This is a genomic window from Microbacterium sp. MMO-113, from assembly GCF_037148555.1.
In the GTDB taxonomy this organism is placed as follows: Bacteria; Actinomycetota; Actinomycetes; order Actinomycetales; family Microbacteriaceae; genus Microbacterium.
This window is the reverse complement of record NZ_JBBCTD010000001.1, coordinates 1171072-1226747: the sequence shown is the minus strand read 5'-3', so window position 1 is coordinate 1226747 and position 55676 is coordinate 1171072. Positions and strand designations below refer to the sequence as shown.

Genomic DNA, 55676 nt, shown 5'->3' with positions numbered 1-55676 from the left:
AACGAAACAGGTATGAAGTGGTTTACGCAGTAGTGCGCGCCGGTGGCCGGCAGGAGAAGGTCGAGGTCGGCACCATCGTTCAGCTCGACCGTGTTCAGGCTGCCCAGGGCGACAAGATCCAGCTGCCCGCCGTGCTGCTCGTCGACGGCTCCACGGTGACCACCGACGCTGACGCGCTGGCGAAGGTCACCGTCACGGCTGAGGTCGTCGGCAACCTCCGCGGCCCGAAGATCGTCATCCAGAAGTACAAGAACAAGACCGGCTACAAGAAGCGTCAGGGCCACCGCCAGGAGCTCACGCGCGTCAAGATCACCGGCATCAAGTAAGACCGAGGAGACCAGGACATGGCACACAAAAAGGGCGCAAGCTCCACCCGTAACGGTCGTGACTCCAACGCACAGCGCCTCGGCGTGAAGCGCTTCGGCGGTCAGCAGGTCCTCGCCGGCGAGATCATCGTCCGCCAGCGCGGCACGCATTTCCACCCCGGCGCCAACGTCGGCCGTGGTGGCGACGACACGCTGTTCGCTCTGGCCGCCGGTGCGGTCGAGTTCGGCGCGAAGGGCGGCCGCAAGGTCGTCAACATCGTCGCTGCTGCTGAGTGATCACAGCACCACGCTAAACATCCGGTTCGGGGCGGGCTTCGGCTCGCCCCGTCCGTGTATCTGCCGTCAGGCACCCTGAGCAACCGAAGGACTCCCACATGGTCACGTTCGTCGACACCGTCACACTGCACCTGCGTGCAGGCAAGGGCGGCAACGGCTGCGTCTCCGTGCACCGGGAGAAGTTCAAGCCCCTCGGCGGCCCGGACGGCGGGAACGGGGGCGACGGCGGCGACATCGTCCTCGTCGCCGACACGCAGACCGGCACGCTGCTGTCGTACCACCACTCGCCGCACCGCTCGTCGGGCAACGGCGGACCGGGCATGGGCGACCACCGCTCCGGCTTCGACGGCGAGACGCTGGAGCTTCCCGTCCCGGTCGGCACCGTGGTCAAGAACCCGAACGGCGATGTCCTGATCGACATGATCGAGCCCGGTGAGCGCTTCGTCGTGGCCGCGGGCGGTCAGGGAGGCCTGGGCAACGCCGCCCTGGCGACCCCCAAGCGCAAGGCTCCGGGTTTCGCCCTGCTCGGCACCCCGGGATTCGAGGGCGACGTCGTCCTCGAACTCAAGACCGTCGCCGACGTGGCACTCGTCGGCTACCCGTCCGCGGGCAAGTCGAGCCTCATCGGTGCGGTCTCGGCTGCGCGGCCCAAGATCGCCGACTACCCCTTCACGACGCTGCACCCGAACCTCGGCGTGGTCCAGGTGGAGGACTTCCGCTACACCGTCGCGGATGTGCCCGGCCTCATCGAGGGCGCGAGCGAGGGTCGCGGGCTCGGACTCGAGTTCCTGCGCCATGTGGAGCGCTGCTCCGCCCTCCTGCACGTGCTCGACTGCGCGACGCTGGAGCCGAACCGCGACCCCATCTCCGACCTCGACGTCATCCTCGCCGAGCTGGCCGCGTACGAAGTGCCGGAGGGGCAGACGCCTCTGCTGGAGCGTCCCCAGTTCGTGGCGTTGAACAAGGTCGACGTGCCGGAGGCGCGTGACCTCGCCGATCTCGTGCGGCCGGATCTGGAGGCTCGCGGATTCCGGGTGTTCGAGATCTCCACCGTCTCGCACGAGGGGCTGCGCCCCCTCACGCTCGCTCTCGGCGAGCTGGTCGAGCAGCACCGCAAGGAGACGGCGGTCGAGGCGCCGCGCGAGCGCGTCGTCATCCGCCCGAAGGGCTCCGTGAAGCCGTTCACCATCCGCGTCGAGGGTGGCACGTACGGCAACATCTACCGCATCCTCGGCGAGAAGCCGGTGCGCTGGGTGCAGCAGACCGACTTCCAGAACGAGGAGGCCGTGGGCTACCTCGCCGACCGTCTGGAGAAGCTCGGCGTCGAGGACGAGCTCTTCCGTCTCGGCGCCGTGCAGGGCTCGACCGTCGTGATCGGCGAGGGTGACAGCATCGTCTTCGACTGGGAGCCGACGATGAGCTCCGCCGCCGAGCTCATGACGGCGCCCCGAGGTACCGACCCGCGTCTGGCGCCGAACGCGCGCCGGACCACATCCGAGCGTCGTGAGCAGTACTACGAGCGCATGGACGCGAAGGCGCAGGCGCGCGCCGAGCTGGAGGCGGAGCGGCTCGCCACGTACCGCGAGGACGAGGCGTGACCGCACGCACGCGCGCCGATCTCGCGACGGCGACGCGGATCGTCGTGAAGGTGGGCTCGTCGTCCATCAGCGGCGAGTCCTCCTGGCGCATCCCGGTGATCGTCGAAGCCCTGGCGGAGGCACACGCCCGCGGAGCAGAGGTCGTGCTCGTGTCGTCGGGAGCGATCGCCTCCGGTATCCCGTTCCTCCATCTGGACGCGCGACCCACCGACCTCGCCACGCAGCAGGCCGCGGCGGCGGTCGGCCAGAACATCCTCGTCTACCGCTACCAGGAAGCGCTGCGCCCCTTCGACATCGTCGCCGGTCAGGTGCTGCTCACCACCGGAGACCTCGAGAACCCGACGTCGCGCTCGAACGCGCGGCGGGCCATGGAGCGCCTTCTGGGTCTGCGAACCCTTCCGATCGTGAACGAGAACGACACGGTCGCCACGCAGGAGATCCGGTTTGGCGACAACGACCGGCTGGGCGCCCTCGTCGCGCAGCTCATCGAGGCCGACGCCCTCATCCTCCTCAGCGACATCGAGTCGCTGTACACGCGGCCGCCGAGCGACCCCGGCGCCGAGCCCCTCGACGTCATCGCTCCGGACGCGGACCTCTCCGGGCTGGAGTTCGGCGCCACGGTCGTCAACAGCGTCGGCACCGGGGGAGCGGCCACGAAGGTCTCCGCCGCCCGACTCGCGGCGGCCTCGGGTATCGGGGTCCTGGTCACCAGCGCTGACCTCGTCTCCCAGGCCCTGGCGGGCGCCGACATCGGGACCTGGTTCGAGCCCGCCACCTCCTAGACTGGGCGGATGACCGACCTCACCCCTCAGACGCGCCTGGAGCGGGCCAAGGAGGCCTCGCGGGCGACCGCCGCCCTCACGAGCGATGACAAGGCGAGGGCACTCGAAGCCATCGCCGTCGCCCTCGAGGCTAATGCCGCCCGGATCATCGAGGCGAACCAGCAGGACGTCGAGCGGGGTCGTGAGGACGGCATCGGCGAGTCTCTCGTCGACCGCCTCCGTCTGGACGAGAAGAGGGTCTCCGCCCTCGCAGCAGCCGTCCGCGATGTGGCGGCGCTGCCCGACCCGGTGGGTCGCGTCGTCGGCGGGCACCGGATGCCGAACGGCGTGGCTCTCGAACAGGTGCGCGTGCCGTTCGGCGTGGTCGGGGCGATCTATGAGGCGCGACCCAACGTCACCGTCGACATCGCCGCCCTCGCCCTGCGCTCGGGCAACGCGGTCGTCCTGCGCGGAGGCAGCGCGGCACTCCACTCCAACACCGTCCTCGTCGACGTCATGCGCTCCGCCCTCGGCGAGGCCGGGGTGACGCCCGAGGCGATCCAGACCGTGGACGACTTCGGGCGGGACGGGGCGAAGGCGCTCATGCACGGTCGCGGCCTCATCGACGTCCTCGTGCCGCGCGGCAGCGCCGGCCTCATCGAGACGGTGGTGACGGAGTCGACGGTGCCTGTCATCGAGACGGGCGCGGGGAACGTGCACATCCTGCTCGACGAGAGCGCCCCGGACGACTGGGCGTCCGACATCGTCGTGAATGCCAAGGTGCAGCGCCCGAGCGTGTGCAACGCGGTCGAGACCGTTCTCGTGCACCGGCAGGCCGCACCGCGGCTGATCCCGCTCGTCGCGAGCGCCCTCATGAGTGAGGGAGTGGCGATCCACGGCGACGACGTGGTCGCAGGACTCGTGGCCAACATCATCCCGGCGACCGACGAGGACTGGGCGACCGAGTACCTGAGCCTGGACGTCGCGATGAAGGTCGTCGACAGCCTCGACGACGCCCTGGACCACATCCGGCGCTACAGCACGGGGCACACGGAGTCCATCGTCACCACCGACTCCCGCAGCGCAGAGCGGTTCCTGGCCGAGGTGGACTCCGCCGTGGTGATGGTGAACGCCTCCACACGGTTCACGGACGGGGCCGAGTTCGGCTTCGGTGCCGAGGTGGGCATCTCGACGCAGAAGCTGCATGCGCGGGGTCCGATGGGGCTCTCCGAGCTGACCAGTACGAAATGGCTCGCGCGTGGGGCAGGTCAGACCCGCGGGTGAGGGCTAGACTGGGGGACGCTGTATCCCCACAGGACCCCCGAGACAGCACGCCACGAACGGAGTCAGGATGAACCTCGTCGCACAGATCGCGATGGCCGCCGCAGAGACCGAGCACCACGGCAACGTGGCTCTCGACACGGTGATCTTCGGAGTCATCGCCGCGATCGTGTTCGCCGCTCTCGGTCTCGTGACGCTGTCGTACAAGAACGTCGCGAACCGCCACTCGGCGAAGGCGGAGGCCTGGGCGGCGAAGCACGGCAAGGACCACGAGGCGGGACACGGCCACTAGGCCCTCATGAGCACCGCGACCACGCGCGCACCGCGCATCGGCGTGATGGGCGGGACCTTCGATCCGATCCATCACGGCCATCTGGTCGCCGCCAGCGAGGTCGCGCACTCGTTCGATCTCGACGAGGTGGTGTTCGTCCCGACGGGTCGTCCCTGGCAGAAGGCCGACGTCACGCCGAGTGAGCATCGCTATCTGATGACAGTCATCGCGACGGCCTCCAACCCGCAGTTCACGGTGAGCCGCGTGGACATCGACCGCGCGGGTCCGACGTACACGATCGACACGCTCCGCGACCTCAAGGAGCAGCGCCCGGACGCCGAGCTGTTCTTCATCAGCGGGGCGGACGCCGTGGCGCAAATTCTCAGTTGGAGAGACCATGATGAATTGTGGGAACTGGCCCACTTCGTCGCGGTCTCCCGCCCAGGACACGTTCTGAGCATCGACGGCCTCCCGAGCGACGACGTCAGCCAGCTCGAGGTGCCGGCGCTGTCCATATCGTCGACGGACTGTCGCGACCGCGTCCGCGACGATCAACCGGTCTGGTACCTCGTCCCCGACGGGGTCGTCCAGTACATCGCGAAGCATCATCTGTATCGGAGCAAGGCATGAGCACATCGGATCAGCGAGGTCCGCTGACGCGGAAGCAGCTGCGGGAGATCCGGTTGACGGGATCCACCCCGATCATCAGCGAGGAAGAGGCGAAGGCCGCCGCGGAGTCCGCTCCTCCTGCCCAGCCGTTGCCCCGCGCTGCCGAGCCCGTGGTCATCCCGCCCGCCCCGGTCGCCGGCACTCCTGTCGATCCTGAGGCCGCGCCGCTCACCCGGCGTCAGGCACGGGAGCAGGAGAAGATCAAGACAGTCCCGGTTCCCGCCGTCGGCGCGCCGGAGCAGCGGCCGGTGGAAGAGCCGGCGGTGCAGTCCGACGCCTCCGGCGACGACGACATGGATGACGAGGTCGCCGCGGAGCCCGTCAGCGCGGCGGAGGCCGCCGACACGGTCGGAGAGGTGCCCCTCGCCGACGAGTACGCGCAGACCCCGGAGCCCGAGCCGGAGGATCCCGCCGTCGCACTCGGCGTCAGCCAGGAGGACGCCGCCGAGGGGGAGGACCTCCTGGATGAGGACCCCGAGAGCGATGTCGACCAGGGGGAGCGTCCGACCGTCAGTCCGACATTCGGTCAGGGTGTGCTGCAGGATGAGGCGCCCGCCGAGCCGGCACCCTTCCGCCCCTCCTTCGACGAGCTGCTCACCTCGAACGACTCGGGGGGCACCCAGCACTCGGCCCCGAACGCGCTGATCTTCACCCCGTCGGCCGGCGAGGGGTCTCTCTCCGGTCCGGTCGCCTCCACCGGCGAGATCCTCGTCACGGGGTCGTACGAGCTGCCGAAGGGACTCGGCTCGCAGGGGCACGCCCACGGAACGACGGACGGCAAAGAGGTCGACGCCGTCCTCATCGACGGTGAGCTCCCGCCCGCGTCTTCCCCCACTCCGATCGCGGCGAGCTCCGCCGTCAGCACCATCAAGCCCGCCGGCGAGGTGATCCGTCCGCCGGCACCCGAGAAGGGCAACCGGCTCATGCTGATCGCCGCCATCGTCGCGGGCGCCCTCGCGCTGGGTCTGGGCACGGCCCTGGTCATCGCCTTCACAGGAAACGTCTTCTGATGCAATCACCCGAAACCGCCGAAGAGATGCTGCGCATCGCCGCAGAAGCCGCCGTGGCCAAGGGCGGTGAGGACCTCGTCGCGCTGAACGTCTCCGAACCGCTTCCGCTCGTGGACATCTTCCTCCTCGTGACCGGCAACAGCGAGCGGAACGTCGCCGCCATCGCCGACGAGATCGAGGACCGTCTCGTCGAGTCCGGACACAAGCGCGTGCGCCGAGAGGGGCGTGCCGAGGCGCGGTGGGTGCTGCTGGACTTCGGCGACCTCATCGTCCACGTCTTCCACCAGGAGGAGCGGGTCTACTACGGCCTGGAGCGCCTGTGGAAGGACTGCCCGGTCGTCCCGATCGAGGTCGCCGGGGCGTCGGCCGAAAACGCCTGACATGGCCACGCACCTGCTGACCGGTGCGGGCTCGGGGATCGGCGCGGCCCTCGCCCGACGGCTCGTGGAGCGCGGCGACGACGTCGTGGTGCTCGCGCGCGATGCGGGACGAGCGCGACAGATCGCCGAGCAGCTCCCCGGGGTCTCGACCCTGGTCGGCGATCTCGCGCAGCCGGGACGCCTCTCGTGGGCGCTCTCGAAGCAGAGCCTGCCCGATCGCATCGATTCCCTGGTGCACGCGGCCGGGGTCGTCGACCTCGGAACGGTGGGGGAGCTCACCCCGGCGCTCTGGGACCAGCAGCTCGCCGTCAATCTCGTCGCCCCGGCGGAGCTCACCCGGCTTCTGCTGCCCGTGCTCCGGGTCTCGCGGGGGCACGTCGTGTTCGTGAACTCCGGCGCCGGGCTCCGGGCGAGCCCGGGGTGGTCGGCCTACGCGGCTTCGAAGCACGGCCTGCGAGCTCTCGCGGACGCGCTCCGGCAGGAAGAGGCCGAGCACGGCCTCCGGGTGACATCGGTCTATCCCGGGCGCACGGCGACACCCATGCAGGAGCGCGTGCATCAGCAGGAAGGTCAGGAGTACGACGCGGCCCGGTTCATCACACCGGAAGCCGTGGCGACGACGATCCTCGCGGCGCTGGATCTCCCGCGGGACGCGCACCTCACGGATCTCACGGTGCGTCCCCAGGGCTGAGCGAGTCGATCACACCATTCTCCTGCACCTCCTCGTGAGGGTGTCAAGGCCCTTCCCTTCCCTGGCGGGGTAACGGAGGCTCGTCATCAGAGAGTCCTGGAGGGCCGACTGATGTCAGAAGTTCCTGATCCCCGTTTCGTGCTTCACCGCATCACGCCGTCGGAGTGGGTGATCAACGACCTGCGCTATCCCCAGAACGACCCGCGCCATGTCGTCGCCTGCGTCTACGAGCTCGCCGACACCGAGGTCGAGGTCACGTGGCTACGCGATCTTCCGCTGGCGATCCGCTACGGCACGGCGTTCGAGGTGTTGGAGGAGGTCGAGCGGATGCAGGGTGCCAGCCGGGCCACGCGACCCATCGCGATCCCGTCTCGCCCGCCCCTGCTGGCCACCTGAGCCGGCTCCGCGTGAGAAAGGGCACCCCTCCGTGAGGAGGCGGTGCCCTTTCGCGCGGCGTTGGTCAGCCGTCGTCGCCGCCGACAGCCGCGCGGTCGGCGTCCGCGCTCGATCCGGGCGCCGTCCGCGGGGCAGGGTCAGGAGGCGGCTGACGCACGTGCGATGCGATCGGAGACCGACCGCCATGCTCCGAACACCGCTTCCAGGTACGGGCTGGCGCAGGTGCGCCCAGAGATGCTCGCGTTGACGGTCATGACGAAAGCCCCGTCGTAGCGGTCGAAGAAGTCGAACACCGTCGATGAGGGTGCGGGGTCGACAGAGCCAGGTGCGGACTCGAACCGCCATCCGAAGTTGTTGCGTTGGGGCAGATACCACTGGTCCCGGAGGACGACGTCGAATCGACCGATTCCCGCAATGTGGAGAGCGATGCTCTCGCCGTTCCGCGGCATCTCGGCGGGAGAGCCGGCGATGATCGATCCGTCGCCTTGGAATATCTCCGCGAATCGGGACGACAGCATCTCCTGCACGCTGCGCGCGTCGATATCGCTGGACGGTCCGAGGACGTATGACGACGCGTACGTCATGTTCCCGGCAGGAGTGCTTCGACAGGTGCCCTCCCATGCACTTGTCGCCTGGGCGGGGGCGGGGAGTCCTGCGAACCCCAGGGAGATCAGGGCCAGAGTCACCACGATCTTCACGCTGCGTCTCATCTGCTTGTCGTCCTTTCGTCATCGGACACGGCCCGAGCTGGTCTGAGCCGAAAGGCAATCCGATTATTGGACAGGATACAAAAATATGTGCGTCGCGCCGATGGCTCGCAGCGAGCATGCCGGGATGGGACGATCGAGGCGGGATCGTGGGGCGTCGTACCACGGCCACCGCAAACGAGCCACGATGACGTAGCCGCGGGCACTGCAGCCTTCGCACTACGAACCTGATGCTCCGGATCGAACGAGTCCAAGGCGACTTCAGCAAGGAAGCTCTCGCCGAAGCAAACCGCATCATTGAGAAGATGCGTCGGTGGGCGCACGATCCTCACCAGCTTGAACCGCGGTCGCTTGCGCGGGTCGGGACGATGCGATCCGCAGATACGGGATCGGCTAATGACGGACGGGACCACCCACCACATCGATATGACGCGGCCGGGTCATGTTCGGTTCTCGTCGGTTGGCATCAACCAGGCATTGCGTCGGGGACCGCCCGGCAGCTCGGCACCCCGCCTTGTGTTGGCGGACCCGGGGAACAGTCCCCGGGTCGGGACGCTATCCCTCTAGGCTCCGCGCATACGCGGCCAGGTTCGTCGCGCTCGGGACGACCAAGCGGGCACGTCCGGGCATGACTAATCCCAACCCGGTTAGCTGACTGAGTGCGCGGCTGACGCTCTCTCTGGACGCGCCTATGAGATTGGCGATCTGTGCGTGCGTCATACGGACCAGCAGGCCTCCGCACCGTCGGCGCTCCCCAACCGTAAGTATCGTTTGGGCGAGTCTCAACGGCACCGGACTGAATGTCACCTCAGCGAGACGTGCTTCCAACCACCCGATGCGCTCGCTGACAATAGAAAGGAGCCGAAATGCGATGCGAGGGTCGGCGATGAGGAGTTCCCTCACGTGCCGCGAGTTGATGACGCAGACCTCTGTGTCATCAAGAGCCTCGACGACGTTGTCGCCCATGCGTTGCCCCAACAAGGGCATCTCCCCGAACACAGATCCTTGCCCCAGAATCGCCACGGTGAGTTCCCTGCCTTGACCGCTCGTCCGGAACACGCGCACCCGCCCGGTCCGAAGCACAAACAACAGATCCCGCTCACGCACTGGGTCGAGAACAGTTTCGCCTGGCTTGAACGCTCGCTGCAGCAACTGCTCGTCTAATGCCGCGAACTCTTGAGCACTGAGATCCACAAAAAGATCGGTGTCTCGGAGGCAGTCGAACTCTCTTCGGCTCAAAGGGGTGTTCCTCACCGGCCGCCGCGGAGCCCTCGGTGGCGCGTGTACTTGACTGAGTGTGCTCACCGGATGAGACGACACAAGTCACGAACTGTGATGCGATACCCGAAATACTGCTGCCGCTCTGCGACGTCTGTCACTGAACGGACCATAGTTCTCCGCGTACGGTGGCAGTCCATGCAATCGGAGAACGGCAGCAACACTGAACAAGTTCTCGACACGCATCCTCCCCATCGCATCCGCAGCCCTCGCGGCGGTCTCCCTCCTGGCTATCGCCCCAGCCGCAAGTGCGGCGGAGATGTGTGGAGAGCTCGTCGGAACATTCCAAGGACATGAGGTCACCGCACGGATCGTGGACGCCACGTAGAAGGTGCGCCCGCCGACGTCGTCAAGAAGCCCGCCTCGCTGACGCTCAATACCGCGAAACCGCGCCGGCCTCGCATGGGACGGCGGAAAAGCTCCCGGAGGTCGTCTCCCTCTCGCAACGTCGGCTGATGGACCCGGCCGCGGTGATCGCCGGGCTTCCGCGAGACACGAGGCCGTTGCCGCCAATGGACCGTTACGAACATCTGCAACCAAAACGCGCCGCGAAACTCACGGTCGACACCACCGATGTAGGAGCAAACACCGCATGACCCCTGCATTCACCACCCAGACGCCGACAACGCTGCGCGGGCGGCGAGGACTCACTGAAGAAGCCTCGACGGCCGCGGTCGACGCCGCCTGCCGCAGGCTCAGACTGCCCACGATGCGATCTGTCATGAACGACGCCCTCTCCTACGCCGACCGTGAGCAGCTCTCCTACCGGGGCTTGCTCGCCGAGCTGCTCCTCGCCGAGGTCGACGAACGCTATCGATGGTCCACATCGGCGACGTCGCTGCATTGCACTGCTCCGGCTCGACGGCTGTGGTGACGCCGCGAGCGACGCCACCACAGTTGTCATCAGAGGTTGGTGATGATGTTCGTATCCCAGGCGAGCCACGAGTTCGTGTTGTCGGATGATTGGATACGCACGTGGTTGACCAAATGACCGATGCCGCTGTAGGCCTTGACGGTCACCGGCACACTGACTGTCTCACCGGCGCCGACCGTGACTTGTCCGGTCAGGCCGCTTGCCCCCTCGACCAGGGAGCCCGGGTCTGTCACTGTGGCGCGTCCGGGGGTAATGAAGCGCTGGTCGATATCGACCGTCTCCGTCTCGGCCCCGGAGTTGGTGATGACGATGTCGAACGTATAGCTCGAGCCGGGGCGCACCTTGAACGTGTTATCGACGATCTTGGCGGTGACTTCGTGCTCGACCCAGGTGCCGACGAGTTCGCCCGAGGGCTCGACAGCCTGCGCAGCGGGCGCGATGGCGACGATCGAGGCCGCGACAAGACCCACAGCAGCAGTGGAGAGGAGACGCGAGGTGATTCTGTTCATGAGGTGTGTACCGCTTTCTCCGGACGTTCCGGACTGCCACGGTAGGCAGCAACCGCGCTGTGGTTCAGTGATCAAGATCACGGAACGACGGCTAGTGCATCCCCAGGCATACTCCTGCATCTGGCACCGAGTCACCCGGACACGCCAACCCGCCGACGCTCCGGAGGGGGGACAGCTGAAACTACATCGCGGACGGCGCGGGGACCGAGTTGCATCTGGCGCGTGGCATTCGGGTGGTGGTGGTCATGAGGCGGGCGTTGTGGCTTGCGCCGTTGCCATTGCACCGTGCCCGATGAGCCTGGAGACCTGGCCGACCTGCGTCGTGGAGACACCGGCGGCCGCGCCGTCACTTCCCCTCGGGTGTTGTACCCGGGCACGGGTGGATCGACCTCGGTCACTGTCAGCAACGGCGTATACCGCTGGCATGGGATCGCATCCTGCGCCTCGTGCTTTGAGGGGAAATTCTCGATCACTGATCTGACAAGCGGGCTCAGCGGGGGCTTCTCAACGGCCATTGCCTTGTCTAGACCGGTCGCGACGACCAAGCTCAAGGAGCACAGGTACTCGGGGACCTTGTCGGGCGTGGCATCCAACTTCCTGGTCCCCTGTGCGTGGACGGGGCCGAACAACACGATCTGCAAGTTCGGAACAAGGTTGGCGCGGGGGCCTGGGAACTGACCAGGCCCCTCAGCCGGTTATGCGCACTACATGCGCGGCGCCTCGGCCCTAGTGTGCACGTGGGCTCTCGTTGCTTTTCGTCCGAGATGGTCGGAACTCGTCGAAAAACGTGAGTAAGTTGTGAGCGGCCTCGAAACGGTGCTCCGTAGAAACACGAAAACCCCTGGATAACCAGGGGTTTTTCGTGGACCTGAGGGGACTCGAACCCCTGACCCCCTGCATGCCATGCAGGTGCGCTACCAGCTGCGCCACAGGCCCAGACGCTGCTCCGGAGTGCTCCAGGCAACGTGAAAACACTACTACACGAATCCGCATCCGCACCAATCGGGACGGGCCACCCGGGCGCGTCGGGGCCCGAGGAACATCCGGAGGAGCGACGGCGTTCGATCCATCGTGAGCACTCTCGACAGCATCGTGATCGGCGCCGGCCAGGCCGGGATGTCTGCGTCGTTCCACCTGCGTCGCCGCGGGATCGAGCACGTCGTCCTGGATGGCGATGCTCGGGCCGGGGGAGCCTGGCAGCACCGGTGGGATGCCCTCACGATGCGCGACGTGCACGGGGTCGCCGAGCTCCCGGGCGACACCGCGCCGCCGCGGGACGAGCGTCGGGCCAACATCGCGGTACCGGAGTACTTCGCCGCGTACGAGGAGGCCCATGATCTGCCGGTGCTGCGGCCGGTGCACGTCCGCCGGGTCCACGATGACCGGGGCGTCCTGGTCGTCGAGGCCGACGAGGGGGAGTGGCGCACCCGCACCCTCGTCAACGCGACGGGCACCTGGACGCAACCCTTCCTCCCGCACTATCCGGGGATGGAGACGTTCCTCGGGGAGCAGTTCCACACCGTCGACTACCCGGGTCCGGAGCACTTCCTCGGCAAGCGGGTGCTGGTCGTCGGCGGCGGTGCATCCGCCGTGCAGTTCCTCGGTGCCCTCGCTCCCCTCACCGAGACCCTGTGGGTCACCCGACGCCCGCCCGTCTGGCGCGATGACGACTTCACACCGGAGGCCGGTGCCGCCGCCGTCGCGCTCGTCGAGAAGCGGGTGGCGGCCGGGCTGCCCCCGGAGAGCGTGGTCAGTGTCACGGGTCTTATGCTGCGCCCCCAAGAACGCGAAGCGGAGCGCCTCGGGGCCTATGCCGACCGTCGACCGCTCTTCCAGCGCATCGAGCCCGACGGCGTGCGCTGGGCCGACGGATCGTTCGAGCGGGTGGACGTGATCCTGTGGGCGACGGGGTTCCGGCCGGCCATCGGCCACCTCGCCCCGCTCCACCTGCGCAGTGCCGCGGGCGGAATCCAGCTCGACCGCGGCGGCCGCGGTACGACGGCGGTGGCCGACCCCCGGGTGCAGCTCGTCGGGTACGGCCCGTCTGCGAGCACCATCGGTGCGAACCGGGCGGGGCGGGCCGCGGCGGCCGGTGTCGTCCGCGCGCTCGCGATGACGGGAGCCGCGGTCTCGTCCTGATCGTTTCGTCGTCCGGCGCATCCTGTGGATACGCTGGGAGGCATGCTGCGCATCGTCCTGACCGTCGTCTGGCTGCTGCTCTCCGCGTGGCTCGTGGTGTGGGTGGGGGAAGGCCTGTTCGGTGTGAACCAGCGCGAGTCGATCCTCCCCTTCGCGAGCGACGACGGCCCGGGCGGACCGATCGTGATCGGCGTCGCCTGGGGCCTGCTGCTCACCTTCGGCGGATCGATGTCGGGTCTGGCACGGCGCAAGAAGCTCCGCGGGCCGGCGCAGATCGGTGTCGGCACCATCGTCGAGATGTCCCGCACCGGCGTCACCGTGAACGACGTCCCGCAGTACGACCTCTTCATCCGGGTCAGCCCCAGCATCGGCGACGACTTCATCGGACAGCTGCGCATGCTGCTCGACGCCGGCGACGTCGGAGCCCTGCAGGTCGGGCAGCCTGTCCCCGTCCGCTACAACGTGGATGACCCCGACACGGTCGAGCTCGCCGACCTCAGCGACCCGAGCGTCCGGGAGGCGATGCTGCAGTGGCGCATCGACCGCGGCCTCATCGACCCGTCCCAGGTCCGCGCGCGCACGACGGGGATCCAGGTGCCCGCGTCCGTGGTGGGGGTGCGTCCGACCGGGCGGCGCCGTGAGGGGCAGAGCGAGCTCGCGCTGACGGTGCTCGTTGCCCCCGAGGGAGCAGAGCCGTGGGAGGCCGACACCACCGTGTTCGTCTACCCGCAGGCCGTGTCGCGCCTGCAGGTGGGAGCGCCGATCTGGGCGTTCTACCAGCGGGAGGATCCGCACACGGTCGCCGTCACCATCGAGAAGGAGGCGGCACGATGAACCCCCTCGACACGCTGATGTGGCTGGTGAACTTCCCCGCCGCGCACGGCTATGCGATGGTCTTCATCGCGGCGTTCTCGATCCTCGGGCTGTTCGCGATGTCCGCGCGAGGCGTGACTGCCGGCGGCTCGCTGCGGGCGGTACGCGAGCGGGAGGGTCTGGTTCCGGCGGGCACGCGATCCAGGGGCAGCATCGGCGGCGCCGCGGTCCGCGTGCTTTTCCGCGTCCTGGCCTTCGTGATGCTCGGCTCCCTCATCATCGGCATCCTGAGCCTGACCGGTGTGCCGGTGACCCGCGCGTACATCTTCGAGAACGGCCGTCCCACCACCGGCACGGTGGACGGCGACTGGGTGACGTTCACGGCCGCGGATGGCACCGAGTACACGCTGGAGAGCGACTTCTTCACTCCGGCCGTGTACCCGGACCGTGACGCGTGGCTCCCGAGCGGAGCGCCCGTGGTCGTGCGGTACCTGCCCGCGCACCCTCAGGCCTTCGTCATCGACAGTTCGCAGATCCCGGACTGACGTCGGTGAGGGCGCGTAGGGTGAAGACATGTCGCGCATCCTCGTCTTCGGCGGCCACGGCCGCATCGCCCTGCTGCTCGCCCCGCTCCTCGTCGCCCGCGGTCACGAGGTCACAGGGGTGATCCGGAACCCCGATCACGTGTCCGAGGTGGAGGAGGGTGGCGCGATCGCGCTCGTGGCCGACATCGAGACCATGGACGTCGACGCCCTCACCGAGATCATCCGCGGGCATGACGCGGTGGTGTGGTCGGCGGGCGCCGGGGGTGGGAGCCCCGAGCGCACCTACGCCGTCGACCGGGACGCGGCGGAGCGGACCATGGACGCGGCCGAGCGCGCCGGTGTGCGGCGGTACGTCCTGGTGTCGTGGATCGGGTCCACGGCCGACCACGGAGTCCCGGAAGAGGACTCCTTCTTCCCATACGCCGATGCGAAGTGGGCTGCCGACGAGCACCTCCGCGCTTCCGGCCTCGACGGGACGATCCTCGGCCCCGGCACGCTGACCTTCGACGACCCGACCGGACGCATCCGCATCGATCCGGAGGGGCGCGGCGAGGTCTCGCGCGCCGACGTCGCGGCAGTCATCGTCGCGACCCTGGAGGACCCGGGCACGATCGGGCGCACGATCCGCTTCGGCAACGGCGATGAGGAGACTTCGGTTCCGATCGCCGAGGCGATCGCACGCTGAGAGCGATGAAGCAGGGCCGGTCACGGGTGCGGCGGGGCGTCGGCGCTGCACTCGTCCTGCTTGCCCTCACGGGAGGTGCCTGCGTGTCGGCGGATGCACAGTCCAGCCCGGAGCCCGCTGCAGAGGCGGTGTCGGTGCAGGCCGCAGAACCGGACGCGTTCCGAGAGCAGGCCGCCGCCCTCGTCGCGGACATGCGCACCGCGGATCAGGCGTCATCCATCGTGATGGGACACATCGGCGGGACCGATCCGGCAGCGCTGCATGACTACATGAAGTCGGGGCTCGGAGGGTTCATCCTCATGGGCGGCAACATCCCGGCCACGGAAGCGGAACTCCGCACGCTGACGTCAGCACTGGCGATCGATCCCGCGCTCCCGCCGCTGATCGCGGTGGATCAGGAGGGCGGCATCGTGTCGAGACTGCCGTGGGACACGTACGCGGCGTCGCCGATGCTGAAGAATCGCCCGGTGGACGAGACGGAGGCCGCGTTCGCCGCGCGCGGCGCGCTCGTCGCCCGCGCCGGGATCACTGTCGACTTCGGCACCGTCGCCGACGTCCCCGCGGACCCCGGCTCGTTCATCTTCGCCCGGGCCCTCGGCGCCGATCCGGAGGGTGCCGCCGCTCGCACCGCCGCCGCGACGGAGGGCCAGGAGCACTTCGTCGCGTCCACGCTCAAGCACTTCCCCGGGCACGGAGCGGCACCGGGCGACTCCCATCACGCGATCCCGAGCACCAGCATGACGAAGGCCGCCTGGCGCGAAGCGGACGGCGTCCCGTTCGCCGCCGGCATCGAAGCCGGCGCCTCGTTGCTCATGTACGGCCATCTCGCGTACACCGCCGTGGACTCCCGTCCGGCGTCGCTCTCCGCCGAGTGGCATCGCATCGCGCGGGAAGAGCTCGGGTTCGACGGCGTGGCCGTGACGGACGACCTCGGCATGCTGCTGTCCTCGGGGGATCCGGCCTACGCCGACCCCGTCGCGAACGGCGTCGCCGCGGTCGCAGCCGGCAACGACCTCGTGCTCATGATCGCGGGGTCCACGGCGCAGACCGCGACCGAGATGGCCGCGGGGATCGCCGCGGCCGTCGACGCCGGGACGCTCCCCGCCGAGCGTCTGGAGGACGCGGCGACCCGAGTGCTCGCCCTGCGGCTGCAGCTCGCCGCAGCGTCGTCGTCGTGGGCGGTCTGCGGGGACTGCGCCGTCCGCTGACCTCAGGCTGCGGCGCGCTCGTCCGGGCCGAGCCAGGCGGTGAGGAGGGCGGCGCGGAGGCCGGCGCCGCGGTCTGCGAAACCACGCTGGCGCCGGACGTACTCGGCCTTGCCCTCCGGCGTCTCGATGCGTACCGGTTCGACGTCCCACGCCGACAGATCGTACGGGGCCGCCTGCATGTCGAGCAGTCGGATGTCGCGCGCCAGCTCGAACGCGTCCAGCAGCAGTTCTCCGGGAATGAGCGGGCCGAGTTTCATCGCCCACTTGTACAGGTCCATGCCGGCGTGCAGACAGCCGGGCTGTTCGAGGAGCGGCTGATCCTCTCTCGTCAGTGCCGCGCGGTTGCGAGGCGCCGCCTCCGGAGTGAAGAACCGGAAGGCGTCGAAGTGCGTGCAGCGGAGATCGTGGCCCTCGACCACCGCGTCCGTGCCCTCCTGCCCGAGCCGCAGGGGGACGGCATGCCGATGCTCCGCGGCACGGTAGACCATCGCCCACTCGTGCAGGCCGAAGCAGCCGAACTGCCCGGGCCGGGAGCCGGTGCGGCGCAGCATCAGCGAGACGAGGCGAGCGAGCTCCGGCTTCTCGGCGGCGAAGCGCTGGGCGTCGGGGATCGCGCCGCCGGGTGTGATCCCGGGGGAGTACCAGCGCCATGTCACTCGCTCGGATGCGTCCTGCAACTCCACGCCCGCCCCCGGGTGCCATCGCCGGAGCTGTGCGGGCTTGTAGCCGTAGTAGGTGAAGAGGAAGTCCCACACGGGGTGCTTCTCGCTGCGCGCCACACGGTCTCGGTGCTCCGCCGTCAGCGCGTCGGCCCGTTGCCGATGCGCGTCCTCGCGCTGCAGCCAGTCGTCACGCCTGAGGATCATGTCAGCGCAGGATGCCCGCATCGCCGAGCTGGTCGCGCAGGCCCGCGCCGTCCTCTGCGCTCACCCACGGAGCCTCGTCCGCGTCATGGGATTCCATCTCGGCGCGACCGCCGGCGAGCACCGCCTCCGCGGGCAGCAGCCGTCGGATCGCGACACCCGCGACGGAATCCGGGTACTCTTCCTGGAACTGCGTGTAGATGGCCTCGTCATGCTGGCCGTCGTCGCCGATCAGCAGCCATTTGACGTCCGGGAACTCGGTGGCCAGCCGACGGAGATTTGTGAGCTTGTGCTCGCGACCGCTGCGGAACCAGCGGTCGTGCGTGGGACCCCAGTCGGTCAGCAGCAGCGAGCCGGCGGGGAAGAGGTGCCGACCGAGGAACCGCGACAGGGTGGGGGCGACGTTCCAGGCGCCGGTGGAGAGATAGATCATGGGGGCGCCGGGGTGCTGCCGGAGAAGCTGATCGAGCAGAACCGCCATCCCGGGCACAGGAATGCGTGCGTGCTCGTCGACGACGAACGAGTTCCAGAAGGCGAGGAAAGGGCGGGGGAGCGCCGTGACCATGACGGTGTCGTCGACGTCCGACACGACACCGAACCGGGTGGCCTCCGCGACGACGAAGGCCCGGGCCTCGATGGGCTCCTGCCCCTCGACAGTGATCGTGAAGGTCTGCCAGCCGGGGTCGAGCTCGGCGCGGATGACGGTGTCGATGACGCCGCCGCGGTCGGCGACCACCCGATGCGTGCTGTCGCCGACATGCACGTCGACCGAGGCGAAGCCCACGGGGATGCCGACGAAGCTGCGCCAGCCGCGGATGCTCGCCGGTTCCCCGTCGCGACCGGGGCGCTGCGGCGGGACGATCAGGACGCGACCGAGCACGCGGACCCACCCGGGGCCGCCGTAGCCCGGGAAAGGCAGCACGGTGGCGTTCCGGCCGCGGCGGCGCGCTCGTCCCTCGCGCCACACGTGCAGGCGGTGCTCGAGACGGGCGAACCAGTGGATCCTGGGCGCCGGGGGTGCGGGGGCCATTGCCTCAGTCTTTCACGTCGGCGTCGGACTCCGCCGCCGGGGCCTCCAGATGACGAGCTTCCAGGCGGTGCAGCAGCCGCTTGCCCAGGTAGGCGAGCACGAGGAACAGGGCGATGACCCCGACGAACAGGTAGCCCGCGAAGTGCACGCGGTCGACGAGCTCACGGAAGCTCCCGGCCGCCAGTGAGGTCACGCTCACGTAGGCCGAGGCCCAGATGATGCAGGCCGGGGTCGTCCAGGCCAGGAAGCGCCGGTAGGGGTACTCGCTCATCCCGACCGTGAGAGGGACGAGGGAGTGGAGGACAGGGAGGAAGCGGGAGAGGAAGATGGCGATGCCGCCGCGTCGCGCGAGGTAGTTCTCCGCGCGGACCCAGTTGTGCTCCCCGATCCGCCGCCCGAGCCAGGAGGCACGGATGTAGGGGCCGAGCCAACGGCCGAGCCAGAAGCCGATGCTCTCTCCGATGAGGGCGCCAACGACGACGGCCACACCCATCGCGATGCCCTCCAGAGGGGTGGCGACGCCCATCGAGGCGATGATGACGATCGTGTCGCCGGGGACAATGAGGCCGATGAGGATGCTCGTCTCTAGCATGACGGCGAGACCTGCGACCAGCGTGCGCGTGACCGGATCGATCGACTGCACGGTGTCGAGGAGCCAGAGCAGGAGGTCGTCCACCCCATGAGGATACGGGAGCGGCCCGGTCCTAGGCTGGAAAGGTGCCCGACCGCCTGACCCCCCGACCGCTGCCGTCCTGGGTGGCTCCGGAGCGCCTCTTCCCGGCGCTCGCGGCGCGGCGGTCGGACGTGTTCTGGCTCGATGCGGGCGCCGATGCCGTCGAGGGATGGAGCTTCCTCGGTACCGGGGTCGCCGAACCGCTCCCGGAGGACGTGCGCCTGGATGCCGGGTCCGTCGAGGCGGGGATGCCGCCGTTCCGCGGGGGATGGGTCGGCTGGCGGGACTACGAGAGCGGAGCCGTCCGCGCGGGGGCTCCGGTCGCCACCGACCCGGAGCCGGGAGCCCGGACGTGGCTGCGCGTGACGATGGCCGTGGCGTTCGATCATGCCGCGCACCGCCTGTGGTTGCTGGCGCCGGAGGAAGAGGGGGAGGGCTGGCTGCAGAGTCTCCTGGTCGCCACCAGTCTCGAGACGCCGCAGCCGCGGCCGATGGAGGACCGTCACGCCGCCGAGGCGCGTCATACCCCCGCTGCATACGAGCAGCTCATCGAGCGCTGCCGTGACCTCATCCGCGCGGGCATCGCGTACCAGCTCTGCCTCACGACGCGGTTCACCGTGCCAGGGACTCACGACCCCGTCGCCGTCTACGAGCGGCTCCGGGCGGCGACCCCTGCCCACCATGGCGGTTTCCTGCGCATCGGGGGACGTGCGCTCCTCAGCGCCAGCCCCGAGCAGTTCCTCCACGCCGGCGGTGGGGTCATCCGCACCCGTCCCATCAAGGGGACCCGTCCTCGGGGCGCCGATGCCGCGACCGATGCCGCGCTCGCCGCAGAGCTCGCCGCGGATCCGAAGGAGCGGGCCGAGAACGTCATGATCGTCGACCTCATGCGCAACGACCTCTCCCGGGTGTGCGTGCCGGGGTCGATCCGGGTCGAAGGGCTCTGGGAGGTCGAGAGCTATCCGGCCGTGCATCAGCTCGTCAGCACCGTCAGCGGCACGGCCGCGGAGGGGACCACGGTCGGGGCGCTGCTGGAGGCGGCATTCCCCGCCGGAAGCATGACCGGAGCGCCGAAGCTGTCGGCGATGACGCAGCTGCACGAGCTCGAAGGAGGCCCGCGCGACATCTACGCCGGCTGCTTCGGCTACATCGGCGTGGACGGTGCGCTCGACCTCGCGATGGTGATCCGCAGCATCGTCGTGGACGAGGAGGCCGCGTTCGTCGGAGCCGGTGGCGGGATCACCTGGGGATCGGTTCCCGCAGCCGAGGCGCGTGAGGTCGCCACGAAGGCACGCGCCCCCCTCGCGGCGCTCGGCGCGGAAATGCCCGCCACCTGGCGTTCCGATATCCTGAACTGATCCCGTTTTTCCCTTCAGATTGGTCGTGCGTTCGTTGTCCGAGAACATGTCCACCGCTCCCGTCGACGAGGAGTTCTCCTCGCCGCACGCCATCCAGGCCAAGTGGCAGAAGTACTGGGCGGAGCACGAGACGTTCCTCACGGGCGGCGACGAGGACACGCGGCCGCGGCGCTACGTGCTGGCGATGTTCCCCTATCCCTCCGGTGACCTGCACATGGGGCACGCGGAGAACTACCTGTACTCCGACATCGTCGCCCGCTTCTGGCGACACCGCGGTCACAACGTCCTGAACCCGATCGGGTGGGACTCCTTCGGCCTGCCCGCGGAGAACGCCGCGATCCGCCAGGGTGCCGACCCGCGCGAGTGGACGTACCAGAACATCGCGCAGCAGAAGGTGGGCTTCCAGCAGTACGGCGTCTCGTTCGACTGGAGCCGGGTGCTGCACACGTCCGACCCCGAGTACTACCGCTGGAACCAGTGGCTGTTCCTGAAGATGTACGAGCGCGGCCTGGCGTACCGGAAGAAGAGCCCGGTCAACTGGTGCCCGAACGACCAGACCGTTCTGGCCAACGAGCAGGTCGTCGACGGGCGCTGTGAGCGCTGCGGCTACGAGGTCGTCAAGAAGAAGCTCACCCAGTGGTACTTCCGCATCACCGACTACGCGGACCGCCTGCTGGACGACCTGAACCAGCTCGAGGGGTTCTGGCCGCACAAAGTGCTGCAGATGCAGCGCAACTGGATCGGCCGCTCCGTCGGCGCCGACGTCGACTTCCGCATCGAGGGGCGCGAGGAGCCGGTGACGGTGTTCTCGACGCGCCCCGACACCCTGCACGGGGCGACGTTCTTCGTCGTCGCCCCCGACGGCGATCTGGCCGCCGAGCTCGCCGCCGACGCCGAGCCCGAGGTGCGTGAGCGCTTCCAGGCCTACCTGGCCGAGGTGCAGAAGACCACCGACATCGATCGGCAGTCCACCGACCGCCCCAAGACGGGCGTGTTCCTGGGCCGTTACGCGATCAATCCGGTCAACGGCGAGAAGCTGCCGATCTGGGCCGCCGACTACGTGCTGGCCGACTACGGCCACGGCGCCGTCATGGCGGTCCCGGCACACGACCAGCGCGACCTCGACTTCGCACGCGCGTTCGACCTGCCGGTCAAGGTCGTCGTCGACACCACTGCTCCGGTCACCGGTGCCATGCCGGTCATCGAGGTGGACGAGGACGGCGTCCCGATCGATGCGGATGCCGCGCTCGACGAGCAGAACCCGGCGAAGACCGGCGTCGCGCTCACCGGCGAGGGGCGCATGATCAACTCCGGTCCGCTCAACGGCCTCTCGAAGCGCAACGCGATCGCGCGCGCCATCGAGCAGCTGGAGGCCACGGGGACGGGTCGGGCGGCGAAGAACTACCGCCTGCGTGACTGGCTGATCTCGCGCCAGCGCTTCTGGGGCACGCCGATCCCGATGCTGCACGCCGAGGACGGCCGGATCATCCCGGTTCCCGAGGAGCGGCTGCCCGTGAAGCTGCCGAGCGTGGAGGGCCTGGACCTCAAGCCGAAGGGGACCTCGCCGCTTGGCGGCGCGGAGAGCTGGGTGCGCACGACCGACCCGGAGACGGGCGACCCGGTACTCCGGGACCCCGACACGATGGACACCTTCGTCGACAGCTCCTGGTACTTCCTCCGGTTCCTGTCGCCGAACAGCGACACGGTGGCGTTCGACCCGGCCCAGGCGGCGCGCTGGGCCCCGGTGGACTCGTACATCGGCGGCGTCGAGCACGCGATCCTGCACCTGCTCTACGCCCGCTTCATCACGAAGGTCCTCTTCGACATGGGGCTGATCGACTTCACCGAGCCGTTCTCGAACCTGATCAACCAGGGCATGGTGCTGCTCGACGGACAGAAGATGTCGAAGAGCAAGGGCAACCTGGTGCTGTTCCAGGAGGAGCTCGACGCCCACGGCGCCGACGCCCTGCGCGTCGGTCTGGCCTTCGCCGGTCCGGTGGAGGACGACAAGGACTGGGCGGATGTGTCGACCACCGGCGCGCAGAAGTTCCTCGCGCGCGCCCTGCGGATCGCGCACGAGGTCGCGAGCCCGGTCGACGTCGTCTTCGACGGCGGCGACGCGGCGCTGCGCCGTGCGACGCACAAGCTGCTCGCCGAAGCGCCCGCCCTGGTCGAGCAGACCAAGTTTAACGTGCTCGTCGCCCGTCTGATGGAGCTGGTCAACGTGACCCGCAAGACGATCGACGGCGCTGCCGGTGCCGCCGACCCCGCCGTCCGCGAGGCGGCGGAGACCATCGCCGTCATGCTCGACCTGATCGCCCCGCACACCGCGGAGGAGATGTGGGAGATCCTGGGGCACGAGCCGTCCGTCGGACTCGTGTCGTGGCGCTCCGCCGACCCGGCGCTGCTCGTCGAGGACACCGTCACCGCGGTCGTGCAGATCGGCGGCAAGGTGCGCGCGCAGCTGGAGGTGCCGGCACGCATCGGCGAGGCCGAGCTCGAGGCGATGGCCCGGGCGGACGAGCGCGTCATCCGGTCGATCGGCGATCGCGAGATCGTCAAGGTCGTCGTGCGGGCCCCCAAGATCGTCAGCATCGTCGTCAAGGGCTGAGCCCTCGGCGTGCGAGGAGGCCGTGCGGGAAGGGATGATCCTCGGACCAGGCCCCGATCGGGAACGGCTGTCCTCCACGACGAGTCCCTTCTGCGCGTGTCTTCACGGTTGCTGTGCCCGGAGCCGAGAGGCGGTGGGCGCGGAGCTTAGGGTGACCGGATGACCTCGTCCCCGCCTCCGCCTCCTCCGGCCCGTCGGAGGTTCCGCCTCGGGCTCGGCGCGGCGGTCGTGCTGGCGATCGTCGCGCTCTCCACCGCCGTCGGCCTCGGCCTGATGCAGGGCCAACCGTCGTCCGTCGAGGCCGTTCCGCTTGCGGAGAGCTCCGCGTCGGTCGAGCCCGCGCCCGGGGAGATCTACGTGCACGTGCTCGGGGCAGTCGTGCGCCCGGGCCTGTACGTCCTGCGCACCGACTCCCGGGTCGTCGATGCTCTCGCGGCCGCCGGCGGGTCGACGGATGCTGCCGACCTCGCGGGGGTCAACCTCGCCCGACGTGTCGAGGACGGGGAGCAGATCCTCGTCCCGGTCGTGGGTGCCGTCACCGACCCCTCGGCTGCGCCTCCCGGCGACGGGACGGTCGATCTGAACACGGCGGATCAGGCCGCTCTGGAGGAGCTCCCGGGAATCGGACCGGCGCTGGCCGAGCGCATCGTCGCGTGGCGCGAGGACAACGGTCGGTTCCGCACGGTGGACGACCTCCTGGCAGTGCCGGGGATCGGGGAGAAGGCCCTGGAGGGGCTGCGCGACGCGGTGCGCGTGTGAGAGTCGCCTACCCCTGGGGATCGCAGGTCAGCGTGGCATCTGTGATCACCTGGGTCGCCAGCTCCCGCTCGGACTCAAGCGGATCGCGTCCGTCGACCAGGAGCTGGACGCTCTCATCGGACAACTCGGAGTCGTAGACGTACTGCCCGACGCAGGGATAGAAGTCCGGCATGTCGTCATAGGTCGTCAGGCCGTTCGACCGGTTGATCTCCTCCGCGGACGCCCCGATCTCCTCGGGCGTCGGACGGCTCTCACTGGCGCTGCTCGGCGCGTCGGATGGCTGGGCGCTGGCCGAGGGAGCGCTTTCGGCGGGCAACGCGCCGTTCAGCGCCGAGGAGGCCAGCACGAGCGACACGATGAGCACGATGACCCCGATCACGGCGCCGACGACCGACACGACCATGCCGACGATCGACGGCCACTTCGCGGCGCTTTTCGTGAACAACCCGACCAGCGACACGACGAACCCGGCGAACAGGATCACCGCGCCGACCACGAACAACACGGGGATGAAGGCGAGAATGGCGCCGAGGACGGCCAGGCCCAGCCCGATGAACCCGAGGACCGGCGCCGGCCGAGAAGCAGCGTCAGGGACCTGGTGCGCCGGGGCGGCCGACCCGTATGTCGGCGCCTCGGGATGAGGCGGCGAGGGATTCGTCGGAGCTGAAGTGGGAGCGTACGCGTCCGTCCACCGTGCTCCGTCCCACCACCGCTGGCGCCCGGAACCATCGTCGTACCACCCGGCCGGGACACTCATGCGCTCTCCTCCTCGTTGCGGCAGCGTCTGCCGCGCGCGAGTACCCAGGCTACCCAATCGCCTCGGACGAGGCCGTCACCGCGTCGGTCGCCTCCGACGCCGGCGGTCTCTGCCATCGGAGAAGTGCTCCTCCACACCCTGACTTCCAGGGTCGTTGTCCTCTGCTCCTGCGGCGGCGGTCGCGGCGGGCGGAGCGGGAGTCGGCGCGACTCTAGCGTGATCGGATGCATGAGCTGCCGTGTTCGTCCCCGGGGTCCGAGTGGGGATCCGCGATGACGCGCGACCTTCGCCTGCTGCCGGTAGCGGTCGGTGCCTGGGGTGTCGCCCTGGTCTGCGTGTTCGTGCCGGGAACGGCGGGGTGGCTGGTGGGGGGATGCCTGGCAGCCGCGGTGGTCATCGGCGCCGCGCTCGCGATCCGGCACCGCGCAGTCGCGACGATCGGGGGACTGGTCATCGTGGTGCTCGCGACGGCGGCAGCCGTGGCGTTCACCGTCCTCGTACAGTCCGCGGACCGTGACGCCGTGCACGCGTGGGGAGGCAGAGCCGTCGAAGCGGTGGGGCAGGTGTCGTCATCGGCGTCCGTGGGACGCGATGGGCGTCTGTGGATGGACGTGCAGCTGCGCGGCATCGGTGCGCCCGGAGCCGTGGCGCCGGCGGCCGGTCCAGTGCGCATCGGCATCGAGGAAGGGGAGGGGTTCGTCCTCGGCGCGCAGGTGCGGGTGACCGGTGAGAGTGCGGAAACGGATCCGGGGGAGCGGGCAGCCCTCTTCGTCTTCGTCACCGCCGGAACGGTGGAACAGTCCGCACCCGGCGTCTTCGGATTCGCAGCCGACCTCCGCCGTTCGTTCGTCGAGCGCGCGACGCGGCTCCCCGAACCCGGCGCCGGACTCCTCCCGGGGCTGGCGGTGGGCGACACCACCGCCGTGCCCGTCGCCGTCGACGCCGACATGCGCACGAGCGGTCTCAGCCACCTCACCGCCGTGTCCGGGGCGAACTGCGCGGTCGTCGTCGCTGCGGTGTTCGGGATCGTGGCGTTGAGCGGTGGAACGCGAGCGCTGCGGGTCGTGCTCGCCGCCCTCGCCCTGGCGGCCTTCGTCGTGCTCGTGACGCCGGAGCCGAGCGTCATCCGGGCCGCCACGATGGCCGCGGCGGGCATGCTGTCGATCCTCGTCGGGCGGCCGAGCGCAGGGGCCGGAATCCTGGCCCTGTGCGTGGCCGTGCTCCTCGTCGCCGATCCCTGGCTCGCATCGACGCCGGGATTCGCGCTGTCCGCGGTGGCCTCCGGGTCCCTCATCCTGCTGGCCCCAGCGCTGGCGAACGGGATCGGACGCTGGCTACCCGGTCCGCTCGCCCTGGCGATCGCCGTGCCCCTGGCTGCGCAGCTCGCGTGCGCGCCCGTGATCGCGCTGTTCGCGGAGCAGCAGTCGCTCGTCTCGGTCGTCGCGAACCTCCTCGCCGAGCCGGCGGCGCCGATCGCGACGGTGATCGGGCTCGTCGCCTGTCTCGCTGCGCCTCTCCCACCCGTCGCGGATCTGCTCGCGGCGTGCGCCTGGCTGCCGTCTGCGTGGATCGCGGCCGTCGCCCATGTCACTTCCGGGCTCCCTGGCGCTCAGGTGCTCCTCCCCGCGGGGCTCGGCAGCGCTGCCCTCGTTGCGCTGGTGACCGTCGCGATCGCCATCGTGTGCTGCCGCGGAAGGCCGGGCCCCCGGGGGGTCGCGCGCCCGGACGTCGTGACGGTGCGGTCTCGTCCGCCGGGGCTCTCGACGTCCGGCGGCGTCCTCACCATCGTCCGATGCGTGGCGGCCGGCGTTCTCATCGTTGTGGCGTCCGTCGGTGCTTCCCGCGTGCTGGTCGACGGTCCGCTCGCCCCGCTCGTGACGCCGCACGGGTGGGTGATCGCCGCATGCGACGTGGGCCAGGGCGATGCGATCCTGGTGCGTTCGCAGGACGCGATCGCGCTCATCGACACGGGACCGGACGCGGGTGCGCTCGATGCCTGCCTCCGCTCGCTGAGCATCGACCGCATCGATCTGCTCGTGCTCACGCATTTCGACGCGGACCACGTCGGGGGTGCGGCCGTGCTCGAAGGGCGGGTGGGTACGGTGCTGCACGGACCGCCCGCCGATGACGCCGATACGCGCGTGCTCGACGACCTGGCGCGGGCGGGCGCTGCCCTCCGTCCGGTCGGCGCCGGGGACCGGGGCGCTCTCGGCCAAGCGTCGTGGCGAGTGCTCTGGCCGCGGAAGGACAGCGTCGCCTTCCCACCGGGCAACGATGCGAGCGTCGTCACCGAGTTCGCCGGGGGAGGAGTGCCCCGTGCCCTGTTCCTTGGCGATCTCTCCGCGGCCCCGCAACGTGCGCTGCTCCGCGGTACGCCGCTGACACGATACGACGTGCTGAAGGTCGCCCACCACGGCAGCGCTGACCAGGAGCCGGCCCTCTACGAGGCTCTGCAGCCGAGCGTGGCGCTCATCACGGTCGGCGCGGAAAACGACTACGGGCACCCGCGTCGGGAGACCCTCGATCTTTTGTCGGCGCTCGGCGCGCAGGTCTACCGCACCGATCACGACGGCCGCACGCTGCTCGGCGTCGAGGACCATGCCCTCCGCGTCTGGACCGATGGCGCGCCGCCCTGAGTCGGGTGTCCGACACCGCCGGTAGGCTGGTCCCATGGCAGCTTCCCGTCCTCCCTCCCGCGGCGGCGCGAAGGCCACGAAGATCCCGCAGGTGTCGTGGCGAGAGCCTCACCCCGCGCCGCTGGTGCTCGTCTCGGGCCCGGAAGAGGTCTGCGCCGAACGCGCGATCGCCGGGGTGCGCGACTACCTCCGTGCCGAGGATCCGGCGCTCGAGGTCAGCGACGTCCGTGCCGACGACTACGCTCCCGGCACGCTGCTCTCCCTGACCTCGCCGTCGCTGTTTGGAGAGCCGCGACTGGTCCGCGTGTCCGGCGTGGAGAAGTGCTCCGACGCGTTCCTCCAAGAGGCCATCGGGTATCTGGAGAACCCGCAGGAGGGGGCGACCGTCGTCCTGCGGCACACCGGAGCCAGCGTCCGCGGGAAGAAGCTCCTCGACGCCCTCCGCGCGGGGACCGGCGGCGGGATCGAGATCGCCTGCCCCGCCATCAAGCGCGACGGCGACCGGGTCGACTTCGCGGCGGGGGAGTTCAAGGCGGCCAAGAAGCGCATCGCTCCGCCGGCACTCCGAGCGCTCGTCTCGGCATTCGCCGACGACCTCACCGAGCTCGCCGCTGCATGTCAGCAGCTCATCGGCGATGTCGACGGCGACATCACCGAAGAGGTCGTCACCAAGTACTACGGCGGCCGGGTCGAGGTGTCGGCGTTCGTCGTCGCCGACACCGCCATCGCTGGCCGATACGGTGAGGCTCTCGTGGCGCTCCGCCACGCCCTGTCCTCCGGCGCAGACCCGGTGCCGATGGTCGCCGCGTTCGCGATGAAGCTGCGCACGATGGCGCGCGTCGCCGGCAACCGTGAACCCAGCAGGCAGCTCGCCCAGCGCCTCGGGATGAAGGACTGGCAGGTAGACCGCGCGCGCCGCGACCTGGCGGGATGGAACGAGCGCTCCCTGGGAATGGCGATCCAGGCGACTGCGCGCGCCGACGCCGAGGTCAAGGGTGCAGCGCGCGACCCCATCTTCGCGCTTGAGCGCATGGTGACGGTCATCGCCACCCGTGAGCCGTTCGGGGGCTAGGGCTCTCGCCCCCGGAAAGCAGAAAGCCCGCCTCACGAGGAGACGGGCTTTCCGGAAGTCAGAAGCTCAGAGAGCGGCGACCTGCTTGGCGATCGCCGACTTGCGGTTCGATGCCTGGTTCTTGTGCAGCACACCCTTGCTGACGGCCTTGTCGAGCTTGACCGAGGCCTTCTTCAGGCTCTTCTCTGCTGCGGCCTTGTCGCCGGCGGCGACGGCCGCGCGGGTCTGGCGGACGAGAGTCTTCAGCTCGCTCTTCACGGCCTTGTTGCGCGCGTGAGCCTTCTCGTTGGTCTTGTTGCGCTTGATCTGCGACTTGATGTTTGCCACGTGTGGACGCTTTCTGTACAGGAGTTATTCGGAGTGCCGGCAGCAGAAGAGGGCTGCTGCACGGCGGTCGTGAGGGAAGAACCCACACGCAAGCCAAGAGTCGAGTCTACCAGCACCGGACCGGATCGTGTGAAACGGCGCCGTCCCGGCGAGACGCCGTCGCGCGGAGGGTGGGACCGGGTGCAGAATCATCCTCAACGACGATGACGTCAAGGAGCCCGATGACCCCCCTCAGCACCGACCCGACCGCGCGTGCGCGGCTTCGCTGGTCCGCCGCCACCTCAGCCATCCAGATCGAGGGTTCCCGCCGTGCAGACGGAGCGGGCCGGTCGATCTGGGACGACGAGATCGCGAAGCCCGGACGCATCCGCGACGGCTCGACGGCGGAGCCGGCCTGCGACAGCTATCGCCGTGTGGCGGATGACGTCGCCCTGGTGGCCGGTCTCGGACTCGACCGGTACCGGTTCTCGATTCCGTGGGCGCGCGTGCAACCGGACGGACACGGACCCGGGAACGTCGCGGCACTGGACCACTACGCCCGCGTCGTCGATGCTCTGCTCGAGGCCGGAGTCACACCCTTCCCGACGCTCTATCACTGGGAGCTGCCGAGCCCGGTCGAGGCCGACGGCGGCTGGCTCGCCCGCGACACCGCCGAACGCTTCGGGGAGTACGTCGCCCTCGTCGCCGCCCGCCTCGGAGACCGGGTGTCGTCGTGGTACACGCTGAACGAGCCTGCCATGACCACCCTGCAGGGCTACGCGGTCGGCGCGCTCGCACCAGGCAGGCAGCTCTTCTACGGCGCGCTTCCGACCGCGCACCATCAGCTGCTCGCCCATTCCCGAGCCGCTGACGTGCTGCGAGACCAGGGTGCGGAGAGCGTGGGGCTCGTCAACAACCACACCTGGGTCCTGCCGCTGCGGGACACCGAAGAGGATCATGCCGCAGCCGCGGTGTACGACCTCCTGCACAACCGGCTGTTCAGCGAGCCGCTGCTCTCCGGGACGACACCGGATCTGGAGGCGCTCGGGCTTCCGCCGCTGCCCCTCCTCGGCGACGACCTCGCACGCATCGCGGGATCGATCGACTTCTATGGCGTGAACTTCTACAACCCGACGACCGTCACCGCCGCGAGTCCCGGGAACGACATCCCGTTCGAGATCGTGCCGACACCCGGAGTCCCCGTCACCGGGTTCGGACCCGAGTGGCCGATCATGCCGTCCGCTCTGCGTGATCTCTTGATCGATCTGCACCGCCGCCACCCGGGCATGCCTCCGATCATCATCGGAGAGAACGGAGCTTCCTTCCCGGAGCCCGACGTCGCCGGTCCTGTGGAGGACATCGACCGGATCGCCTACCTCTCCGCGCACATCGACGCGGTGGGCGAGGCCATCGCCGCCGGCGTCCCCGTCGAGGAGTACACAGTCTGGTCGCTGCTCGACAACTGGGAGTGGACGGACGGCTACACGCAGCGGTTCGGTCTCGTGCACGTGGACTTCTCGACGGGGGAGCGGATTCCGAAGGCCTCTTATGGCTGGTATCGGGAGCTCGTCGCGGGCGCTCATGCGGCCCGCACCGCCGGGGCGGCACGCGCATGAGCGGGGCCCCGGGCATCGCCACCCGCAGGGCGGGCCTGCGCTGGATGTCGTTGTTCACCCTCGCCTGGCTCGCCATCTGGACCGTCCAGCTCACCCCGGTCCAGCTCCTTCTCCCGCTGCAGCTCGACACTCCTGAGGACGACTGGATCCGTGGCGTCGTCTCCTCCGGGATCGTGCTCGGAGTGGGTGGTCTCGCCGGCGTCGTCGCCGGGCCGCTCGCCGGAGCGATCTCGGACCGCGCCCGTGCCGGCGCACACCGACGGCGGCCATGGGCTCTGGGCGGCGTCGCGCTCACCGCCGCGTGTCTCGTGCTCACCGGATTCGCCGAGGGGCCGTGGGCGGTCGGCGCCGGCTGGGTCGGCGTCTCGATCGGCGTCGCTGTCTCCTCCGCCGCGTTTACCGCGCTCATCGCCGACCAGCTCCCGACCACGCAGCGCGGCGCCGCGTCCGCCGCGGTCGGTTCGAGCCAGGCGGTCGGCATCGTGCTCGGGGTCGGCCTGGTCGTGCTGCTGGGCCTCGGTATCGTCGCCGGGTATCTCCTCCTCGCCGGCATCATCGCGGTGGTGGGCATCGCCGCGGCGCTGCTGCTGCCGGACCCGCCGAGCACCGAAGCGCTGCGTCCGCAGCGCATCGGGCGTCCCCGGCTGGCGTCGCTCCGCGACCGCGACTTCGCCTGGATGCTCTCCGGCCGGCTCGTCACGAACATCGGCAACGCTCTCGGGACGGCCCTGTTCCTCTTCTTCCTCCTCCACGGCCTCGGCCAGGAGAGCACGACCGCACAGGACAACCTCCTTCTCCTCATCGTCGTCTACACCGTCTTCGTCGTTGTCGCCTCGGTGATCACGGGGATCATCTCCGACCGCACCGGCGAGCGGCGTCGACTCGCTGTGGCGGCTACGGTCGTGCAGGCGGCGTCGGGCGCGGTGATCGTGGCTCTACCCACCTTCGAGATGACGATGATCGCCGCCGCGCTCATGGGCGTCGGCTACGGCACCTTCTCTACGGTGGGACTCGCGTTCGCGGCCGATCTGCTCCCGGATGAGCAGGACCACGCGCGCGACCTCGGCATCGTGAACGTGACCGCCGCCCTCGGCCAACTCATCGGGCCCGTCCTCGGAGCGGGGCTCGTCGCCCTGGCCGGCGGGTTCTGGCTCGTCTTCCTCGCGGCGGCCGTCCTATCGCTTGTCGGCGGAGCTCTCACCGCCGCCGCGCGGCCCCGAGTGCTCTCAGCCTGACGCCGTGCGCTGCTCGATCGTCGCGATCGCGAGCGCGAGGACGGCATTGAACACCCGCGGGCGCATGGCCGGGAGAAGGTGCGTGGTCCGCGGCACGACGATGAGTTCCGCCTCGGGGGCCAGACGCCGGAACAGGGGTTCGTTCAGCCGGAGCTGATCGTACTGGCCGTTCACGAACCACAGGGGCACCTCGATGCGGGGGACAGCGGCGGCGACGTCCAGGGCGGCGAGGCTGCGGAGCGTCTGGTCCTGGATGTCGAGCGCATAGCCGCCGGCGGCGAAATCCCCGCGATTCTCCTCGGGGATCGTCGCGGCGAGCATGCGCTGCGTCAGCCACATGCCACGGTCGGGCAGGGAGTCGACCGCACGGGCGAACAGGCGGTACGCGCGCAGTCCGGCGCCGCGGGGGAGCGAGGTGCATGCGGCGGCGACGAGTCCGTCGACGGGCGGAGGCTCCGCGCCACCGGTGTACGCCAGGGAGAGCAGCCCGCCCATCGAGTGCCCGACCAGCAGGACGGGGCCCCGCTCCGCGGCGGCGCGGACGGCGGCGTCGATCGTGTGCAGCGCCTCGTGGAGGGTGAAGTCCTCGGCCATCCGGCTGCCGTGGCCGGGAAGGTCGACGGCGGTGACGGGATGTCCGTGCGCCTCCAGGTACTCGATCTGCGACCGCCACATGGTGGCCGACGTGCGGATGCCGTGCACGAGGACGGTCTGGACGGTCACGCCTTCAGCATAAGGAAAGCGGGGCCGGTGGATGAACCACCGACCCCGCTTCGACACGAGATGTGTCAGAGGATGTTACTTCTCCCAGCCGACGTTCTCGACCGGCGTGATGCCGAACAGGTCGAGACCCACGTAGGGCTCCGGCGTCAGGTTGGCCAGACCCTCCTGAACCGTGTAGATCTGCGGGCCGTTGTACAGCGGGATGAGACCCCAGCGCTTGTAGATCTCGGGCTCGAGCTCCATGGCGGCCTTGGTCTGCGCCTCGGGGTCGCTCTGCGACTCGACCTTGTCCTTGATCTCCGCGTCGAGCTCGGCGTCACCGACACCCGACAGGTTCAGACCGGAGTCCGAGCAGTAGAGCTGGCAGAACCAGGCGGCACCGAACGGGTCGGACGAGGTGAAGCGGAGTCCGGAGACGTCCCAGTTCTTCGAGGTGTAGTCGTCGGAGAACTGGCTGGCGGGACGCACATCGACCTTGACGTCGATGCCGATCTCCTTCTCCTGCGCCTGCAGCGACTGCGCGAGCGCCTTGGCGGTCGCGGTGTCGTTCCAGATGGGGTAGACCACGGAGAGCTTGACGCCGTCCTTCTCGCGGATGCCATCCGAGCCTTCGGTCCAGCCGGCCTCGTCGAGGAGCTTCTTGGCGCCCTCGACGTCGAACTCCCAGCCGGCGGCCTTCATCGAGTCGGTGTAGCCGGGCTGGAAGGAGAACAGGGTGAGCGAACCGGCCGGGTCCTCTTCGTAGCCGAGGCCGTTCCAGGCGATCTGCTTCTGCTGGTCGATGTTGATGGCCTTGAAGAACGCCTCACGGACCTTGACGTCCTCGAACTGCGGCTTCGTCGCGTCGACCTGCAGGATGGTGTTCGCCGTCTGCTGGGCGCGGTAGACGACCGCACCGTCGACGTCCTTGACCTGGTCGATGAGCTCCTGGGAGCCCGTCTCCACCATGTCGACCTCGCCGTTCTTGAAGGCGTTGACGCCGGCCTGGCCGTCCATGCCCGTCATGGTGACCTTGTCGAGCAGCGGAGCGTCGCCCCACCACTCGGGGTTCGGCTTGAAGGAGATGTAGCCCTTGTTCGCGTCGAACTCGTCGACGGTGTACGGGCCGGCACCCCACTCCGGGTGCGGGTTGTCGATCATCGCCTCGTTGAAGACGTCCGGGTCGGCGAGGGCCGGGTGGATCACGCCGCCGTTGAACGGCATCTGCGGCCAGGCGAACTCGCCCTTGAAGGTCACGATGGCCGTCTTGGGGGAGTCGCCCTGCTCGACGGACTCGATCTCCTTGTAGCCATCGGTCGCGTTCGGGTTGAAGCCCTCGTCGTAGGAGCGGTTGGCCTTCCACGTGGCATCGATGGCGGTCCAGTCCATGTCGGTGCCGTCGTTCCAGTGGGCCTCGTCGGTGAACGTGAACGTCAGGACCGTCTTGCCGTCCTTGACCTCGTTCTTCCACTCCGACAGGTAGTTGTCGTTCTTGTACTGCGTGCCGTCCGGCTCCATCAGGATCAGCTGCGGCGTGTACCACGCGGCGATGCGTGCGGTGTCCGCGCTGCCGTCGCTGTTGAACGCGTTGAGCTGGTCGGGGACCTCGCGGATGGCGAAGTTGACTTCGCCGCCTTCCTTCAGGTTCTCGCGCGGCTGCGGGTTGTAGTTCGCCATTTCGACTTCGGCAGCTTCGCCGTTGTCGCCGCTGTTGCCACTGCCGCCGTTTCCGGCAGCGCACCCGCTGATCGCGAGTGCGAGAACGCCGGTGAATGCCAGCGCTCCCATCAGCTTGGACTGCTTCATGGTGCTCCTTTCGCCTTACGGCGTGTCATAAAGGGAAGAATAGTTCGAGCCTCATACCGGTACGCCGCCGTGCGGTGAATAGCGCCTAACCGTTATCGGACGGTGACCACCCTCGGCCCCGGCCATGCCCGCGTCAGACCGTCGCCGGCTTCGTGCTGACCGTGTCGGGATCGAACACGACGCGCTGCCGCGTGCGCTCGATGTCCGGGTCGGGGACCGGGATCGCCGAGAGCAGAGCCTTGGTGTAGGGATGCTGCGGATTGTCGAACACCTCGTCCACATCGCCGTGCTCGACGAAATCGCCGAGGTACATCACGGCGACCCGATCGGCGATGTGGCGGACGACGGAGAGGTCGTGCGCCACGAAGAGGTACGACAGCCCGAGCTTAACCTTGAGCTCATCGAGGAGATTGATCACGCCGGCCTGGATCGACACGTCGAGCGCGGAGACCGGCTCGTCGAGAACGACGATCTTGGGGTTCGTCGACAGCGCGCGGGCGATGCCGATGCGCTGTCGCTGACCACCCGAGAACGCCTGGGGGAAGCGATCGCGATGCGCCGGATTGAGGCCGACGAGATCCATGAGCTCACCGACACGACGGTGCACCTCGGCGCTCGGCGTTCCGATCGCGAGAAGCGGCTCCGCGATGATATCGGCGACGGTCAGGCGAGGATCCAGAGCACCCATCGGGTCCTGGAAAACGATCTGGATGTCGCGACGCAGTGCGCGCTCGACCTTGTGGCTGCGGATGTCGTTGACACTCGTGCCGGCGATCACGATGTCGCCCTCGGTCTGCTTGACCATGTCCATGATCTGCAGCAGCGTCGTCGTCTTGCCGGAGCCGGACTCGCCGACGATGGCCATCGTCTCGCCCTCGCGCACGTCGAAGCTGATCCCCTTGATCGCGTGGACCTCACCGACCTTGCGCTTGAGGAACGCCCCCTTCAGAAGGGGGAACGTCTTGGTGAGGTTCTTCACCTCGAGCGTAATCGGCCGCTCCTCGCGGGGAAGGCGGGTGAGGTCGCTCTCGGGGACCTCGCGCACGGGGTACACCGGTAGCCCGCCGAGCATGCCCCCATCCTCGATCTCGTCCGCACGGATACAGGCCGCACGGTGTTCTGACACGCCTCCCGTGTGAACGGGGAGAAGCTCGGGCTCCTTCGCGCGGCAGGCGTCGATCACGATGGGGCAGCGGTCCGCGAACGGGCACGCATCGGGCAGGTCGATGAGCAGGGGCGGGTTGCCCTTGATCGGGGTCAGGGGCTCCTTCTCGGCCTTGTCCACGCGCGGGATGGCGCCGAGGAGTCCGATCGAGTAGGGCATCCGGGTCTTGTGGAACAGCTCCCTGACCGGGGCCTGCTCGACGGGCTTGCCCGCGTACATGACCATGACGTCGTCGGCGGTGCGGGCCACGACACCCATGTCATGCGTGATCATCATCACGGCCGCGCCGGTCTCGTCCTGTGCCTTCTCGATGAGGTCGAGGATCTGTGCCTGAATCGTCACGTCCAGAGCAGTGGTCGGCTCGTCGGCGATGATCAGCTTGGGGTCGTTCGCCATCGCGATGGCGATGACGACGCGCTGGCGCATGCCTCCGGAGAACTCGTGGGGGAAGGCCTTCATGCGCTTCTCCGGCTCCGGGATCCCGACCAGCTTGAGAAGGTCGATGGCCCGGGCGTTGGCCTCCTTGCCGCTCATGTTGCGGTGCACGGTCAACGCCTCGATCAGCTGCGTGCCGATCGTGTACACGGGAGTCAGCGAGGTCAGCGGGTCCTGGAAGATCATCGACAGGCCGTTGCCGCGGATCGTGGAGAGCTGCGCGTCCGTCTTGCCGATCAGCTCCTGGCCGTCGAACATGATCGAGCCCGACACCTTGGCGTTCTCGTCGAGCAGGCCCATCACCGCCAGGGAGGTGACCGACTTGCCCGATCCGGACTCTCCGACGATGCCGAGGGTCTTTCCGGCCTCGAGGTCGAAGGAGACGCCGCGGACGGCGTGGACACGACCGGCCTCAGAGGCGAAGCTGACGTTGAGGTCGCGGACGGAGAGGATGGGGCTCATGCGCGGCCTCCAGCAGCCGAGGTGGGATCGAGGGCATCACGCAGACCGTCGGCGATGAGTGCCATCGACACGGTGAGCAGAGTGAGGACGAGGGCCGGGAAGTAGAACAGCCACGGCGAGCTCGTGATGGTCGTGCTCCCCTCGCCGATCAGGGAGCCGAGGGAGACATCGGGGATCTTGACGCCGAAGCCGATGAACGACAGACCGGTCTCAGTCGTCACGGCGGCGACGATGCCCAGGGTGAAGTTGATCACCAGCAGTGATCCGATGTTGGGGACCAGGTGCCGCAGGACGATGCGTCCGCCACGGACCCCCATGTAGCGCGCGGCCTGCACGTACTCGCGTTCGCGGAGCGACAGCGCCATCGTCCAGATGATGCGCGCGGGGAAGAACCATCCGACGAAGATCATCACCAGGGCGATGACCCACCAGACGCCGCCGGAGTCGTTCGAGACGACCGACAGGATGAGGAAGGTCGGAACGACCATCATGAAGTGGATCACCAGAAGAGCGATGCGCTCGAACCAGCCGCCGAAGTAGGCGGCAGCCGTGCCGACGAGTGCCGAGAGGATCGTCGTGCCGAGAGAGACGGTGATGGCGATCATGAGCGAGCGCTGCAGACCGACAGCGGTCTGCGTGTACGTGTCGTTGCCGGCGCCGTTGGTCCCGAACCAGTGGTCGGCCGACGGGGGCGAGCTCAATGCCAGGAAGTCCATGTCATTCACCGCGTAGCGCGACAGCAACGGTCCGAGCGTCGCGAAGAGGATCAGGACGAACAGCACGATGATGCCGCCGACAGCGGGCTTGTTGCGCAGGAACCGACGCGTGTACAACGTCCACTTCGAGAGCGTCTTGTCGGCGGGCTGCGGAGGCCCGACAGGCGGCTCGACGAGGGGATCGATCATTTCCGTGGTCATTTTCAGCTCACCCTCACTCGCGGGTCGAGGATGACCACGATGATGTCCGCCAGCACGGCGCCGATCGCGGTCAGAACGGCGCCGAACGCGGCGACCGCCACGACACCGTTGATGTCGTTCTGGTTGATGGTGTCGAGGAAGTAGCGCCCCATGCCCTGCCAGGCGAAGATCGTCTCCGTCAGGATCGCGCCGGTGAAGATCGTCGGGATCGTGAAGGCGACCTGGGTGGCGACGGGGATGAGAGACGTGCGGAGCGCGTGCTTCCGGATCGCCTGGGCCTTCGTGAGCCCCTTGGCGCGCGCCGTGCGGACGTAATCGGCGTTGATGTTGTCGAGCAGCAGGGAGCGCTGAAGGAAGTGATACTGGGCGTAACCGACCAGCACCAGAGCGATCGTCGGCAGGGTGACGTGCTGGAGCGCATCGATGATCGTGGGGAAGAAGCCGGTGACCCCGGGACTGGAGGAGCCGGTGACGTAGAAGATGCGCACGCCGGTCGCCTCGTTGAGGGCGATGGCGAGGAGCACCACGGCGAGACCCGCCACGATGATGTTGATGTTCATCGTGATGATCGAGGTCGCCTGGCCGATGCGATCGGCGAGCTTGTACTGACGAGAGGCGGTGTACACGCCCAGCCAGACGCCGAGGACGGCGGCGATGATCGTGGCTCCGAGGACGAGCTCGGCGCTGACCCACATGCGATAGGCGACCTGCTCGTTCACCGACTGCCCCGTCGGGCTGACGCCCCAGTCCCATCGCAGCAGAATCCCCGAGAACCAGGTCCACCACCGTTCGATCAGCGGGACGGTGTCGCTCAGGTTGCGGGGGATGAGGACGTTGTCGATCTGCTCAGGACTGAGCGGAGGGCGACGACCCACATAGTTGCTGCGCGGATCGAGGAAGCCCCACGCGAGGAAGTAGGTGAGGTTCGTCGCGACCACGATCATGAGCAGCCAGCCGAGGGCACGGCGCGCGAGGTACTTGATCAAAGGGGATTTGTCTTTCTCTTCTCCAGACGCGCTCGGGGTCTGCCGACGCAACGCTGAGCCGGGCGGATGATCGGGTTTCATCCGCCGTTCCGCGCGACGCGACAGCCCTCACGGAGTCTGTGACGGAGTCGTATCGCTTACGGGATCCGGTGTCACGGATTGATCCCGGGCAACTTCGGGAGACTATCACCGATACGCACGAATGGGGATTATGAGGACCCTCACCGTAGAATCGACGGGACATGTCCCCACGCGCTCTCACCCCGCTTCAGCCTGCCGCGACGCCGGCTGCGCAGATCCGTAACTTCTGCATCATCGCCCACATCGACCACGGCAAGTCGACCCTGGCCGACCGCATGCTCCAGATCACGGGCGTGGTCGCGGAGCGGGACATGCGCGCCCAGTACCTCGACCGCATGGACATCGAACGGGAGCGCGGCATCACGATCAAGAGCCAGGCGGTGCGGATGCCGTGGGCTCTGGGTCAGGCGCAGGGCCCGGACGAGGTGTTCGCGCTCAACATGATCGACACCCCCGGTCACGTCGACTTCACGTACGAGGTGTCCCGGTCGCTGGCCGCGTGCGAGGGGGCCATCCTCCTCGTCGACGCCGCGCAGGGCATCGAGGCCCAGACGCTGGCCAACCTCTACCTCGCGCTGGAGAACGACCTCCACATCATCCCCGTCCTCAACAAGATCGACCTCCCCGCGGCCGACCCCGAGAAGTACGCGAAGGAGCTGGCCTCTCTCATCGGGGGCAAGCCGGAGGACGTGCTGCGTGTCTCCGGGAAGACCGGCATGGGGGTCGAGGATCTCCTCGACCGGATCGTCGAGGAGATCCCGGCTCCGGTGGGCGACGCGGACGCACCCGCGCGGGCCATGATCTTCGATTCCGTGTACGACGCCTACCGCGGCGTGGTCACCTACGTGCGGATGGTCGACGGCAGCCTCTCGCCCCGGGAGCGCATCCAGATGATGTCCACCGGGGCGAACCACGAGGCCCTCGAGGTCGGCGTGTCGAGCCCGGAGCCCACCCCGACCAAGGGCCTCGGCGTCGGCGAGGTGGGCTACCTCATCACCGGCGTGAAGGACGTGCGGCAGTCGAAGGTCGGCGACACGATCACGAACGCGCGCAAGCCCGCGGCGGAGGCGCTTCCCGGCTACACGGACCCCAAGCCGATGGTCTTCTCGGGCATCTACCCGATCGACGGCAGCGACTACGCCGAACTGCGCGAGGCGCTCGACAAGCTCAAGCTCTCCGACGCCTCGCTGCAGTACGAGCCGGAGACCTCCGTGGCGCTCGGCTTCGGGTTCCGCTGCGGGTTCCTCGGCCTGCTGCACCTGGAGATCGTGACCGAGCGCCTTTCGCGGGAGTTCGGCCTCGACCTCATCACCACCGCCCCGAGCGTGATCTACGAGGTCGTCACGAGCGACACCGGCGAGACGGTGACCGTGACGAACCCGAGCGAGTACCCCGACGGCCGTATCGGCTCGGTGTCCGAGCCGATGGTCAAGGCGGCGATCCTGCTGCCGAAGGACTACGTCGGCACCGTCATGGAGCTGTGCCAGTCGCGGCGCGGCACGCTGCTCGGCATGGAGTACTTCTCGGAGGAGCGCGTCGAGCTGCGCTACAACATGCCGCTCGGCGAGATCGTGTTCGACTTCTTCGACCAGCTCAAGTCCAAGACGCAGGGCTACGCCTCGCTCGACTACGAGCCTTCGGGGCAGCAGGAGGCCGACCTCGTCAAGGTCGACATCCTCCTGCAGGGCGAGAAGGTCGATGCGTTCAGCTCGATCGTGCACCGCGACAAGGCCTACGCCTACGGCACGATGATGGCGGAGCGGCTGCGCAAGCTCATCCCTCGCCAGCAGTTCGAGGTGCCGATCCAAGCCGCGATCGGTGCGCGCATCATCGCCCGGGAGACGATCCGCGCGATCCGCAAGGACGTGCTCGCCAAGTGCTACGGCGGTGACATCACCCGCAAGCGCAAGCTCCTCGAGAAGCAGAAGGAGGGCAAGAAGCGCATGAAGATGGTGGGCCGTGTCGAGGTGCCGCAGGAGGCGTTCATCGCCGCGCTCTCCGGCGATGTCGAGACCAAGGACAAGAAGTAGCCCACCCGCTGAACCCGGGGGATGTGACGGCGCGCGGCGCAGGGGGTGTTCGCTCAGGGAACCCGAAGTAGGCTGGATCTCATGCGGCGCGGGACTTTCCGAGACGACACGGTGGACTATGCGGCCGTGGGTGCGACCCACGCCCCCGATCTGATGCAGTACCCGCCGGAGCGCAGCATCCCGGCGGAGGAATCCTGGCGGATCGGCAGTGGCGAGGAGCGTTTCCAGACGGCCGGCGAAGCCCTGCTGTCGTGGACGGCGCAGCGTGCGGCCGGGCTGTCCGTGGAGGACGTCCGTCCGGCTCCCGGTCCCGCCTATGCGGGCGTGAGCTTCGACGCCGAGGGCAATCCCATCGCGCCGAGCAAGCGGGATGTTGAGCCGCGCTACGACGCCGAGGGGATGCCCTTCGTGGGCGCGGGCATGACGCTGCACCTGCGGTGCCGAGTCGGCGGCATGCGCGCCGACTCCGAGCTGCGTGTGATCTCGGTCACGGAGGAGACCCGGCGGATCGGCTTCGTGCTGGGCACGGTCGGAGGCTCCGTGGTCAGCGGCGAGGAGTCGTTCGACGTGGACTGGCGCGAGGACAACGACGAGGTCTGGTTCACGGTCCGGGCCTTCGACGCCCCGAACACGCTGCTCTACCGTCTCGTCCCCGCTCTGATGAAGCGCCGCCGTCGCGAGCTCTTCGCGCGCTACCTCCGCGCGATCTCCCCGCTCTACGCGACCCCGGTGTGATGGCGGGACCACTTCCGCTCGGGGATCCGGCGCCCGCGGACGGGCGACTCCCCGCCGATCTCCCGACCTCCGCCGAGACGCCGTTCTCCGCCTACCTCCACATCCCGTTCTGCCGGGTGCGCTGCGGCTACTGCGACTTCAACACGTACACGTCCGGTGAGCTCCGCGGGGCGAAGCAGGAGGACTACGCGTCCACCCTCATCGGGGAGATCGCCCTCGCGCGTACGGTGCTGGACGAGGCCGGGGCGCTGCGCCCGATGGACACGGTGTTCTTCGGCGGCGGCACGCCGACGCTGCTTCCCGCGGGAGACCTCGCCCGCATGCTGGGAGCGGCCACCGCGGCGTTCGGACTCGCACCGGGCGCGGAGGTCACGGTCGAGGCCAACCCCGACACCGTGACCCCGGAGGTCGCGCGCATCCTCGCCGAGGCGGGGGTCACGAGGCTGTCCATCGGCATGCAGTCCGCCGTCCCGCACGTCCTCGCCGCACTCGACCGGACGCACCGGCCCGAGAACGTCCGCACCGCCGTCGCCGCGGCGAAGGAGGCCGGACTCGCGGTCAGCGTCGACCTCATCTACGGCGCACCGGGGGAGACCCTCGCCGACTGGGAAGCCTCGCTCGACGCCGCCCTGGCCCTGGAGTCCGACCACATCTCCGCCTACGCCCTCATCATCGAGGACGGCACGAAGCTCGCCCGTCAGATCCGTCGCGGCGAGGTGCCGACCCCGGACGACGACCTCCAGGCCGACATGTACGAGCTGGCGGACGAGCGCCTCGCCGCCGCCGGGTTCGAGTGGTACGAGGTCAGCAACTGGGCTCGCAGCGAGGGGCAGCGGTCGCGGCACAACCTCGCGTACTGGCGGGGCAGCGACTGGTGGGGCTTCGGTCCCGGCGCCCACAGCCACGTCGCCGGACTCCGGTGGTGGAACGTCAAGCATCCCGCCGCCTACGCGCAGCGCCTGGCGGCCGCGTCGTCGCCGGCGGCCGGGCGCGAACGTCCGGACCTGGAGGCGCGGACCCTGGAGCGCATCCTCCTCGTCAGCCGCATCCGTGAGGGGATCGCGGTGACCGACGTCCCGGAGCAGAACAGGGGGCGGGTGGCCGGGCTGATCGCCGACGGCCTGATCGATGCGGCGGCGGCGATCCGCGGGCGCGTCCAGCTCACGCTCCGCGGCCGTCTCCTCGCCGATGCCGTGGTGCGCGAGCTGACGGACTGAGCCGCGACGCCGGGCTGTCCGCCTTCGGAGATCTCCCGATCACAGGAGGTAGGATTGGCACTCAGGGTGGCAGAGTGCCAGCATCCGGTCGGCGGGAAGGGGAACCCATGGTCACAGAGCGAGGGCTGCAGGTCCTCCGCGCGATCGTGCAGGACTACGTCGAGACGCACGAGCCCGTGGGCAGCCGTTCCATCGTCGACCGTCATTCCTTCGGTGTCTCGGCGGCGACCATCCGCAACGACATGGCGCAACTGGAGGACGAGGAGCTGATCACGGCTCCGCACACCTCATCCGGACGCGTGCCGACGGACAAGGGGTACCGGGTGTTCGTCAATCACCTCGCGCAGCTCCGTCCGCTCTCCACCGCGCAGCGTTCCGCCATCGAGTCCTTCCTCGCCGATCCGGCCGACCTCGACGATCTGATGGCGCGGACCGTCCGCGTGCTCACACAGCTCACCGGACAGGTCGCCCTGGCCCAGTACCCGTCGTTCGCGCGGGCGCACGTGACCCACGTGGAGCTCGTGACGCTCGCTCCCAACCGGCTCCTCACGGTCCTGGTGACCGATGCCGGCGGGGTGTCGCAGCGGATCACCGTGCTCCCGGACATGATCGACGAGGCGGATCTCGCGGTGCTTCGCGCGCGACTCTCCGCCCTCATCACCGGCCAGGCGATCGCAGCGGCCTCCGACCGGCTGCAGGCGCTCCTGGCCGCCGACGAGACGCCGCAGGACCGCGTGCTCCGCACGGTCGCCGCCGTCGTCGTGGACGAACTCGGCGGCTTCCGGCAGGAGCGGCTCGTGATGGCGGGCGCGGCGACTCTGGCGCGGCGCGAGCAAGACTTCCGCGGCAGCATCCATCCCCTCCTCGAGGCCATCGAGGAACAGGTCACGCTGCTGCGGCTGATGAGCGAGATGGTGCCCGACGAGCACGGCCTCGCGGCGAGCATCGGCACCGAGAACGCCTCCTTCGGGCTCGGCGAGGCGTCGATCGTCGCCAGCAACTACGCGGCGCCCTCGGGGACCGCGCGGGTCGGTGTCATGGGGCCCACCCGGATGGACTATCCGAGCAACCTCGCGGCGGCACGGGCGGTCGCCCGCTACCTGTCGCGGATGCTCGACGACGACGAGGCCGGCCGCTGAGGCGGCCCCCACGGAAACACACGCAGAAGGGCGATTGTGGCGGACCACTACGAGGTTCTCGGGGTGTCCCGGGACGCTTCCACCGATGAGATCAAGAAGGCGTATCGGCGCCTGGCACGGCAGCTCCACCCGGACGTGAACCCGGGTGAGGAGGCCGCAGAGAAGTTCAAGCTCGTCACGCACGCCTACGACGTGCTCAGCGACGAGGAGTCACGCCGCCGCTACGACATTGGCGGCGGCGACGGCGCGAACAACTTCGGCGGCTTCGGCGGCTTCGGCGACATCTTCGAGACGTTCTTCGGCGCGTCCCAGGGTGGCGGTCGCGGCGCCCGCCCGCGGTCGAGGCGTGAGCGCGGGCAGGACGCGCTCGTCCGGGTCACCCTCGACCTCGGCGACGTCGTCTTCGGCGCGCACCGCGACATCGAGGTCGACACGGCCGTGCTCTGCGAGACCTGCCAGGGCTCCTGCTGTCAGGAGGGCACCTCGCCGGTCACCTGCGACATCTGCGGGGGCACCGGTCACGTGCAGCGTCAGGTGCGGAGCCTCCTCGGCAACGTCGTCACCTCCCAGCCGTGCGGCACGTGCGAGGGCTACGGCACGACCATCCCGTACCCCTGCGGCACCTGCGGCGGGCAGGGACGGGTCCGGTCGCGTCGTACGGTCTCCCTCGACATCCCGGCGGGCGTCGAGACCGGCCTGCGGCTGCAGCTCCCCGGCTCCGGCGAGGTCGGCCGCGCGGGCGGCCCGAACGGTGATCTCTACGTCGAGGTGACGGTCAACCCGCACCCCGCGTTCAGCCGTGACGGCGACGACCTGCTCGCCACGCTCGAGGTGTCCATGACCGACGCCATCCTCGGCACCGAGACCTCGATCGAAGGACTCGACGGGGAGGTCGACCTGGAGATCCGCGCGGGCGTGCAGTCCGGCGACGTGCTGACCATCAAGGGGCGGGGCATCACGCCGCTGCGCGGCACCCAGCGCGGCGACCTCCGCGTCGGCGTGCAGGTGGTCACCCCCACCAAGCTCGACTCCGCGCAGCGCAAGCTCATCGAGGACTTCGCCAAGAAGAACAAGGCGCCGGGCCCGCAGCTCGCGCAGTTCCAGCAGGGCCTGTTCTCCAAGCTCCGCGACCGGTTCCGCACCCACTGATCGTGGCGCTGCACTTCCTCGTCGAATCCGCGGGCGACGCCGCGGTGGGCGGTCTCGTGTCGCTCACCGGGGCCGAGGCGAAGCATGCGGCCGTCGTCCGGCGGCTCCGCGTCGGTGAGGCCCTCACCGTCGGCGATGGCCGGGGCGTCTGGCTGACGGGCGTCGCCGAAGAGGTGTCGCCGTCGCGCGTCGACGTCCGGATCACCGAGCGCGTCGAGCACGAGCCCGCGAGTCCGCGCCTCGTGCTCGTACAGGCGCTGGCGAAGGGCGACCGCGACGAACTCGCCGTGCAGGCCGCGTGCGAGCTCGGCGTCGACGAGATCGTGCCCTGGCAGGCGGGGCGCAGCGTGTCCCGCTGGGAGGGACCGAAAGCCGTGAAGGGGCGCGAGCGCTGGGCGACGATCGTCCGCGAGGCAGCCAAGCAGGCGCACCGGGCCTGGGTGCCGGAGGTGGCCGCCCCGGAGTCGACCGCGCAGCTCGCGGCCCGCGCAGCGACGCAACGTGTGCTGCTGCTCGACCCGACCGCTCCCGCCCGGCTCTCCGCGCTCGTCCCCGATGGCCGCGACCTCGTGCTCGTGGTGGGGCCGGAAGGCGGGATCGCTCCGGAGGAGCTCGAGAAGCTCACGGCCGCGGGCGCCGAGCGCGTTCTCCTCGGCGACACCGTGCTGCGCACGTCGACCGCGGGTCCCGCGGCGATCGCCGTGCTGTCGGCCGCCCTCGGCCGGTGGTGACCGGCCGCGCCACGCGGTCCCCCAGTAAGCTGAGAGCATGAGCGAACCCTCGATCTTCACGCGCATCCTCACCGGGGACATCCCGGGGGAGATCCTGCTCGACACGGGCCGCGTCTTCGCGATCCGCGACATCGATCCGCAGGCGCCGCTCCATGTGCTCGTCATTCCCAAGACCGAGGAGTACCGCGACGTCACCGCACTCGCGGCCGGGGATCCCGCACTGCTGGCCGAGATGGTCGCCGCGGCGAAGCGCATCGCCGACGAGCACGCGAACGGCGAGTACCGCCTCATCTTCAACAACGGCGCGAGCGTCGCGCAGTCCGTGTTCCACGTGCACGCCCATGTGCTCGGCAACCTCGAGGAGAACAAGCTCGTTGGCTTCTGACGATCAGGAAAACGTCACCGAACGGCTCTATGCCGACGGCGTCGCGATGGTGCAGCTGCTCGGTCCGCAGGACCGGCTGCTGCGGATGCTGGAGCGCGAGCACCGCGACGTGCAGGTGCTCGTCCGCGGCAACGAGATCACGCTCACGGGCGAGCGCGAGGCCGTCGCCAAGGCGAAGAACCTCGTCGACGAGCTCCTCACGATGACGAAGGCCGGGCACGACCTCGCCCCGAGCGACGTGTCGAGCTCGGCGCGCATGCTGCGTCAGGATGGCGGCCCGCGGCCCAGTGAGGTGCTGGGCGAGGCGATCCTCTCCACGCGCGGCAAGGTGATCCGGCCGAAGACCCTCGGTCAGAAGGAGTACGTCGACGCGATCGAGGAGAACACGATCGTGTTCGGCATCGGTCCGGCCGGAACGGGCAAGACCTACCTGGCGATGGCGAAGGCCGTCCAGGCGCTGCAGCGCAAGGAGGTCACCCGCATCATCCTCACCCGTCCGGCGGTCGAGGCAGGGGAGCGCCTCGGGTTCCTCCCCGGAACGCTCACCGACAAGATCGACCCGTACCTGCGGCCGCTCTACGACGCACTGAACGAGATGATGGATCCGGAGATCGTGCCGCGCCTGATGGCGACCGGCACCATCGAGGTCGCCCCGCTCGCCTACATGCGCGGGCGCACGCTCAACGATTCCTTCGTCGTGCTCGACGAGGCCCAGAACACCACGCCCGAACAGATGAAGATGTTCCTCACGCGTCTCGGGTTCGGCACGAAGATGGTCGTGACCGGCGACATCACGCAGGTCGACCTCCCGCAGGGCGCTTCCGGCCTCCGTCTGGTCACCCGGGTGCTCGACGGCATCGACGACATCCACTTCTCCCGTCTCACCAGTGACGACGTGGTCCGGCACTCCCTGGTGGGGCGCATCGTGGACGCCTACAGCGAGTACGACGAGCGGCGCGTGGCGCAGCGGGCTGAGCGCGAGCAGGCGCACGAGTTCGCCAATCGTGCCGAGCGCCGCGGCGCCCAGCGACCAGGACCACGCGACCGCATGCCGAAACGAGGGCTCTCATGATCGAGATCAACAACGAGTCGGCGATCGACGTCGACGAGACCGTGCTGCAGCGGCTGACCGACTTCAACCTCGCGCAGTTGCACGTCAGCGCGGACGCCGAGGTGGCCATCGTGCTCGTCGACGAGGGTGCCATGGAGGCGCTGCACGTGCAGTGGATGGATGAGCCGGGCCCGACCGACGTCCTGAGCTTCCCCATGGACGAGCTCCGCCCCGGCACCGAGGACCGGCCGACGCCCCCAGGGCTGCTCGGCGACATCGTCCTCTGCCCGCAGGTCGCGGAGACACAGGCCCAGGCCGCCGGCCACACCCTCATGGACGAGCTCATCCTGCTCACGACGCACGGACTGCTGCACCTGCTCGGGTTCGACCACGCCGAGCCGGACGAGGAGCGGGAGATGTTCGGGCTGCAGAAGCAGCTCATCCAGGGCTTCGCCGCGTCCGAGCGTCGTCGGCGATGACGGAGCTGCTGCTGCTCGTCGCCGCCGTCCTGCTGGTGGCGTTCGGTGGCCTCATGGCCGCGATCGACGCGGCGTACAGCGTCACCTCCCGCGCCGGTCTGGCCGACATGGCCACGGAGGGCCGCCGCGCGAAGGCGCTGGAACGGATCGCCGCCGATCTCGACGCGCACGTCAACGCCGTCGCCTTCATCCGCGTCCTCGCGGAGGTGACGGCCGCCGTGCTGGTGACGGTCGCGTTCACGATCATGTTCGAGAGCATCTGGTGGGCCATGCTCGCCGCGGCCATCCTGATGACCGGCATCACCTTCGTCCTCGTCGGGGCGAGTCCGCGCACGTTCGGGCATCAGCATGCCGAGAGCATGATCCGGGGCAGCGCGAACGTCGTCCGCGGGCTGCGCATCATCCTCGGGCCGATCGCCCAGGGACTCGTCGTCCTCGGAAACCGGGTGACGCCGGGTACCGGACGCAGCTCATTCTCCAGCGAGGATCAGCTGCTGAGCATGGTCGACGAGGCCGCGTCCAACGACCTCATCGAGGAGGACGACCGCGACCTCATCCACTCGGTGTTCGACTTCACGGACCAGTTCGTCCGCGCGGTGATGGTGCCGCGCACGGAGATGGTCACCGTGGGTGCGGAGGCGACGACCGACGAGGCCATGTCGCTCTTCCTGCATCGCGGCGTGTCCCGCATGCCCGTGGTCGACGACGAGGCCGACGACGTCGTCGGGGTGCTGTACCTCAAGGATCTCGTGCAGTTCGCGTACCGCGACGACAGTGCCTGGCGTGCGGCGTCCATCCGCCCGATCGCACGACCGGCCACGTTCGTCCCCGAGTCGATGCGCGCCGAGACCCTGCTGCAGCAGATGAAGCGCGATGCCGTGCATGTGTGCCTGGTGATCGACGAGCACGGCGGCATCTCGGGGCTCGTGACGCTGGAGGACCTGATCGAGGAGCTCGTCGGGGAGATCTCGGACGAGTACGATCAGGTATCCGCGGAGTTCGTGGATCTCGGTGCCGGACGCTACCGCGTCAGCTCGCGGCTGTCGCTGGAGGATGTGGGCGATCTGTTCGGCCTCGAGCTCGAGGATGAAGACGTCGACTCGATCGGCGGGCTGCTCGGGAAGGCGCTCGGACAGGTCCCGCAGCCCGGCGCGACCGCGGTCGTGGACGGCCTGGTCCTCACGGGTGGCGCCTCGCGAGGGCGCGGCCGAGGGATCGCGACGGTGTTCGTCGAGAGGGCGGCAGAAGCCGACGAGGCGCAGGAAGAAGGAGAGCGACGCGATGACTGAGGACACCCGGAGCGGGTTCGTGACCTTCGTCGGCCGACCGAACGTCGGAAAGTCCACCCTGACGAATGCGCTGGTGGGCGACAAGATCGCCATCACGAGCGAGAAGCCGCAGACCACCCGCCGGGCGATCCGCGGCATCCTCAACCGCCCCGACGGACAGCTCGTCATCGTCGACACCCCCGGCATCCACAAGCCGCGCACGCTCCTGGGCGAACGGCTGAACGACCTCGTGGAGCAGGTCCTGGGTGACGTCGACGTGATCGGCTTCTGCGTGCCCGCGACCGAGAAGGTCGGTCCGGGCGATCGGCGCATCGCCGCGTCGCTCGACGGCTACCCGCGCGCGCAGAAGATCGCGATCGTCACGAAGACCGATGCCGCGGGGCGCGACGAGATCACCGAGCGGCTGATGGAGGTGGACTCCCTCCGGGAGGACTGGGCCGCGGTGATCCCGCTGTCGGCGCTGACGCGCGACCAGCTCGAGGTGCTCGCGGACGAGATCCTGCAGCTCATGCCGGAGGGGCCCGCGCTGTACCCCGAGGGCGTCACCACGGACGAGTCGACCGAGGACCGCATCGCCGAGATCATCCGCGAGGCCGCACTCGACGGCGTGCGCGACGAGCTCCCGCACTCGATCGCCGTCGTCGTCGACGACATCGCCCCGCGCGAGGACAGCGACCTCACCGACGTTCATGCCTCGATCGTCGTCGAGCGGGACAGCCAGAAGGCGATCATCATCGGCCACAAGGGCAAGCGTCTCCGCGACGTGGGAGCGCGCGCCCGCGCCGGCATCGAGGACCTTCTCGGGACCCACGTGTTCCTCGGGCTCCACGTCAAGGTCGCGAAGGAGTGGCAGCGCGACCCCAAGCAGCTCGGGCGGCTCGGGTTCTGACATGCCGGACTGCAGGACGTCGGAGGCGGCGGGCCGACCGCCGACCCCACCGACATGATCGGCCGCGGCGAAGACCCGAGCTCGCTGCGGAACGAGGTCTTCACACGAGTGTTCGATGAGCACTGGGCGACGGTGCGCCATCACATCGAGGGCGTCGTCCCGGATGACGACGAAGTCAGCGAGATCGTGTCGGAGGTCTTCCTCGACGCGTGGTCGCGGCTGCGCCCCACCCGTCCGCCGGGGAAGGTCTGGCTGCTCCGTCAGACCGACCGTCACCTCCGCGCGCGGGCTCGTCGCTCCTCCGTCGTGCACGGGGCGATCGACGCGGTGCATTCGGGGCTCTCCGGCGACCCGGAGAGCCTTGGCGGGTTCGGGCGCAGCGAGGTGCTCAGAGCTTTGGGTGTCCTCACGCCGGGGCAACGGCGTATCATCATGCTCACGTACTGGGATGGACTCGCGGTGGGGGAGATTGCGGAACTGCTGCGTGCTTCCGAGTCCCGGGTGCGGAAGACGCTGGCGCGGGCCGAAGAACGGCTGCGCGCCACGCTGGGACTGGAGGGGACGGGGAGTGCGTGATGTCTGACAATGCCCTGCTTGAGCGTGTGCTCGTGGAGGCCGATCCCGCGCGCACCCCGCGTGATGCTCCTCCGGACGCGCGCGCCATCGCCGCGCGCGACCGCATCATCCGGTCCGCGGGTGCCCCGCGACGCCGGCGAGCACGGACGATCGGCTGGGCGGCAGGGCTGACGGCTGTCGCCGCGTCCGCCGCTGTGGCGATCGGCGTCCTCCTCCCGCAGGGAGCCGCCGTGGCGGGAGCGCCGTCTCCGCTCGTGTTCGAGGATGCCGGTTCGCTGGGTGACACGGTGGCCGCGGCGGAGGCGGATCTCGCGGTCTTCAGTCCACCAGCGGAACCGGAGCGCTCGACACGCACGGCCTTCTGGTCGTACAACGTCGAGGTCGACACCGAACGGGCCGAGGTCGTGCCGCAGTTCGCGACCTTCACCTGGGAGGAGGACCTCTCGGGAGAGGCCGTCGCCATCAACGGTGAGCCGTACGCTCCGACGGATGCGGTGGCGAACGGGCAGGCCGAGGTGAAGAGCACGGGCGAGGTGGCATCCCGTGTCGTCCTCGCTCCGGGTGAGTTCGTCACTCCCGTCGTCGCTGTCCCGGGCGATTCCGCTGAGGACGTCCGGGCATTGCTGGTCGCCTTCGACATGCCTGAGCAGCCGACCGCGTTCGAGGTGGTGACGGCGATCACCTCCGTCTTCGGGCAGTGGACGCTCACGAACGCGCAGCACGTCGAGCTGCTGGCCTTGATCGAGGAATCCGGGGGCGCGGAGGCTCTGGGGACGACGAACGATCGTCTCGGCCGCCCGGTCTCCGGTATCCGTGTGGTCTCTGCCGACGGCGTCGTCCGTGACGACGTGCTCGTATCGCTCGACACCGGCCGCATCGTGGGTCTCGAACGGACTGTGCTCAAGGACGACGGGGTGTTCCCCGCGGGGGCGATCGTCGACTACCGGATGTGGGACATCGACGAGGAGATGCTGCGATGACGCGGCTGCGCATCGCCGTCGTGGTCGGACTGGCCCTGGTCCTGACCGGAGCAGGCGGCCCTGTCGTCGCGGCCACGGCTGAGGAGCCGCCGCTCGACCCGCTGATGGTGCGCATCCTCGACGAGGTGCCCGGTGGCGTGGTGATCGACGCCGGCAGCGCCGTATGGCCGAAGCTCGACATGGAGTACACCTCGAACATGGCGACCGTCCGCACGATGGCGCGAGCGGTCGGGAACTGTGCGACCGGTCGGATCTGCGCGTACCGGGAGCTCAATCGCGTCGGCGCCATGCTGAGCTGGGGGAGCTGTACGACCATCGCGATCCCGTCCTCCTTCGCGACGAAGTCGGCGGCGAACGCCCGCACCTCCGGTTACATGCAGGTCCGGAACGGGAGCACAGTCCTGGCGACGGTCTCCGCCAATGCGTGGAGCAACGTCTCCGGCTCGGCGACCAACATCCGCTGCTTCCTCTGACGGCAGGACGGCTGACCATGGCGAGGCACTGGGTGGCGGAGGCGGCGGGATCTCCCGAGTCGTGGGCTTTCGAGGAGTACGTGCCCGCGCCGCCGCGCCGGGGCGAGGTCACGATCCGGGTCCGGGCCGCGGGGGTGAATCCGGCCGACGCGAAGCATGTCGCCGCCGCCCGGCCGGGGATCGAGTTCCCGGTGCCCATCGGCTACGAGGTCTCGGGTGAGCTCGCGGCGATCGGCCCCGCGACCCGCATCGGTTCCGGTGAGGCCGAGGTCGGCGATGAGGTCGTGGCGTTCCGCGTGCGGGGCGGTTACGCGACCGAGGTCACGGTGCCCGCGGCGAAGGTGTTCGCGAAGCCGTCCACGCTCACCCACCCGGAAGCGGCCAACCTCCTGCTCGTCGGCACGACGGCCGCGGAGATGCTCGCCGTCACCGGGGCGACGCCGGGGGAGACGGTCCTGCTGCATGGGGCGTCCGGCGCGGTGGGTGTCAGCGTGCTTCAGCAGGCGCGGCTCCGGGAGGTCCGGGTCATCGGCACCGCCAGCCCCGAACGCTTCGGCGAGGTCCGCCGTTTCGGTGGGATCCCGGTGGCCTACGGCTCCGGACTCGCTGATCGGGTGCGCGCGCTGGCCGACGGGCCGATCGCGGCGGCTCTGGACGCGGTGGGCACGGACGAGGCCGTCGACGTGTCCCTCGCCCTGGTGTCCGATCGCCGCCGGATCGTCACGATCGCGAACGTCGCGCGAGCGTCGGCCGACGGGTTCCTCGCGATCGCGGGGTCGATGCCCGACAGCGCCCGGTTCCGCGACGAGGTGCGCAGCGAGCTCATCGCCCTGGCGCAGAACGGTGACCTGGTGGTGCCGCTCGCACGCACGTTCCCGCTCGCCGAGGCGCCCGAGGCCCATCGGCTCCTCGCCACCGGTCACCCGGGCGGCAAGCTCGCCCTGGTCACCGACGCCTAGTCGATCTCGCGGAGCGCAGACGTGACGACGACCACGTCCTCGCCGTACTCGGCATCGACCGCGTCCTGCAGCGTCCCGTCGTCCCAGACGACCTGGAGCCACACGTAGCCGCGGTCCGTCGACAGGGCGAGCGCGTCCGCGCCGAGGCGTCCGGCGATGTCGTTCTGCACCCGATTCAGCTCGTCCGCCGAGCTCGTGCCGTCGACGCCGGCCGTCGGATCCTCCGGAACCATCGGATCGTAGAGGGCGAGGAGCGACGGGGGATCGGTCACCGTGAATCGCTCGCCGTCCCAGGTGCCGGTCACCGCGTAGGCCCCCCACCGCGTCTCGCCGGACGCCTCGCGGCCGTCCAGGCCATCCCAGCTCCAGTCGTCGAGCGGGACGCCGTCGCACTGCGGCGGATACGACTCGCGGATCGCGCCGAGACACAGCCACACGTCCCCGGACTCGTCGAGCACGGTTCCTGTGGCGACGACGCGCCCCTTCGGTGGTGCGGGTTCCGCCTCCTCCAGGAGCATGTCCGAGGGGACGGTCGTGCTTGTCGGCGGAGCGGACGCTCCCGGCGCAGTGGCACAGCCGGCCAGCAGCACCAGCACTGCCGTCGCGACGCCGACGGCAGTGACAGGGCGGTCGCGGAGGATGCTCATACCGACCAGTGTCGCGCGGGCACGCATCGTCTCAGACGTCGAAACGGCTGCGGCTTCCCTGCTAGCATGACCACATGCCTTTCGGCGGTCTGCTTCTTCTTAGCTGCCGCGACGAGTCCTGACACTAGGGCCTTCCTCGTCGCGGCGCTTGTGTTGGCCCGTCCATTTCGACGAAGAGAAGTAGCCCATCATGCAGAACACTCAGCGCCCGTCCGCAATGCCGATCCACAAGTACCGGCCCTTCCACGAGCAGATCACCGTCCACCTGCCCGATCGCACCTGGCCCGACGCCCGCATCACCGAGGCCCCGCGCTGGTGTGCGGTCGACCTCCGCGACGGCAACCAGGCCCTGATCGACCCGATGTCCCCCGAGCGCAAGCGCGTCATGTTCGAGCTGCTCGTGAGCATGGGGTACAAGGAGATCGAGGTCGGCTTCCCCTCGGCAAGTCAGACCGACTTCGACTTCGTGCGTCAGCTGATCGAGGAGAACCTCATCCCGGATGACGTCACGATCCAGGTCCTGACGCAGGCACGCGAGCATCTGATCGCGCGCACCTACGAGGCCATCGCCGGTGCCAAGCAGGCCATCGTGCACCTGTACAACTCCACGAGCGTGCTGCAGCGCGAGGTCGTGTTCCGCACCGACAAGCAGGGCATCATCGACATCGCGCTCGAGGGCGCTCGGCTGTGCCGTCGGTTCGAGAAGACGATCCCGGACACGCAGGTGTACTACGAGTACTCCCCGGAGAGCTACACCGGCACCGAGCTGGAGTTCGCGGTCGACGTCTGCAACCAGGTCATCGAGGTCTTCGAGCCGACCCCCGACCGCAAGGTCATCATCAACCTCCCAGCCACGGTCGAGATGGCGACGCCGAACGTCTACGCCGACTCGATCGAGTGGATGAGCCGCAACCTCGCCCACCGGGAGAACGTGATCCTGTCGCTGCACCCGCACAACGACCGCGGGACCGCGATCGCCGCGGCCGAGCTGGGGTACATGGCCGGAGCCGACCGCATCGAAGGGTGCCTGTTCGGCAACGGGGAGCGCACGGGCAACGTCGATCTCGTCGCGCTGGGCATCAACATGTTCACGCAGGGCATCGACCCGCAGATCGACTTCAGCGACATCGACCAGGTCAAGCGCACGGTCGAGTACTGCAACCAGCTGCCTGTGCCCGAGCGCAGCCCGTGGGCCGGGGACCTCGTCTTCACGGCGTTCAGCGGCTCGCACCAGGACGCCATCAAGAAAGGCTTCGAGGCCATGGCCGCCAAGGCCGAGGCACAGGGCGTGACGGTCGACGAGATCGAATGGGCCGTGCCGTATCTGCCCGTCGACCCGAAGGACCTCGGTCGCTCCTACGAGGCCGTCATCCGCGTGAACTCCCAGTCGGGCAAGGGCGGCGTCGCGTACCTGCTCAAGTCCGACCACGCGATCGACCTGCCGCGCAAGCTCCAGATCGAGTTCTCCGGGGTCGTGCAGGCCAAGACGGATGCCGAGGGTGGCGAGGTCACCAGCGAGCAGATCTGGTCGATCTTCACCGACGAGTACCTGCCGGCCGTCGACACCGAGGCGAAGTGGGGCCGGTTCGAGCTGCTCGCCACGCAGACCCGGAGCGACATGTCCGGTGACGTCGTGCTCGACGTCGTGCTGCGGGACGAGGACCAGGAGGTCTCCGTGTCGGGCAACGGCAACGGTCCGGTCGCCGCGTTCGTGGAGGTACTCCGGGGCCAGGGCTTCGACATCACGGTCTACGACTACGTCGAGCACGCTCTCAGCGCCGGTGGCGACGCGCAGGCCGCCGCGTACGTCGAGCTGCAGGTGGGCGACCAGCGCCTGTGGGGCGTCGGCATCGACGGCGACATCTCGACCGCATCGCTCAAGGCGATCGTGTCCGGTGTGAACCGTTCGATCCGCAGCCGTCAGCAGGAGCTGGCCGCCGTCTGACCCTCTTTCGAATCGCGCGATTTGTCGTATTCGGCCGCCCGATGCGACCAATCGCGCGATTCGAAGTGGGGGATCAGTCCATCCATTGCACCAGCTGCCAGATGAGGCCGTTAGGGTCGGCGAACTGGCAGTACCGCTCACCCCAGGGCTCGGTCTCGGGAGCGGTCACCACGCGAGCGCCCGCAGCGGCGATGCGGGCGAACTCCTCCTCGATCTCGTCGACGACGAAGACGATCAGGGTGCCCTGACCTGCGGATCCGGCGATCTCCTCCGGGCGGAACGTCGACAGTCCCGTCTTGAGGAAGATGACGTTGGGCACCGGCCCTGGATGCTGCAACGAGACGAAGCCCTCCGCGGACATCGCCTCCTCGAACCCGAAGTGGGTCGTGGCGAAAGCGGCGGAGGCGGCGACGTCGGGGACGTTGAGCGAGAGGGCGGTCTGCGTGATGATCACGGTTCTCCATTCTGAAAGTCTGTACAGCGTATAGGGTTAAGGCGCGAGCGGTCTAGGCTATTCCCGATGGCCAAGAACCTCGTCGATCTGCTCTGGCGGCACAGCCCCGTTGCTCCGCCGGCGTCGCAGCGCGGGCCGAAGGCGCGACACTCGGCCGATGACGTCGTCGACCGCGCCGTCGCGTTGGCTGACGCCGACGGGCTCGGCGCGGTGACGATCCGGTCTCTCGCGCAGAGCCTCGACCTGACGCCGATGTCGATCTACACCCACGTCAACAGCCGCGCCGACCTGCTCGTCCTGATGGCGGACGCGATGCACACCAGGATGCTCGTCGCGCCTGTGCAGGACTCCGGGTGGCGTGCGGCGGTCCGGGCGATCGCCGAGGACAACCTGCGTCTCCTCCGGACCCACCCGTGGCTCATCGACATCCACGATCCGCGGGTCGCGCTCGGCCCTGGCACCATCGCCAAGTACGACCGGGAGCTCCACGCCTTCGACGGCCTCGGTCTCGGTGCTGTGGAGCGCGACGCGGCGCTGACCTTCGTGCTGGATTTCACCCTCTCCGCGGCAGCACGCATGCGCGATGAGGAGGGTGCGGAGTCGTTCGCGGCATCGTGGGCGGAGGCGGCACCGCGCCTGGCGACCTACCTGGGCGACGAGA

55 protein-coding genes, 1 tRNA gene and 1 pseudogene (1 of these 57 running past the window's edge) are annotated in these 55676 nt (G+C 69.1%); 41 read left to right on the top strand and 16 right to left on the bottom strand.

The window, feature by feature from the left end; genetic code table 11:
• The first annotated feature begins 17 nt into the window (after positions 1-17).
• From rplU to WFJ36_RS06050, 11 genes are all read left to right on the top strand, one after another.
• Positions 18-326 (top strand): 50S ribosomal protein L21, encoded by a 309-nt coding sequence (gene rplU / locus WFJ36_RS06100; RefSeq protein WP_025104973.1) that lies wholly within the window; start codon positions 18-20, stop codon positions 324-326.
• A gap of 18 nt (positions 327-344) precedes the next feature.
• Positions 345-602, top strand: a complete 258-nt coding sequence (rpmA, locus tag WFJ36_RS06095; RefSeq protein ID WP_025104972.1) for a 50S ribosomal protein L27 — start codon at positions 345-347, stop codon at positions 600-602.
• Between the two features lie 98 nt (positions 603-700).
• Positions 701-2200, top strand: coding sequence for a GTPase ObgE (gene obgE, locus WFJ36_RS06090; RefSeq protein ID WP_336642888.1), 1500 nt, complete (start codon positions 701-703; stop codon positions 2198-2200).
• On the top strand, positions 2197-2982 hold the full coding sequence (proB, locus tag WFJ36_RS06085) for a glutamate 5-kinase (RefSeq protein WP_071329543.1): 786 nt from the start codon (positions 2197-2199) through the stop codon (positions 2980-2982). The genes obgE and proB overlap by 4 nt, the downstream gene beginning before the upstream one ends.
• A 9-nt stretch (positions 2983-2991) precedes the next feature.
• A complete protein-coding gene (locus WFJ36_RS06080) occupies positions 2992-4245 on the top strand; it encodes a glutamate-5-semialdehyde dehydrogenase (protein ID WP_071329542.1) in 1254 nt (417 codons plus the stop codon).
• A gap of 67 nt (positions 4246-4312) precedes the next feature.
• Complete coding sequence (locus tag WFJ36_RS06075; protein ID WP_136051932.1) at positions 4313-4534, top strand: hypothetical protein; 222 nt, start codon at positions 4313-4315, stop codon at positions 4532-4534.
• 6 nt (positions 4535-4540) lie between these two features.
• On the top strand, positions 4541-5143 hold the full coding sequence (gene nadD, locus WFJ36_RS06070) for a nicotinate-nucleotide adenylyltransferase (RefSeq protein WP_082749995.1): 603 nt from the start codon (positions 4541-4543) through the stop codon (positions 5141-5143).
• Positions 5140-6192: a hypothetical protein gene (locus WFJ36_RS06065; RefSeq protein WP_336642887.1), complete on the top strand. Its 1053-nt coding sequence runs from the start codon at positions 5140-5142 to the stop codon at positions 6190-6192. The genes nadD and WFJ36_RS06065 overlap by 4 nt, the downstream gene beginning before the upstream one ends.
• Positions 6192-6572, top strand: a complete 381-nt coding sequence (rsfS, locus tag WFJ36_RS06060) for a ribosome silencing factor (protein ID WP_071329539.1) — start codon at positions 6192-6194, stop codon at positions 6570-6572. The genes WFJ36_RS06065 and rsfS overlap by 1 nt, the downstream gene beginning before the upstream one ends.
• Position 6573: 1 nt before the next feature.
• Positions 6574-7263, top strand: coding sequence for an SDR family oxidoreductase (locus WFJ36_RS06055; RefSeq protein ID WP_071329538.1), 690 nt, complete (start codon positions 6574-6576; stop codon positions 7261-7263).
• Positions 7264-7374: 111 nt separating this feature from the next.
• A complete protein-coding gene (locus tag WFJ36_RS06050; protein WP_060921687.1) occupies positions 7375-7659 on the top strand; it encodes a hypothetical protein in 285 nt (94 codons plus the stop codon).
• A 137-nt stretch (positions 7660-7796) separates the two neighbouring features.
• On the opposite strand, the gene WFJ36_RS06045 is transcribed toward WFJ36_RS06050, so the two are convergent.
• Together WFJ36_RS06045 and WFJ36_RS06040 are read right to left on the bottom strand one after the other, a co-directional pair.
• Entirely contained in the window at positions 7797-8369 is a 573-nt protein-coding gene (locus tag WFJ36_RS06045; protein ID WP_336642886.1) for a hypothetical protein, read from the bottom strand.
• 552 nt (positions 8370-8921) lie between these two features.
• Positions 8922-9605, bottom strand: coding sequence for a Crp/Fnr family transcriptional regulator (locus tag WFJ36_RS06040; RefSeq protein ID WP_071329536.1), 684 nt, complete (start codon positions 9603-9605; stop codon positions 8922-8924).
• A 631-nt stretch (positions 9606-10236) separates the two neighbouring features.
• Between WFJ36_RS06040 and WFJ36_RS06035 the strand changes: the two are divergent.
• Positions 10237-10470, top strand: a pseudogene (locus WFJ36_RS06035) (IS21-like element helper ATPase IstB); the annotation flags it as partial.
• A gap of 77 nt (positions 10471-10547) precedes the next feature.
• Here the strand turns inward: WFJ36_RS06035 and WFJ36_RS06030 are convergent.
• Both WFJ36_RS06030 and WFJ36_RS06025 read right to left on the bottom strand, forming a co-directional pair.
• On the bottom strand, positions 10548-11027 hold the full coding sequence (locus WFJ36_RS06030) for a hypothetical protein (protein WP_143049304.1): 480 nt from the start codon (positions 11025-11027) through the stop codon (positions 10548-10550).
• Between the two features lie 863 nt (positions 11028-11890).
• Positions 11891-11963 (bottom strand) — tRNA-Ala (locus WFJ36_RS06025).
• A 135-nt stretch (positions 11964-12098) separates the two neighbouring features.
• Here WFJ36_RS06025 and WFJ36_RS06020 point away from each other — a divergent pair.
• From WFJ36_RS06020 to WFJ36_RS06000, 5 genes are all read left to right on the top strand, one after another.
• Positions 12099-13166: a flavin-containing monooxygenase gene (locus WFJ36_RS06020; RefSeq protein WP_336642885.1), complete on the top strand. Its 1068-nt coding sequence runs from the start codon at positions 12099-12101 to the stop codon at positions 13164-13166.
• A 42-nt stretch (positions 13167-13208) separates the two neighbouring features.
• Positions 13209-14000, top strand: a complete 792-nt coding sequence (locus tag WFJ36_RS06015) for a hypothetical protein (RefSeq protein WP_071329533.1) — start codon at positions 13209-13211, stop codon at positions 13998-14000.
• Complete coding sequence (locus WFJ36_RS06010; protein WP_071329532.1) at positions 13997-14524, top strand: DUF3592 domain-containing protein; 528 nt, start codon at positions 13997-13999, stop codon at positions 14522-14524. Before WFJ36_RS06015 ends, WFJ36_RS06010 begins: the two co-directional genes overlap by 4 nt.
• A 28-nt stretch (positions 14525-14552) precedes the next feature.
• Positions 14553-15209 (top strand): SDR family oxidoreductase, encoded by a 657-nt coding sequence (locus WFJ36_RS06005; RefSeq protein ID WP_071329531.1) that lies wholly within the window; start codon positions 14553-14555, stop codon positions 15207-15209.
• An 83-nt stretch (positions 15210-15292) separates the two neighbouring features.
• Positions 15293-16417 (top strand): glycoside hydrolase family 3 N-terminal domain-containing protein, encoded by a 1125-nt coding sequence (locus tag WFJ36_RS06000; protein WP_336642884.1) that lies wholly within the window; start codon positions 15293-15295, stop codon positions 16415-16417.
• 2 nt (positions 16418-16419) lie between these two features.
• Here WFJ36_RS06000 and WFJ36_RS05995 read toward each other — a convergent pair whose 3' ends face one another.
• The 3 genes from WFJ36_RS05995 to WFJ36_RS05985 are packed head-to-tail and all read right to left on the bottom strand — an operon-like array spanning position 16420 to position 18986.
• Positions 16420-17283, bottom strand: a complete 864-nt coding sequence (locus WFJ36_RS05995; RefSeq protein ID WP_083391791.1) for a 3-methyladenine DNA glycosylase — start codon at positions 17281-17283, stop codon at positions 16420-16422.
• Position 17284: 1 nt separating this feature from the next.
• On the bottom strand, positions 17285-18310 hold the full coding sequence (locus tag WFJ36_RS05990) for an App1 family protein (RefSeq protein ID WP_336642883.1): 1026 nt from the start codon (positions 18308-18310) through the stop codon (positions 17285-17287).
• Positions 18311-18314: 4 nt separating this feature from the next.
• Positions 18315-18986 (bottom strand): DedA family protein, encoded by a 672-nt coding sequence (locus tag WFJ36_RS05985; RefSeq protein ID WP_025104953.1) that lies wholly within the window; start codon positions 18984-18986, stop codon positions 18315-18317.
• A 41-nt stretch (positions 18987-19027) separates the two neighbouring features.
• Here WFJ36_RS05985 and WFJ36_RS05980 point away from each other — a divergent pair, with 41 nt between their 5' ends.
• The 3 genes from WFJ36_RS05980 to WFJ36_RS05970 all read left to right on the top strand — a co-directional run bounded on the left by WFJ36_RS05980 (position 19028) and on the right by WFJ36_RS05970 (position 23711).
• Positions 19028-20341: an anthranilate synthase component I family protein gene (locus WFJ36_RS05980; protein WP_336642882.1), complete on the top strand. Its 1314-nt coding sequence runs from the start codon at positions 19028-19030 to the stop codon at positions 20339-20341.
• A gap of 46 nt (positions 20342-20387) precedes the next feature.
• Entirely contained in the window at positions 20388-22952 is a 2565-nt protein-coding gene (leuS, locus tag WFJ36_RS05975; RefSeq protein ID WP_336642881.1) for a leucine--tRNA ligase, read from the top strand.
• Positions 22953-23111: 159 nt separating this feature from the next.
• Positions 23112-23711 (top strand): helix-hairpin-helix domain-containing protein, encoded by a 600-nt coding sequence (locus WFJ36_RS05970; protein ID WP_336642880.1) that lies wholly within the window; start codon positions 23112-23114, stop codon positions 23709-23711.
• Positions 23712-23718: 7 nt separating this feature from the next.
• Here WFJ36_RS05970 and WFJ36_RS05965 read toward each other — a convergent pair whose 3' ends face one another.
• Positions 23719-24468, bottom strand: a complete 750-nt coding sequence (locus WFJ36_RS05965) for a DUF2510 domain-containing protein (protein WP_071329525.1) — start codon at positions 24466-24468, stop codon at positions 23719-23721.
• A gap of 272 nt (positions 24469-24740) precedes the next feature.
• On the opposite strand from WFJ36_RS05965, the gene WFJ36_RS05960 reads away from it, so the two are divergent.
• Together WFJ36_RS05960 and holA are read left to right on the top strand one after the other, a co-directional pair.
• Positions 24741-27104: a ComEC/Rec2 family competence protein gene (locus tag WFJ36_RS05960; protein ID WP_336642879.1), complete on the top strand. Its 2364-nt coding sequence runs from the start codon at positions 24741-24743 to the stop codon at positions 27102-27104.
• A gap of 34 nt (positions 27105-27138) precedes the next feature.
• Entirely contained in the window at positions 27139-28176 is a 1038-nt protein-coding gene (gene holA, locus WFJ36_RS05955; RefSeq protein ID WP_071329524.1) for a DNA polymerase III subunit delta, read from the top strand.
• A gap of 66 nt (positions 28177-28242) precedes the next feature.
• Here holA and rpsT read toward each other — a convergent pair whose 3' ends face one another.
• Positions 28243-28503 carry a 30S ribosomal protein S20 gene (rpsT, locus tag WFJ36_RS05950; RefSeq protein ID WP_060921459.1) on the bottom strand — a complete coding sequence of 87 codons (261 nt, stop codon included), beginning with the start codon at positions 28501-28503 and terminating at the stop codon, positions 28243-28245.
• A 221-nt stretch (positions 28504-28724) separates the two neighbouring features.
• Between rpsT and WFJ36_RS05945 the strand changes: the two genes are divergently transcribed.
• Both WFJ36_RS05945 and WFJ36_RS05940 read left to right on the top strand, forming a co-directional pair.
• Entirely contained in the window at positions 28725-30098 is a 1374-nt protein-coding gene (locus WFJ36_RS05945; RefSeq protein ID WP_336642878.1) for a glycoside hydrolase family 1 protein, read from the top strand.
• Entirely contained in the window at positions 30095-31333 is a 1239-nt protein-coding gene (locus WFJ36_RS05940; RefSeq protein WP_336642877.1) for an MFS transporter, read from the top strand. The genes WFJ36_RS05945 and WFJ36_RS05940 overlap by 4 nt, the downstream gene beginning before the upstream one ends.
• Here the strand turns inward: WFJ36_RS05940 and WFJ36_RS05935 are convergent.
• The 5 genes from WFJ36_RS05935 to WFJ36_RS05915 form a co-directional block, all read right to left on the bottom strand.
• A complete protein-coding gene (locus WFJ36_RS05935; protein WP_336642876.1) occupies positions 31325-32056 on the bottom strand; it encodes an alpha/beta fold hydrolase in 732 nt (243 codons plus the stop codon). The two genes, WFJ36_RS05940 and WFJ36_RS05935, sit on opposite strands and share 9 nt — an antisense overlap.
• Positions 32057-32131: 75 nt before the next feature.
• Entirely contained in the window at positions 32132-33841 is a 1710-nt protein-coding gene (locus WFJ36_RS05930; RefSeq protein ID WP_336642875.1) for an ABC transporter family substrate-binding protein, read from the bottom strand.
• A gap of 133 nt (positions 33842-33974) precedes the next feature.
• The gene (locus tag WFJ36_RS05925) at positions 33975-35903 is read right to left on the bottom strand and encodes an ABC transporter ATP-binding protein (protein ID WP_060921465.1); all 1929 of its coding nucleotides are present in this window, start codon (positions 35901-35903) and stop codon (positions 33975-33977) included.
• The gene (locus WFJ36_RS05920) at positions 35900-36820 is read right to left on the bottom strand and encodes an ABC transporter permease (RefSeq protein WP_336642874.1); all 921 of its coding nucleotides are present in this window, start codon (positions 36818-36820) and stop codon (positions 35900-35902) included. The genes WFJ36_RS05925 and WFJ36_RS05920 overlap by 4 nt, the downstream gene beginning before the upstream one ends.
• Positions 36821-36822: 2 nt before the next feature.
• Positions 36823-37806, bottom strand: coding sequence for an ABC transporter permease (locus WFJ36_RS05915; protein ID WP_071329520.1), 984 nt, complete (start codon positions 37804-37806; stop codon positions 36823-36825).
• Positions 37807-38048: 242 nt separating this feature from the next.
• Between WFJ36_RS05915 and lepA the strand changes: the two genes are divergently transcribed.
• From lepA to WFJ36_RS05840, 15 genes are all read left to right on the top strand, one after another.
• Positions 38049-39917, top strand: a complete 1869-nt coding sequence (gene lepA, locus WFJ36_RS05910; protein WP_025103696.1) for a translation elongation factor 4 — start codon at positions 38049-38051, stop codon at positions 39915-39917.
• Between the two features lie 81 nt (positions 39918-39998).
• Complete coding sequence (locus WFJ36_RS05905; RefSeq protein WP_336642873.1) at positions 39999-40652, top strand: DUF1990 family protein; 654 nt, start codon at positions 39999-40001, stop codon at positions 40650-40652.
• Positions 40652-41869, top strand: a complete 1218-nt coding sequence (gene hemW, locus WFJ36_RS05900; protein WP_336642872.1) for a radical SAM family heme chaperone HemW — start codon at positions 40652-40654, stop codon at positions 41867-41869. Before WFJ36_RS05905 ends, hemW begins: the two co-directional genes overlap by 1 nt.
• Before the next feature lie 107 nt (positions 41870-41976).
• Positions 41977-43008: a heat-inducible transcriptional repressor HrcA gene (gene hrcA, locus WFJ36_RS05895; protein ID WP_071329516.1), complete on the top strand. Its 1032-nt coding sequence runs from the start codon at positions 41977-41979 to the stop codon at positions 43006-43008.
• Positions 43009-43044: 36 nt separating this feature from the next.
• On the top strand, positions 43045-44157 hold the full coding sequence (dnaJ, locus tag WFJ36_RS05890) for a molecular chaperone DnaJ (RefSeq protein WP_336642871.1): 1113 nt from the start codon (positions 43045-43047) through the stop codon (positions 44155-44157).
• A 2-nt stretch (positions 44158-44159) separates the two neighbouring features.
• Positions 44160-44888 carry a 16S rRNA (uracil(1498)-N(3))-methyltransferase gene (locus tag WFJ36_RS05885; RefSeq protein ID WP_071329515.1) on the top strand — a complete coding sequence of 243 codons (729 nt, stop codon included), beginning with the start codon at positions 44160-44162 and terminating at the stop codon, positions 44886-44888.
• Between the two features lie 37 nt (positions 44889-44925).
• Entirely contained in the window at positions 44926-45273 is a 348-nt protein-coding gene (locus WFJ36_RS05880) for an HIT domain-containing protein (RefSeq protein WP_071329514.1), read from the top strand.
• A 46-nt stretch (positions 45274-45319) separates the two neighbouring features.
• Complete coding sequence (locus tag WFJ36_RS05875) at positions 45320-46345, top strand: PhoH family protein (protein WP_240743087.1); 1026 nt, start codon at positions 45320-45322, stop codon at positions 46343-46345.
• The gene (ybeY, locus tag WFJ36_RS05870; RefSeq protein ID WP_025103688.1) at positions 46342-46803 is read left to right on the top strand and encodes an rRNA maturation RNase YbeY; all 462 of its coding nucleotides are present in this window, start codon (positions 46342-46344) and stop codon (positions 46801-46803) included. Before WFJ36_RS05875 ends, ybeY begins: the two co-directional genes overlap by 4 nt.
• Positions 46800-48092, top strand: coding sequence for a hemolysin family protein (locus WFJ36_RS05865; RefSeq protein WP_071329512.1), 1293 nt, complete (start codon positions 46800-46802; stop codon positions 48090-48092). The genes ybeY and WFJ36_RS05865 overlap by 4 nt, the downstream gene beginning before the upstream one ends.
• Positions 48085-48981, top strand: coding sequence for a GTPase Era (gene era / locus WFJ36_RS05860; protein WP_336642870.1), 897 nt, complete (start codon positions 48085-48087; stop codon positions 48979-48981). The genes WFJ36_RS05865 and era overlap by 8 nt, the downstream gene beginning before the upstream one ends.
• A gap of 54 nt (positions 48982-49035) precedes the next feature.
• A complete protein-coding gene (locus tag WFJ36_RS05855) occupies positions 49036-49557 on the top strand; it encodes an RNA polymerase sigma factor (protein WP_071329510.1) in 522 nt (173 codons plus the stop codon).
• Positions 49557-50537 carry a hypothetical protein gene (locus tag WFJ36_RS05850; protein ID WP_336642869.1) on the top strand — a complete coding sequence of 327 codons (981 nt, stop codon included), beginning with the start codon at positions 49557-49559 and terminating at the stop codon, positions 50535-50537. Before WFJ36_RS05855 ends, WFJ36_RS05850 begins: the two co-directional genes overlap by 1 nt.
• Positions 50534-51010 (top strand): hypothetical protein, encoded by a 477-nt coding sequence (locus tag WFJ36_RS05845; RefSeq protein ID WP_336642868.1) that lies wholly within the window; start codon positions 50534-50536, stop codon positions 51008-51010. Before WFJ36_RS05850 ends, WFJ36_RS05845 begins: the two co-directional genes overlap by 4 nt.
• Positions 51011-51027: 17 nt before the next feature.
• On the top strand, positions 51028-51969 hold the full coding sequence (locus tag WFJ36_RS05840; RefSeq protein WP_336642867.1) for a quinone oxidoreductase family protein: 942 nt from the start codon (positions 51028-51030) through the stop codon (positions 51967-51969).
• On the opposite strand, the gene WFJ36_RS05835 is transcribed toward WFJ36_RS05840, so the two are convergent.
• On the bottom strand, positions 51966-52616 hold the full coding sequence (locus WFJ36_RS05835; protein ID WP_336642866.1) for a hypothetical protein: 651 nt from the start codon (positions 52614-52616) through the stop codon (positions 51966-51968). The genes WFJ36_RS05840 and WFJ36_RS05835 overlap by 4 nt on opposite strands.
• Before the next feature lie 190 nt (positions 52617-52806).
• Here WFJ36_RS05835 and leuA point away from each other — a divergent pair, with 190 nt between their 5' ends.
• A complete protein-coding gene (leuA, locus tag WFJ36_RS05830; protein WP_336642865.1) occupies positions 52807-54561 on the top strand; it encodes a 2-isopropylmalate synthase in 1755 nt (584 codons plus the stop codon).
• Positions 54562-54634: 73 nt separating this feature from the next.
• On the opposite strand, the gene WFJ36_RS05825 is transcribed toward leuA, so the two are convergent.
• Entirely contained in the window at positions 54635-55015 is a 381-nt protein-coding gene (locus tag WFJ36_RS05825; protein WP_336642864.1) for a VOC family protein, read from the bottom strand.
• Between the two features lie 66 nt (positions 55016-55081).
• Between WFJ36_RS05825 and WFJ36_RS05820 the strand changes: the two genes are divergently transcribed.
• On the top strand, positions 55082-55676 hold the 5' portion of the coding sequence (locus WFJ36_RS05820) for a TetR/AcrR family transcriptional regulator C-terminal domain-containing protein (protein ID WP_071329504.1). The gene runs 119 nt beyond the window's last position; only the first 595 of its 714 coding nucleotides appear in the window; the start codon lies at positions 55082-55084; its stop codon lies beyond the right edge, outside the window.

Excerpts from the sequence above, each read along its gene's own strand:
- rpmA (WP_025104972.1), top strand. The coding sequence starts at position 345 with ATGGCACACAAAAAGGGCGCAAGCTCCACCCGTAACGGTCGTGACTCC.
- obgE (WP_336642888.1), top strand. The coding sequence starts at position 701 with ATGGTCACGTTCGTCGACACCGTCACACTGCACCTGCGTGCAGGCAAG.
- WFJ36_RS06080 (WP_071329542.1), top strand. The coding sequence starts at position 2,992 with ATGACCGACCTCACCCCTCAGACGCGCCTGGAGCGGGCCAAGGAGGCC.
- WFJ36_RS06075 (WP_136051932.1), top strand. The coding sequence starts at position 4,313 with ATGAACCTCGTCGCACAGATCGCGATGGCCGCCGCAGAGACCGAGCAC.
- nadD (WP_082749995.1), top strand. The coding sequence starts at position 4,541 with ATGAGCACCGCGACCACGCGCGCACCGCGCATCGGCGTGATGGGCGGG.
- WFJ36_RS06065 (WP_336642887.1), top strand. The coding sequence starts at position 5,140 with ATGAGCACATCGGATCAGCGAGGTCCGCTGACGCGGAAGCAGCTGCGG.
- rsfS (WP_071329539.1), top strand. The coding sequence starts at position 6,192 with ATGCAATCACCCGAAACCGCCGAAGAGATGCTGCGCATCGCCGCAGAA.
- WFJ36_RS06055 (WP_071329538.1), top strand. The coding sequence starts at position 6,574 with ATGGCCACGCACCTGCTGACCGGTGCGGGCTCGGGGATCGGCGCGGCC.
- WFJ36_RS06050 (WP_060921687.1), top strand. The coding sequence starts at position 7,375 with ATGTCAGAAGTTCCTGATCCCCGTTTCGTGCTTCACCGCATCACGCCG.
- WFJ36_RS06045 (WP_336642886.1), bottom strand. The coding sequence starts at position 8,369 with ATGAGACGCAGCGTGAAGATCGTGGTGACTCTGGCCCTGATCTCCCTG.
- WFJ36_RS06030 (WP_143049304.1), bottom strand. The coding sequence starts at position 11,027 with ATGAACAGAATCACCTCGCGTCTCCTCTCCACTGCTGCTGTGGGTCTT.
- WFJ36_RS06015 (WP_071329533.1), top strand. The coding sequence starts at position 13,209 with ATGCTGCGCATCGTCCTGACCGTCGTCTGGCTGCTGCTCTCCGCGTGG.
- WFJ36_RS06010 (WP_071329532.1), top strand. The coding sequence starts at position 13,997 with ATGAACCCCCTCGACACGCTGATGTGGCTGGTGAACTTCCCCGCCGCG.
- WFJ36_RS06005 (WP_071329531.1), top strand. The coding sequence starts at position 14,553 with ATGTCGCGCATCCTCGTCTTCGGCGGCCACGGCCGCATCGCCCTGCTG.
- WFJ36_RS05995 (WP_083391791.1), bottom strand. The coding sequence starts at position 17,283 with ATGATCCTCAGGCGTGACGACTGGCTGCAGCGCGAGGACGCGCATCGG.
- WFJ36_RS05990 (WP_336642883.1), bottom strand. The coding sequence starts at position 18,310 with ATGGCCCCCGCACCCCCGGCGCCCAGGATCCACTGGTTCGCCCGTCTC.
- leuS (WP_336642881.1), top strand. The coding sequence starts at position 20,388 with ATGTCCACCGCTCCCGTCGACGAGGAGTTCTCCTCGCCGCACGCCATC.
- WFJ36_RS05970 (WP_336642880.1), top strand. The coding sequence starts at position 23,112 with ATGACCTCGTCCCCGCCTCCGCCTCCTCCGGCCCGTCGGAGGTTCCGC.
- WFJ36_RS05965 (WP_071329525.1), bottom strand. The coding sequence starts at position 24,468 with ATGAGTGTCCCGGCCGGGTGGTACGACGATGGTTCCGGGCGCCAGCGG.
- WFJ36_RS05960 (WP_336642879.1), top strand. The coding sequence starts at position 24,741 with ATGACGCGCGACCTTCGCCTGCTGCCGGTAGCGGTCGGTGCCTGGGGT.
- holA (WP_071329524.1), top strand. The coding sequence starts at position 27,139 with ATGGCAGCTTCCCGTCCTCCCTCCCGCGGCGGCGCGAAGGCCACGAAG.
- WFJ36_RS05945 (WP_336642878.1), top strand. The coding sequence starts at position 28,725 with ATGACCCCCCTCAGCACCGACCCGACCGCGCGTGCGCGGCTTCGCTGG.
- WFJ36_RS05940 (WP_336642877.1), top strand. The coding sequence starts at position 30,095 with ATGAGCGGGGCCCCGGGCATCGCCACCCGCAGGGCGGGCCTGCGCTGG.
- WFJ36_RS05930 (WP_336642875.1), bottom strand. The coding sequence starts at position 33,841 with ATGAAGCAGTCCAAGCTGATGGGAGCGCTGGCATTCACCGGCGTTCTC.
- WFJ36_RS05925 (WP_060921465.1), bottom strand. The coding sequence starts at position 35,903 with ATGAGCCCCATCCTCTCCGTCCGCGACCTCAACGTCAGCTTCGCCTCT.
- WFJ36_RS05920 (WP_336642874.1), bottom strand. The coding sequence starts at position 36,820 with ATGACCACGGAAATGATCGATCCCCTCGTCGAGCCGCCTGTCGGGCCT.
- lepA (WP_025103696.1), top strand. The coding sequence starts at position 38,049 with ATGTCCCCACGCGCTCTCACCCCGCTTCAGCCTGCCGCGACGCCGGCT.
- WFJ36_RS05905 (WP_336642873.1), top strand. The coding sequence starts at position 39,999 with ATGCGGCGCGGGACTTTCCGAGACGACACGGTGGACTATGCGGCCGTG.
- hemW (WP_336642872.1), top strand. The coding sequence starts at position 40,652 with ATGGCGGGACCACTTCCGCTCGGGGATCCGGCGCCCGCGGACGGGCGA.
- hrcA (WP_071329516.1), top strand. The coding sequence starts at position 41,977 with ATGGTCACAGAGCGAGGGCTGCAGGTCCTCCGCGCGATCGTGCAGGAC.
- WFJ36_RS05880 (WP_071329514.1), top strand. The coding sequence starts at position 44,926 with ATGAGCGAACCCTCGATCTTCACGCGCATCCTCACCGGGGACATCCCG.
- WFJ36_RS05875 (WP_240743087.1), top strand. The coding sequence starts at position 45,320 with ATGGTGCAGCTGCTCGGTCCGCAGGACCGGCTGCTGCGGATGCTGGAG.
- ybeY (WP_025103688.1), top strand. The coding sequence starts at position 46,342 with ATGATCGAGATCAACAACGAGTCGGCGATCGACGTCGACGAGACCGTG.
- WFJ36_RS05865 (WP_071329512.1), top strand. The coding sequence starts at position 46,800 with ATGACGGAGCTGCTGCTGCTCGTCGCCGCCGTCCTGCTGGTGGCGTTC.
- era (WP_336642870.1), top strand. The coding sequence starts at position 48,085 with ATGACTGAGGACACCCGGAGCGGGTTCGTGACCTTCGTCGGCCGACCG.
- WFJ36_RS05855 (WP_071329510.1), top strand. The coding sequence starts at position 49,036 with ATGATCGGCCGCGGCGAAGACCCGAGCTCGCTGCGGAACGAGGTCTTC.
- WFJ36_RS05850 (WP_336642869.1), top strand. The coding sequence starts at position 49,557 with ATGTCTGACAATGCCCTGCTTGAGCGTGTGCTCGTGGAGGCCGATCCC.
- WFJ36_RS05845 (WP_336642868.1), top strand. The coding sequence starts at position 50,534 with ATGACGCGGCTGCGCATCGCCGTCGTGGTCGGACTGGCCCTGGTCCTG.
- WFJ36_RS05840 (WP_336642867.1), top strand. The coding sequence starts at position 51,028 with ATGGCGAGGCACTGGGTGGCGGAGGCGGCGGGATCTCCCGAGTCGTGG.
- WFJ36_RS05835 (WP_336642866.1), bottom strand. The coding sequence starts at position 52,616 with ATGAGCATCCTCCGCGACCGCCCTGTCACTGCCGTCGGCGTCGCGACG.
- leuA (WP_336642865.1), top strand. The coding sequence starts at position 52,807 with ATGCAGAACACTCAGCGCCCGTCCGCAATGCCGATCCACAAGTACCGG.